The following is a 57,671-nucleotide window of genomic DNA, read 5'->3' as shown; positions in this document are numbered from 1 at the left end:
TTACAATTTATTGGATTACATTTTTAACTTTAAATGATATAACTTTGCTTTGGATCATTCAAAATATATTCCACACTAAAAATACAGACAAAATGACATTAAAAAACTGATTTTTATCATTTTTAAACGTCAAAAAGTCATAAAACACGTCAAATATGAGTTTTTTAAATTCAATCTTCGGAAGTTCAGAGAATACAGACTCTCCAAAAAGTAATGTAAACTGGATAGAATTAACCGATATAGCACAATTATTAGAAGTAACAGCGATCTCGAACGAGAAGCCTGTTGTGATTTTTAAACACAGTACAAGATGCAGCATTAGCCGTATGGCTTTGAAACAATTTGAACGAGAATACGATTTAAATGATAGCGTTGATGCTTATTTTTTAGATCTAATTGCGCATAGAGATATCTCTAATGAAATTGCCAGCAGGTATAATGTCTATCACGAATCTCCGCAATTAATCTTAATCAAAAACGGAAAAGCTGTTTATGATGTTTCTCACAGCGATATTGATGCTGTTGCTTTGAAAGCTAAGGTGTAATATTTTTTGCCACAGATTAAAATGATTTTATAGATTTTTTAATCAATTTAATCTTTTAATCTGTGGCAACTTAATTTAAAAAGTTCCTTCTGAACCTCCTCCACTAAAACCTCCTCCTCCAAAATCCATTGGGGAATCCGGAACTTTTGCTTCTGGTTTCATTCCAAAAGTTGAGGCCACTATTAAAGCTTCGGCATTTAAAATCGCATTTGAATTATTGATTCTATCCGGTTTAAACGTCAATCCAACTTCATTATCTTTTAGTTTTTTAATCGAAAAATAGGCTATTGCAAATAACATTAATCCACCAAGAGTTAGCGCTATTTCTATTGGTAAAACTGAATAGTAGAATCTTATCGTATAAATTGAAAATCCGATAGTTAAAAAGCTAATCCAAAGCATAATTCTATCTTTTGTTCTTAAGGCCTGAACCAAATAAACAACAGGAATGATAAAAGTAAAAGCATAAAAGAAAATTGCAAACGGAATATCCTCTGCTGGTATTACTTCGTTACCTAAAAGCGCTACAGAAAGTTCTCTAACTACCAAATAATTACATGAAAGGTAGAACAATACCAAACAAAAGCTATTGGCTAATAATAAACCATTATAGTAATAACGTATGGTGAGTTTATTAAGCATTCTTTTAGTAAAAAAGTAAAATGCTGCTGAAGCTAACATGGCTATAAATGGTAAAATCGATTTTCCGGTATCGCCAAACTCAAACATTCCATAAAACAAAACTGCCGAAGCTGCCAAACAGAAAACCAACAATGATAATAAGTGCAAATACCTCCTGTACATAAAAAAAGAAGCTACTGCTACAAAAATCGCGATTTGTATTTCATAGGCTTCAGTTGTTATGGCAATAGCAAATCCTATATTTAAAATTGCCCCTAAAATAAAAGCATCGTCTAAACCGTGTCCGTAATACTTTTGATTGGCCAAAAATTCTGCTCCTGCAAAACCGATTGCTGCAAAAATATAACAGCAAATATTAAAAAAAGTACGTTCAGAATTAGAGCCGGTCAATCCCATTAATGCAATTACGCCACATAAAGACAAATACAAAAAAGCTCCTAACAAAAAGAATCCCAAACGTACCAAAATATTACTTTGCCTTTTAAAAGCTGGTAATTCTTTTTTAATTAAATTCTTTTGCTCTTTACTAATAAATCCAGCAAATTCAAGTGAATTAGCTTCTTCGACCAATGCTAAATTGTTTAATAAATTTTTATCGTATACTATCATGCTGCAATTTCTTTATTGAAGGTTTTAATCAATTTTATAAACAGTATTATCGATCCTATAAAATATATTGGAAGAACCATAATTAATAACACCCAAACATCTGAAAAATTAATTTTATCCAAAATTCTAATCAGAAATATATTTACACCAATATAAGCGTAAATAATCATAAAAACATATAATGAAATCGCCTTAAGTTCATGGCTAATCTTATAAAAATAAAAAGAAGAAGCTGCCAAAACAACAAGAAAAAGAAACCAAATTCCGTTTTCAAAATAATCCAGTAAACTACTAATTGTCGCAATACTTATAATATGCAAAGCAAATGTGAAATAGATGATACTGAAATGCGTTTTCAATTGGATTCTTTTACTGTAAATTGTCCACAAGATCAATAAAACACCTAAAGTAATTGCTGAATAACTTAAGGTTTGATCTTGGTGAAAATTAATATTATTTAATAAATCCTGAGGTGTTACTGAAAGCCCCACATAAGCCGCCAAACCTGTAATGGCAATTGTTAAGACACTTTTGTTATCGAAATAATATGCACAAAAGAAACTCACAACTGTTGGTATTAATGTAGCTAGTCCGTGGTGAGTGCCGAAAGGTTTGTACTGAAATTGTAGGTACCCTATAAAAATACAAGTCAAAATACTGGCAGCTAAAGCCAGATACTCCACAACTGGATGTTCAAAAGTAGTTTCCTGTTTTTGGAATCCTTTTGAATTTTTAAAACAGTAATAAAAACAAACTCCAATAACAATTAATAATAATGAAAGGATCGCAATATGACCTATACTGTCTATATTGTTATAAATTAAAATTCCGATTCCTGAAGTGAATAATAAAATAGATAAATAGAGAAACAATTTTAGCTCTGCATTTAGCGAGAAAATATTCAAATTGCGATACGCACTAATTTCCTGATATTGATTCTCGGTTATTAGATTTTTATCCAAAAGTGATTTTGTAGCCTGGTCATCAAACTTATTCATAATTTACTTTTATACATACCAATCAAAAATAGTCTTTTTGATTGAATATTTAGTTAGTAAAAAAATACTTATAAATTTTAAATAATCTAAATCGTTAATATTTTCCGTAAAATAGTTAATCATAAAGATTAATCATTTAAATCTGTATAATCGATTACATTTAACAAGTCAATTAAAGAAACCACAAATAAAAATATCATTATAAAATGAAACAAAATCTGCTTTTACTCTTTTTCTTATTGAGTATGTCTTCTCTTTTTGCACAAAAATATTATATGGAATCTCCTGAAGGATTTGGTGCCTCCACTACAGGAGGCCGAAACTCTACTCCTGTTACAGTAACGACTTATAATGAATTATTATCAAAAATTAAATCAAAATCTCCGGCAGTGATTTTAGTTTCAGGAGTAATTACTATTCCCAGTGGTAAACCTATCCATGAAGTTGTAACGAACAAAACATTAATAGGGCTTCCAGGCGCAAAACTTGTAAACGAAACCCAATCGAACCCCGGAGCAGGTATTTTAAATTTAAAACCCGGATCTAATGATGTAATAATCAGAAATCTTGTTTTCATTGGTCCAGGCGCTTATGATATTGATGGTCAGGATAATTTGACTGCCGATTGCACCAATCTTTGGATAGATCATTGTGAATTTCAGGACGGTCAGGACGGAAATTATGATAATAAAGGAAAAACAGATAACGTCACGATTTCGTGGTGCAAATTTACTTATCTAAAAGCACCAAAATCAGGCGGTTCAGGTGGAGCTGATGATCATAGGTTTAGTAATCTTATTGGTTCGAACAAAAATGATTCTCCTGCTGACGGACATTATAGTATAACTTTTAAGAATTGTTATTGGGCTGAAGGCTGTAAACAGCGTATGCCTCGTGGCAGAAATGCCGAACTTCATATCCTGAATTGTTATTACAGCACATCAGAATCTGATCCTTTGGCTATTGGTTTAGGTGGAGGAATTAAAAACTCAACTTGTTATGTTGAAGGAACTGATTTTGCAAAAGTAGAAAAAGTTTTTAAAGAATACATAAGCACAGATGGCGGAACAGTTGGGATTGTATTTGATCGTTGTCGCAAAGGACCAATGGATTTTGGCACTAAAGTGAGTAAACCTTCTTATTCTTACACTACGATTCCTCTTGGAAAAGTGGAACAATATGTAACGAACAAAACATGTGGTGCCGGAGCAACGCTTCAGATAACTTCAGGGGGAGTAATCTCTACAACTTGCACTAATAAAAGCTAATCAAAATATTACATAAAAAAGCCGATTTGTATTGGATACAAATCGGCTTTTTTTATTGGAAGAAAGTTTTAAAAAGCGGCTTTCATTTTATCTTTAATCGCTTCCAGACATAAATTATTGATACTGCCTTCGTGCGTGTGTTTTGTTTCTTTTGGAGATTGATACGTTCCTGCTTCTAATTGTTCAGCAACGGCTTTGTATGCATCTCTGAAAGGCATTCCTTCAACCACCATTTCGTTTAAAGTATCTACTGTAAACAGATAATCGTATTTTTTATCTTTTAAAATATTGTCTTTTACTGTAATGTCTTTTACAGAGAAAATCGCAATATCTAAACATGCTTTTAGGTTTTGAAGCGCCGGGAACAAACCTTCTTTTAAAAGCTGTAAATCTCTGTGATATCCGCTTGGTAAATTATTAGTGATTAAGGTGATTTCGTACGGAAGTGCCTGAATCTTGTTGCATTTTCCTCTGATTAATTCGAATACATCCGGATTTTTCTTGTGAGGCATAATGCTCGATCCTGTTGTAAGATGCGCCGGAAGACCAATAAAGTCAAAGTTTTGACTCATGTACAAACAAACATCCATAGCGAATTTTGATAAAGTCCCCGCAACACTTGCCATCGCAAAGGCAACGGTTTTCTCTGCTTTACCACGGCTCATTTGGGCTGCAACAGCGTTGAATTTTAAAGTTTCAAATCCTAATTCCTGTGTTGTAAATGTTCTGTTGATTGGGAACGAGCTTCCATAACCTGCAGCAGATCCTAACGGGTTTTGATCAACGATTTTTGAAGCTGCATTTAACATCGTAATATCGTCAATAAAACTTTCGGCGTAAGCAGAAAACCACATTCCGAATGAGGATGGCATGGCGATTTGCAAATGCGTATATCCTGGCAATAAAACATTTTGGTGTTTTTCTGCCGATTCCATTAACAAATCAAACAATGTTTTTACCTGTTCTTTTAAGGCTTTTAGTTCGTCTTTCAGATACAAATGAACATCTACCAAAACCTGATCGTTACGAGAACGTGCCGTATGGATTTTCTTTCCGGCATCGCCCAATTTTACGGTCAATAAATATTCTATTTTAGAATGTACGTCTTCGAAACTGTCTTCGATTTCGAAATTACCTATTACAACATCTGCAATGATTTCGTTTAAGGCATCAACTAAAGATGTGGTTTCTTCCTGAGTTAATAACCCTATTTGCCCAAGCATTTTGGCATGTGCAATAGAACCTAAAGCATCGTATTTTGCGAGAACCAAATCAAGTTCACGATCGTTTCCTACTGTGAAATGTTCGATTTGTTTGTCTGTTGGTATTCCTTTTTCCCAAAGTTTCATAGATGATATTTTTTTCGCCACGAATTCACGAATTATTTTTGATAATCTTTGAAGATATAAATTCGTGAATTCGTGGCGGTTTTTCTTTTTTATAATTTAAAGAAATCTGTTAGTATTTTGATATACAAATCGACTCCCTCTTCGATTTCGTTGATGAAAATAAATTCGTCTGCTGAATGTGAACGTAACGTTTCTCCTGGCCCTAATTTTAATGACTGACAGCTTAGAACAGATTGATCTGAAAGTGTTGGCGAACCATAAGTGGTTCTTCCTAAAGCGATTCCGGCTTGTACTAAACCGTGTGAGACTGGAATCGATGAAGCATTTAAATGCATTGATCTTGGTGTTACTTCGGCATTTACATTTGCTTTTACTGTTTCTAGAATCTCTGCATTTGTATAACGATCGGTTACCCGAATGTCAACCACTAAATCACATTCTGACGGCACGACATTGTGCTGTTTTCCTGCACTGATTTGCGTTACGGTCATTTTTACGGGACCTAAAACATCAGAGATCTTATCGAATTTATAGTTTTTAAACCATTCCATTACCGGAATTGATTTGTATAATGAGTTATCGTCGTTTTGATGTGCGGCGTGGCTTGCGGTTCCTTTTACTTTTACATCAAGAACCAACAAACCTTTCTCAGCTACAGCCAATTGCATTAAAGTTGGTTCGCCCACAATGGCGCAATCCAGCTCTGGCAAATGCTTTAAAACGCTGTTTAAACCATTTTTTCCACTGCTTTCTTCTTCGGCCGAAGCTACGATTACAAGATTATGAGATAAATTTTGATTCTGATAAAAATGAACAAAAGTTGCTAATAACGAAACCAGACATCCTCCAGCGTCATTACTTCCTAAACCAAATAATTTGCCATCTTTTTCGATGGCCTTAAATGGATCGTTGGTATAAGCTTGGTTTGGCTTTACAGTATCGTGGTGTGAATTCAGTAAAAGTGTTGGTTTGTTTTCGTCGAAATATTTATTGAAAGCCCAAACATTATTATTTTCTCTTTTAAAGGGAATCTCGTTTTGATTGAACCAATTTTCTATTAAAAGTGCCGTTTTATCTTCTTCGCTTGAAAAAGAAGGGGTTTCGATAAGGCTTTTTAATAAATTAATTGCTTCCTTGGTAAGCGTTGCAATATTTTTCATAGTTATGTTTTCTTTGCCGTTATCCCGATAACTATCGGGACAAAGTCACGAAGTTTTAATTAAATCTGTGACATTTTTAATTTGCGCAAATTTCTTAAATTAAAATTTAAAAGTACTGTGAAGCTCTGTTTTTTTGCCACTAATTACACTGATTTTCACAAATTATCTTTTTGCCACACATTTAAAATCAAAATAAACTTTTTTCTGTACGTCTAAAATTATTTTGTCTTTAAACAGAAAAAATTAGTGTCAATTTGTGTAGTGCGTGGCAATCTATTTATAAAGTAATCGTTGTATGCACAACGTCAGGATTTTGAAGCATTTTATGATGTCCAATTTTGATTTTCTGAACGCCTCTTGATAAACTATTGAAGCAATTATCCAGTTTTGGAATCATTCCGGAATGGATTACTTTTTCTTCTTTTAGTTTATTGTACAATACCTCGTTGATTGCTGTAATTACAGAATTATCATCTTCTGAATCTTGCAAAACACCTTGTTTTTCAAAACAATAAGTAAGTGTAACATCAAAAACTTCAGACAATGCAATTGATAATTCACTTGCAATCGTATCAGCGTTTGTGTTTAACAATTGTCCGTTTTTGTCGTGTGTAATAGCGCAGAAAACAGGAACGATTCCGGCTTCAAGTAGAGTTGCCAATAACTTTGTATTGACTTGGTTTACATCGCCTACAAAACCATAATCAATTGTGGGGTGATTTCGTTTTGTGGACTGAATCAAATTTCCGTCAGCTCCTGAAAAACCAATTGCGTTATTATTTTTGGCCTGTAATTGCGCTACTATATGTTTATTGATTTGTCCTGCGTAAATCATTACGACAACATCAAGCATTGGCGCATCAGTAATTCTGCGTCCGTCAATCATTTGAGGAACTAAACCAATACTTTGAGCCATTTTTGTAGCCGATTTTCCTCCTCCGTGAACTAAAACTTTATGTCCTTCGATTTTAGAAAAATCGGTTAAGAATTGTTCTAACTCGGTTGGGTTGTCAATGATGTTTCCACCTATTTTTATTACGGTAACTTTTTTCATGAGGTTCAAATGTTCAGAGGAACAAAGGGACAAAGTTTAGATTCAGTGTGTAAAAACCTCTGAACCTTTGCAACTTTGTGCCTTTGTACCTTAATTTACAATTTCTTCAAAATCTTTTGTAAAACTAATTGTGCCGAATACGTTCTGTTATTCGCTTGCTGAATTACAATTGAATTCTCGCTGTCGATTACTTCGTCAGTGACAATTACGTTACGACGAACTGGTAAACAGTGCATGAATTTTCCGTTATTGGTCAATGCCATTTTTTCGGCTGTAACCGTCCAATTTGGATCTAGATTGGTTACTTTTCCGTAATCATTGAAGTTACTCCAGTTTTTTACGTAAACGAAATCGGCATTTTCAAACGCTTTGTTTTGGTCGTATTCGATTTTGCAATCTTTTGTAATTTCAGGGCTTAATTCGTAACCTTCCGGATGTGTAATTACAAAATCCATATCTTTTTGCATTTGCATCATTTCTACAAACGAGTTTGCAACTGCCTGAGGCAACGCTTTTGGGTGCGGTGCCCAGGACAAAACTACTTTTGGTTTGTGTTTTGTTTTGTATTCTTCCATCGTAATAGCATCTGCCAAAGACTGCATTGGGTGACGCACAGCGCTTTCCATGTTTACAATTGGCACAGTAGCATGTTTCAAAAATCCTGAAATTACAGTTTCAGCATAATCCTTTTCTTTGTCAACCAAGCCTGCAAAGGCACGGATTGCGATAATATCACAATATTGAGACACTACCTCTGCCGCTTCTTTAATATGTTCTGAAGCACCTGAATTCATAATAGCTCCGTCTTCGAATTCTAATGTCCAGCCTTCGTTGGTAAAATTCATCACCATAACGTTCATTCCTAGGTTTATAGCAGCTTTTTGAGTACTCAAACGCGTTCTTAAACTTGGGTTGAAGAATAACATTCCTAAGGTTTTATTTTTACCTAAGTCTTGATTTTTAAGTGGGTTCTTTTTGATTTTTAACGCACTTTTTACCCATTTTGATAATGAGTCGATATCTTGTATTGAAATATAGTTCATGTCTTTTTCTTGTTTAATCGTTAATTTGTTTAACTATTTATTTGCCCGATCGATTAACCGAATTAACGATTAAACAAATAAACATTTCTACACAATTTTCGTAAAAGGAATTTCTCCTTCTAATGCTTTTAGAATAAAATTATCATTTAATCCGTTGACGATCCAGGTTTCTATGTTGGCGGCTTTTGCAATTCCCGCTGCTTCTATTTTAGATTGCATTCCGCCTGTTCCGTGTGATGATTTTGATTCTCCGATTTCCTTTTCTAATACTTTTAAATCTTTTACTAATTGAATCGTTTCAGGATTTTCATCGTGAATGGAATCTTTCGTATAAATTCCGTTTGTATTCGTCGCAATTATCAGAATATCAACATTTAAAAGGACCGCTGTTAGCGCCGCTAATTTATCATTATCTCCAAACCGAATCTCATCTGTAGCAACGGTATCATTTTCATTAATAATCGGAATGTAATTATTCTCGACCAAAACATTAATCGTATTGACAATGTTTACTTTTGACTGGTCTTTTTCGAAATCTGAATAAGACAATAAACACTGTGATGTCAATAATCCTAAATCGCTGAAATTCTCATGGAAAATCCGCATTAAATGGGGTTGCCCAATTGAGGCCAAAGCTTGTTTTAATGCAATTTCTTTGCCTTTGCTCTCGAGCTTTACAAATTGCTTGGCTGCGGCAATGGCTCCTGAACTTACGATTACAAATTCGTAATCTTTGTTAAGAGCGGCGATTTGCATACCAATATCTTCGATCTTTCCTCGCGAAATATGATTGGTTTCTTTGGTTAAAGTATTACTTCCTATTTTTAATAAAATCCGCTTTTTTGACATGCTGTATTTTTTTTCCGCAAAGGGCGCAAGGTTTTTTATTCTGTTTGTGTTTACAAACGCTAAGCTCGCAAGGTTATCTTTCAATAAATTCCAATTTTTTAAATTGCTTCGCCTGTTCGCTATCGCTCGAGTCCAAATTCTAATTCCTACTTTGTGAGTAATAAAAATTCAAAAAAACTGAAATCAGAACTCGTTAATCCTCAATCTAAAATCTGAAATCAACAATCTAAAATTCTATCGAATCTGTCCATCCCCGTATACATACCATTTGTTTGTTACAAGATGCTGTAAGCCAATTGGTCCTCTTTGATGTAATTTATCGGTGCTTATCGCTAATTCTCCTCCTAAACCAAATTGTCCTCCGTCAGTAAAACGTGTTGAGGCGTTTTGATAAACGGCTGCTGTATCAACGGCATCCATAAATTTTTGTGCTGCTTTGTCATCTTTGGTAATGATTACCGCAGAATGGCCTCCACAATATTTATTTATTTTTTCGATTGCATTTTCCTCAGAATCAATAGTTCCGATGACAATTTTATAATCTAAAAACTCTTCGTACCAGATATCTTCGTTTTGAAGTGTTTCTGTATCTTCGAAGCTTTTTAAAGATTCATCGACAATTACTTCTACATTCGATTCTTTTAATGTTTCGATTAAAATAGCTGTAAAACCTTCAAAATTTGGCAATTTAGAATCTATCAAAACTTTATCAACTGCGTTACAAGCTGAGATTTTAGAAGTTTTGGCATTTAAAATTACTTTTAAGGCCAAATCTGTATCTGCATATTGATGAACGTAAACAAAATTATTTCCACGTCCGCTTACAATTACTGGGCAAGTCGCGTGTTGCTTGACAAACTCAATTAATTTTTCTCCTCCTCTTGGAACAATTAAATCTACTTTTTGAGTTGGTTTTTCTAAAAAAGCCTGAGTTTCTGACCGATTATAATTTAAATACTCTACCCAATCTTTTGAAACTCCGTTTTCTTCTAAAGCCTGATGCCATAGATCAACAATTTTTAAATTGGATTTTAAAGCTTCTTTTCCTCCTTTTAATAAAATCTTATTTCCGGATTTAAAAGCAATTCCTCCTGCTTCAATGGTAACGTCAGGACGAGATTCGTAAATGATTAAAATCGTACCAAAAGCTGCTGTTTTATTAATGACTCTTATTCCATTATCATGAGTAAAATGAAAACGCTCTACTCCAACCGGATCTTCTTGTGAAGCTAGTTGATTCAAAGATAAAATCATCTCGTCGACTTTTTTACCATCTACTTTTAGGCGTTCTTCCATCGCTAAATCAGAGCCATCGTAAGCTAATAAATCCTCCTGATTGGTGAGTATTATTTGACTCCGCTCTTGCTCGACCAGCTTTGCCATGGAGCGCAAAACCAGATTGCGTTTTTCAATTGATAATGGATTCATTTTTTTTTGTTTTAATTGGTTAATCGTTAATTCGTTTAATCGATTAACCAGTTAAACAATTAAACGAATTAACAGTTATAGGCAAACTAATTATTAAGCTCTTCTAAACTTTCTTTTAAAGCTACAATAAACGTATCTATATCTGATTTTTTCACCGTTAATGGCGGTAAAATTCTTAACAGATTTTTGTTGTTAGCACTTCCTGTAAAAATATGTTTTTCGATGATTAATTTCTTTCTTAAAGCAGCTACATCAAAATCGAATTCAACGCCAAGCATTAATCCTTTTCCTTTTACTTGCTTGATTCCTGGAACTTCTCTGATTTTTTCTAAGAAATACTCATATACTTCATTTACATTCTTCTGTAAATCAAGTTTTTCAATTACATCCAGAACCGCGATTCCTGCAGCACAAGACAAGTGGCTTCCACCGAAAGTAGTTCCTAATAATCCGAAACTCGCTTCAAATTTTGGAGAAATTAAAATAGCTCCAACCGGAAATCCATTCCCCATTCCTTTTGCAACTGAAATAATATCAGCATTGATTGCGTGGTGTTGGAATGCGAAAAACTTACCGCTTCTTCCGTATCCTGATTGTACTTCGTCTAAAATTAAAACCACATCGTGTTTTTTACATGCTTTTTCTAGAGCCTGAAAAAACTCGGTTGTTCCTTCGTCTAAACCTCCCACTCCCTGAATTCCTTCGATAATTACAGCCGAAACATCACCTTTTGCCAGTTCTGCTTCAACTAATTCGATTTGATTTAAAGGTAAAAAAGTAACTACTTGTTGTGCATTGATTGGTGCTACTATTTTCTTATTATCTGTAACAGCAACGGCCGCAGAAGTTCTTCCGTGAAAAGAATTATGAAAAGCTACAACTCTTGATTTTCCGTTATGGAAAGAGGCTAATTTTAAAGCATTTTCGTTTGCTTCAGCTCCCGAACTGCATAAAAACAATTCATAATCTTCTAATCCTGAAAGTTTTCCTAATTTTTGAGCCAATTCTACCTGCAAAGGATTTTGAATAGCATTTGAATAAAATCCTAAATGATCTAATTGATTTTTTAGTTTTTCAACATAATCTGGTTGTGTATGGCCAATTGAGATTACACCATGTCCGCTATATAGGTCTAAATATTCCACTCCGTTCTTATCTGTAATTGTGCAGTCTAGCGCTTTTACAGGAGTGATATCATAAAGTGGGTATACGTTAAATAAATTCATTTTCTTGCTGTTTAATTGTTTAACCGTTCATTTGTTTAATCGATTAACCGAATAAACGATTAACCGTTTTGACAACAATTTAAAATCCGCTTGGTTTCAAATGTAAACCTGTAGTTTCTTCTAATCCGAACATTAAATTCATGTTTTGAATCGCTTGTCCTGAAGCACCTTTGGTTAAGTTATCAATGATTGAAGTAATTAAAATCCGGTTTCCTTTTTTCAATAAACTGATGATACATTTGTTGGTTTGAACGACTTGTTTCATGTTGATGTTTGTCGTTGTAACCGTTACAAAAGGTTCATTTTTATAGAAATCCTTGTATTTAGCAACTAAATCTTCTAAGCTTTCATCAGAATCTGTATATAATGTTGCAAAAATTCCTCTTGTAAAATCGCCTCTATTCGGAACAAAAATTAATTCATCTGAGTAATCAGCCTGCAATTGTTTTACGCTTTGGTTGATTTCTCCCAAATGCTGGTGTTCAAAAGCTTTATAATGCGACATATTATTGTTTCTCCAACTAAAATGAGAAGTTTCGGCAAGACTTACGCCTGCACCTGTACTTCCTGTAGTTGCATTAATATGAACATCATTTTTAAGCAGATTATTTTTAGCTAATGGTAATAAAGCCAATTGAATCGCTGTAGCAAAACAACCTGGATTTGCAATAAAATTTGCTTTTTTAATTGCAGCTTTATTCAATTCAGGCAATCCGTAAACGAATTCTTTTCCGTCAAAATTAGCGTCTTTCGTTAATCTGAAATCATTTCCTAAATCGATGATTTTAGTGTGACCAGCGAACTTATTTTCTTGTAAAAATGAAATCGATTTACCGTGGCCCAGACATAAAAAAACAACATTTACGTCAGGATTTACAACATCAGTAAAATTCATTTCAATATCTCCCATCAAATCGTGGTGTGCCACAGAAAGTGGTTTTCCAGCATTTGTCGTACTGTAAACAAAGTCAATGTTTACATTGGGATGATACATCAAGATTCTGATAAGTTCTCCGGCTGTATAACCCGAACCACCAATTATTCCGATATTAATCATGATCTAAATGATTTACAGATGAAAATATGTTTTGTGCATTTCCTAAAATCTTAATAAACCCTTTTGCATCGTCAGATGTCCATGCGTTGTTCATTTCTCCGTACTGACCAAAACCTGTATTCATCAAATCATTATCTGATTCAATTCCGTCAAGCGAAAAATGATATGGTTTTAAAGAAACGGTTACAACACCATTTACTGTTTTTTGTGTGTCTTGCAAGAATGTTTCGATGTTTCTCATAACCGGATCTAAAAACTGACCTTCATGAAATAACATTCCGTACCAGTTTCCTAATTGTTCTTTCCAGTATTGTTGCCATTTACCAAGAGTATGTTTCTCTAATAAATGGTGTGCTTTAATGATGATTAATGGCGCAGCAGCTTCAAAACCAACTCTTCCTTTAATTCCGATAATTGTATCACCTACGTGAATATCTCTACCAATTGCAAAAGCATTTGCCAGTTTTTCAAGGGCTACAATATTATTTGATGGTTTATCTAATTGACCATTTATTCCAACTAATTCTCCTTGTTCAAAATGCAATCTTACTTTTTCTTCTCCTTCTTTTTTCAATTGTGAAGGATAAGCGTCACCTGGCAATGGCTGGCTTGAAGTCAGCGTTTCTTTTCCTCCAACGCTTGTTCCCCAAAGTCCTTTATTGATCGAATATTGTGCTTTTTCCCAAGAATAGTGAACTCCATTTTTAGATAAATAATCAACTTCTTCTTGTCTTGATAATTTTAAATCTCTAATTGGTGTAATGATTTCAATTTCAGGAGCGATGGTTTGGAAAATCAAATCAAAACGAATCTGGTCATTTCCTGCACCTGTGCTTCCGTGTGCGATGGCGCTTGCTCCAACTTTTTTAGCATATTTAATGGCTTCAATTGCCTGAAAAACACGCTCTGCACTTACTGATAATGGATATGTATTGTTTTTTAATACGTTTCCAAAAATCAAATATTTAATAGCTTTATCATAATATTTATCTACGATGGTTAGGTTGGCGTGTTGCGCGCTTCCTAATTCGTAAGCTCTTTTTTCGATTGCCGATAATTCTTCAGCATCAAATCCTCCTGTATCTACAAGTACGGTGTGAACTTCGTATCCTTTTTCATTTTTTAAATATTTCAAACAATACGAGGTATCTAATCCTCCACTATAAGCTAATACAACTTTTTTCATTTTTTATAATTTAGGCTAATACTTTCGTATGTAGCAAGTTTGAGATTTCTTTTTTAATTTAATTCTTAAGATAAAAAACCGAAAGACAGTATTTTATTCAGGAATAAAGCTTGTTTTATTTTTTTTAATCTGCTTAGAACAGCCTCATTAAAAGGATGTCTTGGCGGATCTTTTTGTTTTTCTTTTGGGTCGTACAGCATTCCGGTACAAAGGCACATCTTGTTTTCTTTGCTTTTCAGAATTTCATAGTTGGTACAGGTTTTACATCCTGACCAAAAACTTGGATCTGTTGTAAGTTCAGAGAAAGGAACTGGTTTATAACCTAAATCAGAGTTGATTTTCATTACAGCCAAGCCGGTTGTAATACCAAATATCTTAGCGTCAGGGTATCTTTTTAGAGAATAATCAAATACTTTTGATTTGATTTTTTTCGCCAAACCTAAACTTCTGTAATCCGGATGTACAATTAAACCAGAATGTGCCACGAATTTTCCGTGTTGCCAACTTTCGATATAACAAAAACCTGCAAATTTTCCGTCTGCCAGAGCAATCATCGCATCACCGTTCGACATTTTTTTCTGAATGTATTCAGGAGTTCTTTTAGCAATCCCTGTACCTCTTAACAAGGCAGATGATTCTATTGTATCGCAAATTTCCTGTGCGAATTTGAAGTGTTCTTCCTGAGTAACAACAATAGAGATTTTCATTTCAATAGTTGAAGTTAGAGTTAAAAATTAAAACGTGTTGTTTAGTTTGAAATCCAGAAATCGATCCAACAAAAATAGACATAACAGAAGTAACATTCTCAAAATCAAAAACTTGATTAAGAAAATTTAAAAAATTAAATATATTTTTAGGATATGTTTGTCCAATGGACAAATTGTGTGATTTCAAAATGAAAAATGAATATAAATAAATATGCGGCGAAAAACTCTGTGAATACTATAGAGATAGTATCCGTACTTCGGGAGAAGTTACAGGTGAGTTTGTCCGTGACAAAGAAGTTATATGTAAACTTATTTTATTCATCGGTGCAAAAATACACTATTTTTTTATTTCCAAAACAAAAAATCAAAATTCTAACATTTTTTTAATGAAATGTTATTTTTATAAGATGCTAGAATTCTAAGTTACTAAGGTTCTGAATCTTTGCTAAAATGATGATCTAAACAAAACTTGGTGAGCTTACAACTGGAAATCAAAACCAAAAGAAAACCCGATAGCTACTGTAACTATCGGGTTTTAAGAATTTTATAATTTTATTTTATTTTTATTTTTTAGTAAACGGAATTGTTTCTCCGTTACCTAAAATAATCATATCGAAACCTGTTTTAGCTTCATTAAACTTAAATTTTAATCCGGCACTTGTAGATTGAAATGTGTCTTTTTCGTTTTCTACAGGAGCTACAGTAAACTTAGGAAAGTTTGTAATTTCAACATTTAATGTGCTGTTCTTTTCGGTAAAATCAATTTTCAAAGGTGCTCTTGAAGTTGAATATGTTCCTAAATAACCATCTAAAATTACATCTTTCTCTATTTTACCGTTTCCCGATGTCCACACGTTGTTTGCTTCGTTATTATCCGGAAAAACATGATCAGGGTCAAGAGTAATACTTTCGATTTCTTCTGTAGAATTATGTTTAAAAGACCATACAGTATTACGTTGCCAAATTTCTACAGGCAATTTAACTCTTGTAACCTTCCCGCTTTTTGTTTTCACATCTAAAATAATCGGCATTGGCATTTTATCAAAATTCTCTACTGTAATTATAACTCCTTTTGACGGATCATTTTTTACATATTTTATTGAATTAATTCCCTGATCAAAACGCCAGTTGTTTACGTACCAGCTTCTCCAGAACCAGCTTAAATCTTCACCAGCTACATTTTCCATAGATCTGAAAAAGTCATCCGGTTGAGGATGTTTGTAAGCCCAACGCTCTATATAAGTACGGAAAGCATTATCAAAACGCTCTTTTCCTAATATTTGTTCTCTTAAAATAACCAATCCAGAACTTGGTTTAAAATAGCATAACATACCAATATTAGCTTCCTTCATATTATCAGGCGAACTCATTATAGTTTCTAAGCTAGGTCTGGTAAAAGATTCTGCAGCTTTATGTAAATCTGTTGGTGCTTCTACATATTCACCTTTATTAAATTCCGCAGTGCTTAACGAATTGATAAAAGTATTAAAACCTTCATCCATCCAGGCAAACAATCTTTCATTTGAACCAACAATCATAGGAAACCAGATATGACCAAATTCATGATCTGTAACTCCCCATAAATCCTGGCCTTTTGATTCCCAGCTGCAAAAAACGATTCCAGGATATTCCATTCCGCCTTCATTTCCTGCTACGTTTGTCGCTGCAGGATAAGGATATTCAAACCATGTTTTAGAGTAATGCTCTATCGCTGCTTTTACATATTCTGTAGAACGGCCATAAGCTCCCTGTCCTGCACTTTCTACCGGATAAGCAGATAAGGCCAACGATTTTTTACCACTTGGCAAATTAATTTTTGCTCCGTCCAAAACAAAAGCAGGAGATGACGCCCAAGAAAAATCACGAGCATTTTTGATCTGATAATGCCATGTTTTTTCACCAGTAGCATTTGTATTTGCTGTTGCAGCAACTTCTTCGGCAGAACGAATTGTAACTGTTTTATCGCTTTGACCAGCTTCTTTATAACGTTTAAAAACCTCCGCAGGCAATACTTCTGCCCCGTTTATCAATTCTCCTGAACCTACAACATAATGATTGGCAGGAACGGTAAGTTTTACATCAAAATTACCGTATTCTAAGTAAAACTCAGAAGCTCCTAAATACGGATGCGTGTTCCAGCCTCTTACATCATCATACACACACATACGGGGATACCATTGTGCAATGGTGAAAATTTTACCATTTTTAGTTTCTAAAACTCCCATTCTGTCTGATCCTTCAAAAGGAGCTGTGAACGCAAATTCGATTTTAATTTTTACTGTACCTCCTTTTGATGCTAATTCTTCAGGAAGAAATATTTGCATTCTGGTGTCTGTAATTACATATTTTGCTTCAACATCAGTTTTTTTCTTTCCAACAGAAATTACTTTAACTGATTTAATTTTATTTCCTCCATCAAAAACCTGCCCCTGAGCACCGTTACGGCTTCCCGTTAAAGGCACAACTGCATTTCCTCTTGAATCTTCTTTGAATAAATTCTGATCTAAATTCAACCATACAAATCCTAATTTATCAGGACTATTATTGGTATACGTGATTTCATCTGTACCAATAATTTCATTTGTAGTCGCATTTAATTTTGCCGTTATCTGATAATCGGCCCTGTTTTGCCAATATTCAACTCCCGGCTGACCACTTGCAGAACGAGTCGAAGTCCCGTTTTTTGTATAAAAATTGGGCGAAAACGCATCATGATAACTATAATTATTAACTGGAGTTACTACTGCTGTTGCAGGCTTTTGTTGTGCCCAAACAGAAGAAATCCCAACAAACAAAGCCATGGTTAATAAGGCTCTCGAAGATTGTATTTTCATATTTTTTAGCTGTTTATGTAGCAAATTAATGAAAAAAAAAGCTATTTACAGAGAAAGCATGAAGCTTAAATTGAATTTTAGCAAAATTTTATCAAAAAAATAATTTGAAGCATTTTCCTAAAAAACTAAAATTTATAAAATATATTTACATCAATATAAATTTCATTCATTTCAACACTAAACACTTTGAATACAACTATTTCAAATTCAACAATAAGTGCCTCTATAAAACATGCCGGAGCCGAATTATTTTCATTAAAAAGCAATCAAAACAAAGAGTACATCTGGGAAGGCAATCCTGATTTTTGGGGAAAGCACTCTCCTGTTCTTTTTCCTATTGTAGGAACTTTAAAAAACAATACTTATACAATTGAAGGAAAAGAATATCAATTACCAAGACATGGTTTTGCACGTGATATGGAGTTTCAATTGATTCATAAAACCGAAAACAGTGCTACTTTTTCATTAGAATCGACAACAGAAACACTTACAAAATATCCTTTTGAATTTGAACTACAGCTTATTTATACACTTAAAGAAGCTTCATTACATATAGGATATAAAGTCATTAATAAAAGTGGTAAAAAATTGCCTTTCTCTATTGGGGCTCATCCGGCAATAGCATTACCTAAAAATTTTGAAAACTATGCTTTTGAATTCGAAAAAAAAGAAGTTTTAAAATATCATCTTTTAGAAAATGATTTAATTTCTAACAAAACCAAAGTTTTAGAAACCACTAACAATATTGTTACTTTAAATTATAAATTATTCGAGAACGATGCCTTGATTTTTAAAACATTAGAATCAAAATCATTAAGTATTCTTGAAAATTCAAAGCCTTATATAAAAGTTGCTTTTGAAGATTTTCCAAGCTTAGGACTTTGGACTAAAGATCAGGCGCCTTTTATCTGTGTTGAACCCTGGCTAGGTTATTCAGATACTGCTGAAAACTCTGGAGATTTGTTTGAGAAAGAAGGAATTTTAGTTTTGGATAACAATCAAACCTTCCAGTCAAAATTTAGTATTACAATATTATAATTCAAGAAAAATGTTAGAATTTAACTTCACCCCATTTCCCGTCTTAGAAACAGAACGTTTGCTTTTAAGAAGAATAACGAATGATGATGTAAATGAAGTTTTCGAATTACGTTCGAATCCTGAGACCATGAAATACATTCCAAGACCATTGGTAAAAAACAATGAAGATGCGCTGGAGCATATTGCTATGATTGAAGAAAAAATCGTAACAAACGTTGGTATCAATTGGGGTATAACTCTAAAAGGAAGCCCAAAACTTCTTGGTATTATTGGTTATTACAGAATGCAACCTCAAAATTTCCGTGCTGAAATTGGCTATATCTTATTACCTGAATTTCAGGGCAAAGGAATTATTCCCGAAGCTGTAAACCGATTAATTACTTATGGCTTTAAGGAATTAAAATTACATTCTATTGAAGCTTTGATTGATCCTGAAAATTATGCCTCTGAAAAGGTTTTACAAAAATGCGGTTTTGTTAAAGAGGCACATCTAAAAGAATCTGAATTTTATGAAGGTCGTTTCCTAGACAATGTAATTTACTCATTACTAGAACCTAAGTAATATAACATACTTATTAAAAAAAATATTCTTGTTAAATTAAAACATTTACATAATAGTAATTAATGGTTTGCGTTATATTTGCACCCGAAATAAGCGACAAAGCTTTGTTTTAATATCGCGAAAACCCAATTTATGAAAAAATTCTTAATCCTACTTGTTCTTTTCTTTTCGATTCAGTCTCAAAGTCAAACTTTTATTAAATTCAATGCCGCAACTGCAATAGTTGCAATACCTAATATTGGTATTGAAACCAGTATAGGAGAAAAAATGACTTTTAGTGTTGATGTAATGGCTTCTTTCTGGGAATCTTTTAATGGGCATAGTCCAATGAAATTTTACACCTTAACACCTGAAGTTCGTTACCATTTTAAAGAAAAGTATAACGGATTTTATGTAGGTGCTCATGCCGGTCCGGATGTTTACGAATTACAAAAATGGAATTATTGGGATACCAATAAATACGAACATGGCTTTGGATACCGCTTAGGTGTTACTGTGGGATACAATATCAAATTAAGCGACAAATTTGTATTGGATATTTTTGCCGGAGGTGGATGGCACCAAGGATTTTATAAAGGATATTACAATGACGGAACTCCGGGAAGATATGAAAAAGCACCAAACTGGAACAAAAGCGGCGAATGGTTACCATATCGCGGTGGTGTTATGATTTCTTATAAATTATAATCACTTCACAAATTTAGGCAGAGATTTTACATATAAATCTTCTACTTTCTTTCTCGCCCAGTCGGTTTTTCTTAAAAAAGTCAAACTAGATTTTACACTTGGGTTTGAAGTAAAACATTTTACAGGAATTATTTCTGCCAAAGTATCAAAACCATAATGATCTACTAAAGCTTCTACTATTTTTTGAAGCGTGATTCCGTGTAACGGATCTTTTGATTGTTGTTTTTCCATGATGCAAATTTATATCATTTATGCAAAAACAATTGCTGTTTCATTTATTTGTTACTAAATTTGTCAACCTATGTTAAAAACAGTCAATATACTAAATAAAAGAGCTCGATTTGATTATGAGATAATCGATACCTATACTGCTGGAATTGTTTTATCTGGAACTGAAATCAAATCGATACGATTAGGAAAAGCAAATATCACCGAAAGTTTTTGCGAATTTAGCAATCTGGAGCTTTTTGCAATCAATACTTATATCGAAGAATATACATTCGGAAATCAATTCAATCACAAATCAAGAAGTGAAAGAAAATTGCTTTTGAATAAAAAAGAATTAAAAAGTCTTCATAAAAGTGTTCAGGCAAAAGGACTTACTATTGTTCCTTTGAAATTATTTACTAATGAAAAAGGACTTGCAAAACTGCAAATTGGTCTTTGCAAAGGAAAGAAAAACTACGACAAGCGTGAATCTTTAAAAGAACAAGACACAAAACGCGATCTGGACCGAATAAAAAAAGCTTATAATTAAAAGTTATTTTTTAATTACAAGAATAGTGTTTATTTCTCTTTTATACGTATTTTTACTACAATCATTATAAAAAATTGTAATATGAAAAAATACTTATTTTTAGTAATCGCTGTTCTTGCGCTTTCAGGATGTGGTAGTAATACCTCTATCGTTAATAGCTGGAGAGATCCAAAAATAACAGTCGCTCAGGAAAATTTTAAAAAAGTTTTGGTTGTAGCCTTATTAAAAGACGAAGCTTCCAGAAGAGTTACTGAAAACAGAATTGCTGCCAGTAATGAAATCTTCAAAACATCTTACCAATATTTAAACGAAACAACCAAAGATCTTACTAAAGAGCAAAAATTAAAAATATTGCAGGATGAGAATTTTGACGGAGTTATTACATTGCGTTTAGTAAGTAAAGAAAAAGAAACAACTTATGTTCCGGGAACTTATACCGGTATGTACTACGGCGGATTCGACGGCATGTATACAGGTATGTATGGATACGGTTTTGGAAACTGGTACGGAATGTATTCTCCTAACTTTTATGATCCGGGATACTATCAGGAAACTACATCTTATATGGTAGAAACGAATGTTTTTTCATTAAAAGAAAATAAACTAATCTGGACCGGAACTACAAAATCAGATTATGTTACTGATTTAGGTCAAACCGTTGATGCTATTATGCAGACTGTAGTTCAGGAAATGAGAAAAGATGGTTCTCTTCCTCCAAAAAGTAAAATATAATTTTAGAAAAGCAATATTCAATATTGCTTTTTTATTTTTATTAAAAATGACTGAATTCGTCATGACAATTTAAAACTTCTTTACAAATATGAAAAAACTTCTTAAAAATGCAAGAGAACTTAAAGGATTAAAAACTAGAGAAGTGGCGCAAATTCTAGGTATTGATCAGGCATTAATAAGTAAATTTGAATCAGGATCAAGAAAACCAACCAGAGAACAAATTTCGAAACTTTCTCAGCTTTTAGAGATTGACTTTGAAACTTTAATGATTGCCTGGCTCAAGGAAAAAATTCTATACGAAATTGGAGATGATGAATTTGCCTTAAAAGCATTAATAGTAGCAGAACAGGAAATTAAATACAATAAAACTGTTTCGAAATTAAAAATTTCCAAAACTTTAGAAAATCTTTTAAAGGAGATTGATCTATTAAAAGCAAAATTAGACAGTTATGACCAATATGACAGCTTTAGAATTACTCAGGCATTAGAATTAGAATATACTTTTGAAAGTAATAGAATTGAAGGAAACACAATGACACTTCGTGAAACTGACATGGTCATTAATGAAGGTCTTACAATTTCCGGAAAAAGTATGCGTGAGCATCTGGAGGCCATTAATCATAAGGAAGCGATTGGTTTTATCAAAGATTTAATGCAAAGAAATGTTTCATTAAACGAACGCGATCTTTTATCAATCCATAATTTAATTCTGCGTGGGATAATTCCAGAAGACGCAGGTCGTTACCGTAAAGTACAAGTTATGATAAAAGGAAACACACATATGCCACCACAACCATTTATGGTTGCCAAAGAAATGGAAGATTATTTTATTTGGTATGAAACTAATAAAAATAAACTGCATCCCGTTATTTTGGCAGCCGAAATGCATGAAAGATTAATCACAATTCATCCTTTTATAGATGGAAACGGAAGAACGTCCCGCTTAATTATGAATTTAATTTTATTACAAAAGGGATATATAATTGCTAATATTAAAGGAGATTATGAAAGCCGCATGCAATATTATCAGACTTTAGAAACTGCTCAGACAAAAAACGATAAAGAAGACTTTTTACTTTTTGTAGCTAAAACTGAAAAAGAAAACTTAGAACGATATATTGGTATTATTACGCAATAAAACAAAACACGAATTTCACTAATTTACACAAATTAAATAATCAATTGCGTTTGTGAATTTAATTTCAAAAAACAAATAGTGGTAATTTGTGAAATTCGTCTTTAAAATTTATAGTTATTTTTAATTTTTATCTTCTAATAAAGGAACAAATCGAAACTCTCCAAACTCATGTTTTTCGAATTGTGTTTCGTTTTTACGAATCAATAAGGTCATAATCTGAACATCTTCTCCTAACGGAATAACCAGCCTTCCTCCTATTTTTAATTGCGCCATTAAAGGCTGAGGAATAAACGGAGCTCCGGCAGTAACAATAATACTATCAAACGGTGCATAACTTGGCAACCCTTTATAACCATCACCAAAAGATAAATGTTTAGGGCGGATGTTTAATTTTGGAAACAAATTTGAAGTTGTTTTAAACAATTCATTTTGTCTTTCTACACTAAAAACCTTAGCGCCCAACATACATAAAACTGCAGTTTGGTAACCTGAACCGGTACCAATTTCAAGAATTTTGTGTTCTTTTTTAACTTCTAATAATTGCGATTGAAAAGCAACGGTGTACGGCTGCGAAATAGTTTGACCGGCTCCTATAGGAAAAGCCTTATCCTGATAAGCATAATCTTCAAAACTTGAATTCAAAAAAAGGTGTCTTGGGATTTTTTTTATCGCATCCAAAACTGCTCTATCGGTAATTCCTTTATGTTCTAAAGTGCTTACTAATTGATTACGAAGTCCTTGATGTTTGGCAGTGTCTTTCAAAATAGGTAGGTTTAATTTTTGCAAAAATAAGAAAGTAAATAGGAAATCAAATATTGATTTTTAATTATTAAATCGCTAAATCTTTATTGCATTCACTTTTACTTTCAACAAATAAATTATATTTTTGTTTAAAATACATTCTCATGTTAAAAGTAGGAGTTTTAGGTGCTGGTCATCTTGGTAAAATACATTTACGCTTATTACAACAATCTGACAAATACGAACTAGTTGGATTTTACGACGAAAATCAGGAAAATGCCGAACGAATATCAAAAGAATTTGGCTATAAAAACTTCAGTACTATTGCTAAATTAATCCACGCTGTGGATGTTATTGATATTGTCACTCCAACACTTTCCCATTATAAATGTGCTAAGGTAGCCATAAAATCAGGAAAACATATCTTTATAGAAAAACCTATTGCCAATACCGTTGAAGAAGCCGAAGAAATTATTGCTTTGGCCAAAGAATATAACGTAAAAGGTCAGGTTGGTCATGTTGAACGCTTTAATCCAGCGTTTATTGCTACAAAAAACATGATCGAAAACCCAATGTTTATAGAAACGCACCGTTTGGCAGAATTTAATCCGCGTGGTACAGATGTTCCTGTAGTTCTGGATTTAATGATTCATGATATTGATGCTATCTTAAGTGTAGTAAATTCAAAAGTAAAAGATATTCACGCCAGTGGAGTTTCGGTTATCAGTGATACTCCGGATATTGCAAATGCCAGAATTGAGTTCGAAAACGGATGTGTTGCAAATTTAACAGCCAGCAGAATTTCGTTGAAAAACATGCGCAAGACACGTTTCTTCCAAAAAGATGCTTACATTTCTGTAGACTTTCTGGAGAAAAAATGCGAAGTAGTCCGTATGAAAGACGCCCCGGAAATCCCTGGAGATTTTGATATGATTTTGCAAAATGCCGAAGGCGTGAAAAAGCAAATCTATTTTACCAATCCTGATGTCGAGCAAAACAATGCCATTCTTGACGAATTAGAATCTTTTGCAAACGCCATAAAAACAGATACAACTCCTGTTGTAACACTTGAACAAGCAACTGATGCCCTAAGAGTAGCGTATCAAATCATTGATTGTTTCCAAAAATAATTGAAAGTTTAAAAAATAAAAATAGCCACGAATTCACGAACCAATTGGTGAATTCGTGGCTAAATCATAAATATAATATCTAAGATAAAATGAAGACTATAGCTGTAATTGGTGCAGGAACAATGGGTAACGGAATTGCTCATACATTTGCACAAAGTGGTTTTACTGTAAAACTAATTGACGTTTCTGAAAAATCATTAGACAAAGGAATGGCGACTATTGCCGCAAACTTAGACCGAATGTTGTCTAAAGGAACCATTACGCAGGAAGATGTTGCTAAAACAATCACCAATATTATTACCTATACTGATATTAAGGACGGTGTTGTAGGGGTTGATTTAGTAGTTGAAGCCGCTACAGAAAATGTAGAACTAAAACTAAATATCTTTAAACAATTAAACGAAACTTGTTCTCATAATACCATTTTAGCAACCAATACTTCTTCCATATCTATTACACAAATCGGAGCTGTTGTAGCACATCCTGAACGTGTTATCGGGATGCACTTTATGAATCCGGTGCCAATTATGAAATTGGTCGAAATCATTCGCGGATACAACACCAGCGATGAAGTCACTAAAATCATCATGGACTTATCTGAAAAATTAGGAAAAACTCCTGTTGAAGTAAACGATTATCCAGGTTTTGTGGCCAACAGAATCCTGATGCCTATGCTAAATGAAGCAATCGAAACGTTATACAATAAAGTAGCCGGTGTTTATGAAATTGATACTGTAATGAAATTAGGAATGGGACACCCTATGGGCCCACTTCAATTAGCTGATTTTATTGGTCTTGATGTTTGCCTTGCGATCTTGAATGTAATGTACGAAGGCTTCAAAAACCCAAAATATGCCCCTTGCCCATTATTAGTAAATATGGTTAGAGCCGGAAAATTGGGCGTGAAATCCGGAGAAGGTTTTTATGATTACAGTGAAAGTAAAAAAGCAGAGAAAATCTCTAAGCAGTTTATCCTTTCATAAAAAAGAAATACCATGTCGATACAATCGAATTTAAATACAATCAAAACAAGTTTACCGGAGCATGTAACTCTCGTTGCCGTTTCTAAAACGAAACCTGTTTCTAATTTAATGGAAGCTTATGAAGCTGGTCAGCGCATTTTTGGAGAAAACAAAATCCAGGAAATGACTGACAAGTACGAAGAAATGCCTAAAGACATTCAATGGCACATGATTGGTCACGTGCAATCGAATAAAGTAAAATTTATGGCACCATTTGTGAGTTTGATTCACGGTGTTGATAGTTTAAAATTATTGCAGGAAATCAATAAACATGCTTTAAAAAACAATAGAATTATCGATTGTTTGCTTCAAATATATATTGCCGAAGAAGAATCTAAATTTGGTTTAGATAAAAATGAATTAAACGAATTATTATCTTCATCAGAATTCAAAGAGATGAAAAATATTCGTATCTTAGGATTAATGGGAATGGCAACATTTACAGAAGACCGAAACCAGATTATAAAAGAATTTACGCATTTAAAATCTATTTTTGATTCCATTAAATCATTACAATTTGAAAACTGCAATCTGAATATCATTTCAATGGGAATGTCAGGAGATTACCAACTTGCCATAGAATGCGGAAGCACAATGGTTCGAATTGGCAGCAGCATTTTTGGCGGCCGTTAATTTTTAAGCCACATATCGTAGATGCACTGCGGTGCGTCTCTACAGAAAACTGAATACTAAAAACCGAGACTGAATACTGAATTTGTACGCAATACTAGACATAGAAACCACTGGAGGCCAGTTTAACGAAGAAGGAATTACCGAAATCGCCATTTATAAATTTGATGGCCATGAAGTAGTCGACCAATTCATTAGCCTTGTTAATCCCGAAATTCCGATTCAGCCTTTTGTGGTGAAATTAACCGGGATCAATAATGCTATGTTGCGTTCGGCACCTAAGTTTTTTGAAGTTGCCAAAAGAATAATCGAAATCACTTCAGATTGCATCATCGTAGCACACAACGCCTCTTTCGATTATAGAATCTTACGTACCGAGTTCAAACGTTTAGGTTACGATTTCGAAGCCAGAACACTTTGTACGGTTGAACTGGCCAAAAAACTAATTCCGGAACAGCCTTCTTATAGCTTAGGAAAACTCGTTCGCGCACTGGGAATTCCAATGGCAGACAGACATCGCGCCAGCGGAGATGCCATGGCAACGACTAAGTTATTCAAAATGCTTCTCGAAAAAGATATAGAAAAAACAATCGTAAAAGACTTTATAAAACTAGAAGTAGAAAAAGGTATTGCACCAAAATTTTTCGATCTTTTATCCCAAATGCCAACTAAAACTGGTGTTTATTATATTTATAACGAAGGAGGAACGCTAATTTATATTGGCAAAAGCCAAAATATCAAAAAAAGAGTTAATCAGCATTTTACCGGAATAACAACCAAAAGCAAAAAAATTCAGGCCGAAGTTTTCACCATAACCTATGACGAAACCGGAAGCGAACTAATAGCCTTATTGAAAGAAAGTCAGGAAATAAAAATAAACCGACCAAGATACAATCGTTCTGGGCGAAAAACGATTTTTCAATATGCCTTATATCCCGAAAAAGATGCTAATGGCTACATCAACCTAAAACTTGAAAAAGCCGACGGTCGTAAAAAAGAAATTACATCTTTTGCTACCTTGCAAGAAGGCAAAAATGCACTTTTCAAATTCACGGCAAAATACCATTTGTGCCAAAAGCTAACAGGATTGTATCAAAGCAAAAAAGAGTGTTTTCAATATAAAATAAAAGAGTGTGATGGCGCTTGTATCGCAGAAATCACTCCTGAAATATACAATGCCAGAGTACAACAATTCATCTCTGAAAACAGCTTCGATAACAAAAGCATGATCCTGATTGACAGAGGTCGAAATGTAAACGAAAGAAGTGCGATATTAATCGAAAACGGAATTTATCAGGGATATGCTTTCTACGATTTAAATTATCAGATTACGAATATCGAAATTCTAAAAAATATCCTTATTCCAATGGACCACAATCGTGATGTAAAAAATATTATCCAAAATTACATCCGTAAAAGCAAATCGCTTAAAATTCTTCTTTTTTAACAATACAAAACTTTCATTATCTTCGCGATATGAGAAAAGTAAAATCAAAATACGAAATCTTCAGAGAACAAATTAAAATCATTCTATATGGCACTAATACCATTTTAGGGCGAATGTTTGACCTTGTTCTATTGGGATTGATTTTATTGAGCGTGCTCTTAATTATGATGGAAACCGTACAAGGTATCAATCAAAAATATCACACTCAACTAATTATTTGCGAATGGGTTATCACTATATTTTTTACAATTGAATATATTTTAAGAATAATTTCAATTCAAAAACCTGTTCGATACGTATTTAGCTTTTACGGAATCATAGATTTGCTTGCCGTATTACCCATGTATTTGTCTATATTTTTCCCTGGAGCAAGCATTCTTTCTATTGTGAGAGCGTTACGTTTCTTTAGATTATTCAAAATATTGCACATTCCCCAAATTTCACATCAATCTATTCAGCTTCGTGAAGCCATTGAAGCCAGTAAAGAAAAAATTCTCGTTTTTATATATTTTGTTCTGATCAGCACCATAATAATCGGATCGATCATGTATTTGGTCGAAGGCAGAGAATCAGGTTTCACCAGTATTCCTATGGGTATTTACTGGACAATTGTAACTTTAACAACAGTAGGATACGGAGACATTTCTCCGCAGACACCACTAGGTCAGTTTATTGCAGCTTTAGTAATGATTTTAGGTTACGGAATTATAGCTGTCCCTACCGGAATCGTAACTGCCGAATTTGCAAAAAGCAGTTTAAAGAATACGGCTGTTGGAACAAGAAAAACATGTACAAATTGCCATTCACAAGTACATTTTGACAGTGCCAAATATTGTTACGAATGCGGAACCGAATTACCTAATATTTAATTTAAGGAGCTATTCCAGCTGTACGTTACAACTCCTCCTTATATTTGTTGTTTTTTTAAGACATAAAAGGAGCTTCTAAAGTTGCTCTTTTATCCCAAAAAAAACTAACAACTATAAGTCCGGGGTTTTCACTCCCATCTGGGCTAAAAAATATGAAACACTTAATTACCATTGTCGGACCAACAGCTATAGGCAAAACAGCCTTAAGCATTGCTCTGGCGCAACATTTCAAATGCGAGATAATATCTTGCGACAGCCGTCAGTTCTTTAAAGAAATGACCATTGGCACCGCAGTTCCCAATCCCGAAGAATTACAGGCAGCAAAACATCATTTCATTCAAAATAAATCTATTTTCGAAAATTACACAGTTGGCGATTATGAGAAAGAAGCCCTTCTTAAAATAGAAGAATTATTTCAAACCAACGATTTTGCTATTCTTATTGGAGGTTCAGGATTATATGTTGACGCAATCTTAAAAGGTTTCGACGAATTTCCAGAAATCAATCCCGAAATACGTTCTGAGGTAAATTCAAACTACGACAAACTCGGAATCGAATATCTTCAGGAACAATTAAAAAACCTGGATCCGGATTATTATCAAAAAATTACAATAGAAAATCCACAAACCCTCCAAAACCCACAGCGAATGATGCGTTTTGTAGAAGTTTGTATTGGCAGTCAAAAACCATATTCTTCTTTTCTAAATCAGAAGAAAAACAACAGAAACTTCACTCCTATTTTAATTGGTTTAGACGCCGATAGACAAATCATTTACGACCGAATCAATCAGCGTGTTGATATTATGATGAACGAAGGTTTGCTGGAAGAAGCAAAAAAACTTTATCCTAACAAAGCGTTAAATGCGCTTCAAACCGTCGGATATAGAGAATTATTTAGTTATTTTGACAGAGATTTCTCCTTGCCTTTTGCCATCGAAGAAATCAAGAAAAATACCCGCCGTTTTTCCAAAAGACAACTTACCTGGTTCAAAAGAAATGAAGCCACAAAATGGTTTGATTATGCGACAGATAGAAAAGAAATTATAGATTATATAGAAAATTCATTAAAGTAAAAGTCTTTTTTCTATATTCTTTACTCTATTTTCCAAATCAATCTAAAATCAAAAATTTACAATCAAAAATTAAAAAATGCCAATATCACCAAATTTCACATCAGTTTATAGTAAAGACTGGGAAATCAATTTTACACAATGCACACCGGCTGGTTTTTTAAAATATACAGATTTATGTAATATTCTACAATTAACCGCAGGATCGCACGCCGAAGTTGGAGGCATCAGTTTTCAGGACATGCAGGAATTTCATCAAGCATGGGTTTTAAGCAGAATGCGCGTAGAAGTGCATGCATTGCCTCAGTGGCAGGATGTTGTAACTGTAAAAACATGGATCAACAGTCTTGAAAATTCGCGTTCCGTTCGTGCACTTGAAATGTATGTTAATGGAAAGAAAATTGTAGGGTGCGAAACGTATTGGGCTGTTTTTAATACCCAATCACGCCGTCCGGAACCTTTGGCAATTCCGTATAAACATTTCGAATTATTCCCTGAAAACAGAGCAACAGAAGAGGGTTTCTCTAAAATAAATATCAATCACGAAAAAGAGGCTGTCTTTGAAAAAACAGTTTATTTATCCGATTTAGATATTGTAAATCACGTAAATAACGTAAAATATCTGGAATGGTGTCTGGATCATGTTGAGCCAAAAAGAATTCTAAAACAAGAAGTCAAAAACTTCGAAATGAATTTCATGAAAGAACTGTCATTAAAAGATCAGGTGGTAATTCATGAAAGCGAAGATGGTCAAAGTACAGCAAGATTTAGTATTACAAAAGGCGAAAAAACCTGTTTTGCTTTAGAATTGCATTGGAAGTAATTATTTGACCCAGAGATTTAAACGGATCGAACGGGTTTACACCGATTTATTTTATTTTTAATTCGTGCTAATTTGTAGCTTAAATAATAATAAATCTCTTTAAAATTGGTGTAGTCCCTACGGGACAAATATTATATTTTATTGATAAAAATTCTACCAACATGTAATCTCTACGAGATATTTAAAAAAATGTCTTTCGAACTTTTACACAGTACTCCGTTAGAGTTAAATGTTGGTAGAAAAAGATTACACCACAATAAAAATGTCCCGTATTGTAATGTCATTAAGTTAATAGAGAGAGAAGTAACCACAAAGTTTGTCATCTCGACGAAGGAGAGATCACACTAGTATTTCCGTTGAGATATTCGCCAATCTTTGTCGAGTTTCTTTGTGATCTCTCCTTCGTCGCGATGACAAGATTGCGGATTCTGATAGAGTTATTTATATAGAAATAGTTAATTTTACATTCAAAAATCTCTTAACTTAATGACATCATCAGTAGGGATTTTACATGACCATTTTCTCAGATTCAACCAAAAAAAAAAAAAAAAACGATGCATTTCATCTCTTGAATTGCATCGTTTTTAGTTTTAATTAAAATTATTTTGATTTCTTTTTAGAACCTTTTTTAGATTTTTTTTTATTCTTCAACAAATCAATTTTACCTTTTATTCTTTTTTCTACTTCCGTAATATCAGATTCAAAAGCAAATTGCAGTGTGTAAAGTTTCGCATTTTTAATTGACGTCAACGCCTCTTTAAATCGAAGCTGTGCCTCAAAAAGAATAGCTTTTTTGACATAGATTTCAGATTTGTTTCCCCCTTTTATAGTCAAAGCAAAATCAATCAGTTTTTGGGCTTCTTCATAGTCTTCATTCAATATTAAAGTCTGAATGTAATACGGATATACTTCAAGAGCATGAATGTTTATAGCCAAAGCTTCCTGAAAATAAGATTTCGCCTCTTCATAATTCCATAATTGCTCCGCCTGAATTCTTCCGTACAAACACAAAACCATCGTATTTTTTGCATCATAAGAAAAAGCATAGTCTAAGGATTCTATAGTTTCTTCAAGCGAATACGGATAATTATCCAAAGCCTGAAATAGGTATTTATCAATTGCTTTCATTTCGTAAATCTGTTTTCAATTTCTGACGAGTTCCTTTGTAACTTTTCTCAACTTTATTCTTTTTAAAGTCAGATCCTGCAAAAACCCTCACAGGATTGCCACGCTGAATATTCAGCTGATTTTCCCATTGTTTTCCAACATGATTTTTAAGCTGTTGCAAAGTTTCGTCTTCTAGTTTTTTTAATAATCTTTCTGTGGCCAGTTTTTTGTTTTGATGCTGCGAGCGGCTATCCATAGAAACTACCGCAATTCCTGTTGGAATATGTGTTGCACGAATGGCCGAACTCACTTTGTTAACATGTTGTCCGCCCGCACCCGAACTTCGCATCGCCTGATACTGAATATCATTTTCTGAAATCGATGCATTTTTTTGTGCTTCAATTTCAAAAATGCCAATAAACCAGTTCTTGCGTTTGTGCATTTTCCTAAATTGACTCTGACCAATCCATTGAATGGTTCCAATCCATGAATTCGCGAATTTCTCAGCATTATTTCCCTTTACAGCAACTGTTGCTGTTTCAACCGTTCCGTTTTCCTGCCCCACTTCCCTTTGAAGCAAAGTAGCTTCTAAACCCTGCTCCTGTGCTTCGTCTAAAACTTTTTTAAGCACTTGGGCAACTACCCAAGTGCATTCTGCAGGTCCTCGCCCTGCTGTTATCTGAATTATTTTTTCCATTTTTCTATTATTTTAAGAAGCTTTTCTCTATTCTTTGCTTCTTTTACAAATTTTGGAAGTCTTGAAACCATAGTTGCGTTAGAACTTCCTGTATTATTTCTTTCTCTTAAGTCAGCTTTGATATATCTCTCCAGATAATCAATATGATCTTGATTAAATGCCCAAAAAATATCTCCGTTCATTTCTTTTTGAAACCAAAGTGATAAATCATAATACGGCTCTTTGACCAACCCATCATCAGCTTTCGAATTCTGCAAAAACTCTTCAATTTTCGGTTTCCACTCTTCCTGAAAATTACAATGCGGACATTTTGCTTTGTATTTTTCCGGTTTCTCTTTTAATGACTGAGACTCAAATTCGTATTTTTCAAAACACTTACTACAATATACTTTGCCATAAGCTACATAGTGATAATTTGGTTTTTCAAGTTTATAGTAACAATGTTTGCATTCAAAAACTTTAGTATGGCAATACCCACATTTGCAATCTGATACAGGTTCTTTTTTAACTGCTGATTTAGAATCACATTTAGGACATTTTACTAAAATCTCATTAGCAAAACTTCCTAAAAACTTATTTTCATCCTGAAATCTTTCCATAATTTTAGTTTTTTATCGGTCCATTCTAACGATTTTAGGAGTGAAAGTTCCCAGAACTTCAACCAAATCCGTTTGATTTCCCATTACTTTTGTAATGTCTTTGTACGCCATTGGGGCTTCGTCAATATTTCCGCCAATCAAGGTTACATCATTCGCTTTTAATACTTTTTTGATCTCACTTTGAGTAAAAGTAGCTTTGCATTTCGCTCTCGAAAACAAACGTCCCGCTCCATGAGAAGCCGAGTTTAAACTCGCTGCATTTCCTTTTCCTTTTACTATATATCCCGGAGCTGTCATTGAACCCGGAATGATCCCCAATTGACCTTCAGCAGCAGGAGTTGCGCCTTTTCTATGCACGATACATTCCTGAGCGTTCACCATTTCTTTCCAGGCAAAATTGTGATGGTTTTCAATTGTAACCACTACTCTTTTTCCTATCGCTTTGGCAATTCTCCTATGAATGTCATCGTGACAAGCTTTTGCGTATTCTCCGGCCAAATTCATTGCCAACCAATATTCCTGTCCATCATGCGTGTTTAAATCCAACCAGGCCAAATGCTGTACATTTTTAGGCAATGGACATTGTTTAGTTGCCAGATAAGTATAATGTTTGGCGATGTTTGCACCTAAACCGCGAGAACCACTATGCGATAAAACAGCAAAATATTCTCCAACACCCAACTTCCATTCATTCTCGGGATTGTCAATTTTTGCAACACCAAATTCCACAAAGTGATTTCCTCCACCAGAACTACCTAATTGTTTGTAAGCTTTTGGCAAAAGATTCTTCAATAGCGGAATATCCTGAAACTCGCTTTTGTAAAAAACTTCATGATCTGCTTTCACAGCATGTGTTTCATTCATTCCAAATTTTGTATTGTCTTTTAAGATCGCTTGCAACTGATGTTCTTTTCCTTTGAAATGCGAAGCTGGTAAATCGAAAATCGACAAACTCATACGGCAGCCAATATCAACACCAACTCCATACGGAATAACGGCATTATCTGTCGCTAATACCCCACCAATTGGTAATCCATAACCTGAGTGTGCGTCTGGCATTAAGGCTCCTGCAACCGAAATTGGCAGTTTTAAAGAATCATACAATTGAAATTTTGCCTGTTCATCGATTTCATTTTCTCCAAAAATGGTAAAAGGAACTCTTGTCGTTTTCAATTGGTGCATTCTTACCTGAACCGGGTTTATTAAACCTTCAGCAACTTTACCCCAGGTTCCGTGTCCTTCAAACTTTTCAGGATGAAGCAAAACCTCTTTGGCTTCTGTTAGAATAGATTCTTTTTTCTCTCTTTTTCTATATCTGTTTATTTGCCCTAAGGCGATATTTATTGAATTATTTTTTGGAAAGCCTAACTTGATCAGGTCTTTTCCGGATAATTTATTTCCCATGATTTATATCATTTCGTCTACATATTGCTGATACAATACATGCAGACTTTTATTTTTAATTGGGTTTATCTCTCTTGGATTTTCATTTTGATAATATCTCCAACGATAAGAAAAACCATGTACTAATTTGTTTATCTTATATCTTAAATTAAGATTAGTAATGTAATTGTCGAGAACCTGAATTTCACTTTCCAAATCTGCATCAACCATTTTAGTATGCGTTATCATGTACGGTTTAATGCGAAATACATAACGCCACGGTTCATTAAATACATAATGAATTTTATAGCGTTTACAATTAGGACACCATCGTTCCCTTTTATAAAAATGCATTTTCTCTTTTTCAGTTAATGTTAGTTTTGGACTTCTCCATTCTGATTCAGAAAACTCTTTTACTGTTTGAAGCTTTTCAACATACACATGTTTTCTTTTCCTTTTTTTCTTTTTCTTAAAAGATTTTTCAGGAGAATGCTGCCATGTATTGATCTTTTCCAGCAATGTTTTATAAAATGAAGCTTCATTTGACCTTACTATATCGTCTCTTAGTACAAAACTGCGTTCCCAACCTTTTTGATAAGGCGTTGCTAAGGGAACCAATGGTAAATTTTGTCGTTTTTTCCAGAGTTCAATTTCAAGCTTTCTTAACTGAATTAATTGTTTTTCAAAATCTTCTTTTACTAATCTTTTCTTTGTTCTTTTATTTTTAAAGCGAGAGCACAAAGCATACTCTTCTGCTGTATAATTTTCCATAAAAAATTATAGTGCATTAAATTAATAGCCAAAACAGGCCATAGCATTTTACCCGTGAGGATAAATAATAAAATCGATTATTCGGGAAAATTTGAAGTGTCTAGAATAAAAAAAGCCCGAAGCTAAATGTCTTCGGGCTTTTTTATATATCTAAAAATGAATTTCTAAGATTGAAATAAGCCACGAAGAAGCGCTGCACCAAACTTGTTTGATGTGAAGCTCTGAAATGATAATGTAAATACAGACATTTTTCTTCGTTATTAAAGGGTTATTACTTTTTTCGTGTGCAAATATTCAGAATACTTTTTTGATTTTCCAAATTTATTTTAAAGAAAATTCATGTAAAAAATAATTATTATATTTTTCGAATCGTAAAAAACATAATATCTATTTGAAAACTAACGCCCTAGCCCTGATGAAAGCGGCATCCTTCTTCTTGCTTTTTTTAGCAAGAAAAAGATATAGCGGACAGCAGGAAATAGCTCCTTATGATTAAAATTCCAAAAAAAATTAAATTACAAATTCCAATCTCTGAGAAGATTTATAGTTTGCTCATCTTTTGTTAGATGCACTGCAGTGCATCTCTCCGGAAAATTGCGGTCATTTTTTTTATGGATATCGACAATCGTAGAGACGCACTGCAGTGCGTCTACACAAAAAGATTTAATCCGTATTAAAGACATGATTGAAGTTTTTATCGAGAATCGGGTGATAGAAAACAGAACAAGTAAATCAAACTAGAGAAGCATAAAGAAAGTCACCAATCTTTATAGAATTACTAGTGTGATTTGCTTCGCCTGTTCGCTGTCGCTCGGGTCTCCTCCGTCGAAATGACAAGATTGAGTATAACTACAATTTTCAAAAAGTATAAGCATAAAAAAAGCCCTGATTTCTCAGAGCTTTATGCTTTTTGTTTTTGTGAATTTTGTTTTTTTATTCTGTCACTTTGCTTTTAACAACTAATCTGAAACCTTCACCGTGAATGTTAAGGATCTCAACATCTTCGTCTGCTTTTAGATATTTTCTTAGTTTAGCGATGTAAACGTCCATACTTCTTGAAGTAAAGTAGTTGTCATCTCTCCAGATTTTTGTCAACGCTAATTCTCTTGGCATTAAGTCATTTTCATGAAGAATTAACATTTTAAGCAATTCATTCTCTTTTGGAGATAATTTTATAGGTTCGTCATTTTCGAACGTTAAAAATCTCAGTTTAGAATTCAGGTGGAATTTACCAATGTTAAATTCAAACTGAACTTGTTCTGCTTTAGTATCTGCAGATTTTCTTTGAATAATCGCTTTGATTTTCATTAATAAAACTTCTGAATCAAAAGGTTTATTTAAATAATCATCAGCACCAGCTTTGTATCCTTTCAGCACATCTTCTTTCATTGATTTTGCTGTTAAAAATATAATTGGCACTTCGCTGTTCTTTTCTCTAATTTCTTTGGCTAAAGTATAACCATCTTTATAAGGCATCATTACGTCAAGAATACATAAATCATATACATCTTTCTTGAATTTCTCGAAACCTTCCATACCGTTTTTAGCTAAAGTAACTTCAAAGTCATTTAACATTAGATAATCTTTAAGAACTGCCCCAAAATTAAGGTCATCTTCTACTAAAAGTATTCTTTTGTTATTATTTTCCATATTTTAATTTATTAATGGTATTTTTATTATAAAGGTGCTACCTTTTCCTTTTTCGCTTTCAACATATACTTGACCATTGTGATCCTCTACTATTCTTTTTACATAAGCAAGGCCTAAACCGTGTCCTTTTACATTATGTAAATCTCCAGTATGCTCTCTGTAAAATTTCTCAAAAACTCTTTTTTGAGCTATTTTACTCATACCAAGACCATTATCTTTTACTTTTATCAGAATCATGTCTTTGACATTTTCTGTAAAAATTTCTATTTCAGGAATACCAGGTGAATATTTTATAGCATTTTCTAAAATATTTACCAATACGTTTGTAAAATGTACTTCGTTGATTAAAGAGGTTGTTCTTGCGGCATTATAATGCTTTACAACGCTTCCTTTTCTATCTTCCAAGATTAAATTTACGTGCTCAATTGCATCATCGATTATATCGTGAATTGCCGTTGGCTCTTTTGTAATATCTAATTCTCTTTTTTCTAATTTAGAAATACGAAGAACGTTTTCTACCTGAGCGTGCATTCTTTTATTCTCGTCCCGAATCATTTGCAGATATCGAAATACTTTTTCTTTATCTTCAATAATTTTAGGATTCTTAATCGCATCAAGCGCTAAATTTATCGTTGCAATTGGAGTTTTAAACTCATGCGTCATATTATTTATAAAATCTGTTTTGATTTCAGAAATATGTTTTTGACGTAACAATTGATTCAATGCACTTGTATAAGCAACTATTATAATCAATGTAAAAATTATCGACAATATTGTAATACTTAACAATTCAGATAACAAAAATTTCTTTTTATGAGGGAAAGTTATAAATAGTTCATATTTACTATTACCTTCGTTATCTGTATAAATTGGCACATGATAACTTGCATCTTTATCGTAATGAAATCCGTCAGATTTTACTTTTGTTGCAAGTCCACTGTTAAGAACTCCGTATTCAAATTTGGTTTTTACACCGTATTCTTCTAATTCTTTCTTTAAAAGTTTTTGAAGCTTATCTTTTGTAATTCTACCTTCTATAGGTGTTAGTGAAGCAATATCTTTGTATTGAATTTGCTGCTGTACTTTATTTAAGATATCTAAACTACCTGATTTTTCTATTTTTAGATCCGGAATAATACTTTGGCCTAAATTGCTATTATCGATTCCGTTATTGTTATTGTAAACTTCAGTTACTCTTTTCGAACTAAAGTTTTTAAATCTTTCACTACTAAATTTTTTATTGAATAGTGAACCATTTATATCGTAATCTTCAGATGTAAGGGTATTAGAGTATACAATTGTTTTATTTGTTTTTGTATTTCTCTGAACATAGAGAACTTCTAATAAATCTTCTTTTTTTGGAGTTTTACCTGTACTGTCTTTTATACGGTTGTATTTGTCATAGAAACTGTATTCCTCTTGTTGTTCAAGTTTATCAGCGACATTACCAATTACCTGTGTCACGTGGTATTTAAACTGCTCATCATTGTTTTTAAATGAAGAGTTGAACCAATATACCTGCACCAGAATAATCCCTATTAAGGACAAACTCATCAGTAAAACAAGTATTCTAAAAAATAATTTATTCATCGAAACAAAATTAATATTTTAACAATATACTAAATAATACATTAACCAAATATTAACATTTAAGACTGATTTTGTTTTATATTTAAAATTTTAAGAATTTTAACAACTTCTTCTTTAGCAATTTTAAGATTACTGTTATTAATTACAAAATTGCTCAAAGAAATTCTTTTTTCGTCATTCCATTGCATTTTCATTCTGCTTAAAACTTGTTCGCGTGTGGTATTATCTCGCTTCACAACTCTTTCGATTCTAATTTCTTCCGGTGCAGTAACGGTTATAATTACATCACATTCTTTATAACGACCACTTTCGAACAAAATTGCAGCTTCATAAATTACGTAGTCGTACTTTTTATTTTCTTGTAGCCATAATTCAAAATCGCTTTTTACGGCGGGATGAACAATAGCATTTAGTTGTGCTAATTTATCGGCATTATTAAAGACAATTTCAGCCAGCTTTGCCCTGTTTAAAATTTTATTTTCAAAAATAGAATCGCCAAATGTCGTTTTTATTTGTTGTATTATATTGTCAGACTGCATTACTTTTTTGGCAGCATCATCTGCAATATAAACAGGAACTCCCATTGTCGCAAAATAGTTTGCAATAGTGGTTTTGCCACTTCCTATTCCGCCTGTTAAACCAATAACTTTAGTCATATTATACTTTAAAAAACATACGAGGAAAAGCTTCTTGTGGTTTTTTCTTTAAAAGAATGATTTTTATGAACGACTTTAAAAATCCTGTTCCATAACCATAAAACTGCTTCCAAACTGCAATTACAGATAAGTATCCAATTTTAATGCTTTTATTCTGAATACTTGATGTAAGAAAAATAATAACGAAATATACAAAATATAATTGTAATAATATGTCGATATTGAAAATTAATAGTAAAAAAGCTAATAATAATCCGAGTATAAAAACAGATGGAAAGAAGAATGTTAGTTTATTATGCTCTGGATACCAACTATTTAATATAGGTCTTGCAATACCAAATTTATTTACCTGAACAGAAAATTTTTCCCAATCTATCCTACGTTTGTGATAAACATATGCCTCAGGAAACAGTCTGGTTTCGAATCCCAGGTTCCATAAACGGATAGAAAGGTCCGGATCTTCGCCGGGATGAATGTTTCCGAAGCCTTTTGATGCCTCAAATGCTTTTTTTGAAATTCCCATATTGAAACTTCTTGGCTGAAATTTATTGATCTTTTCAGACCCGCCACGAATTCCTCCTGTGGTCAAAAAAGAAGTCATAGCAAAATTAATTGCTTTTTGAATATCAGAAAAACTGTCTAATGCTTTATCAGGTCCTCCAAAACAATCTACATAATCTGCATCTAATGCTTTTCGAACTTCGGTTAAATAATTAGCCGGAATAATACAATCCGAATCAAAAATGATAAAATAATCTCCACGTGCCTTTTGCATTCCGAAATTTCTCGAATCTCCCGGTCCTGAATTCGGCTTAAAATAATACGAAATGTTCAATTTTCCCTGATAGGTCATCACCACATCTTTGCACGGTATTGATGATCCATCTTCTACAAGAACAATTTCAAAAGCTTCATTATAATCAGATTTAGACAGACTTTCTAAAAGTTCATCAACTTCATCTGGGCGATTATACACGGGTATAATTAAAGAAAAAATCATAACGGGATGTGCTGTATTAAAGTGGCAATTTTTTAAACTTCAAAATTTTAACAAAGATATGGTATATTCATAAAAAAACCACCAACTTTTGGTTGATGGTTTTTTCATTTATTATATTTTTTATCTACTTGATACTTTCGATTTCAACAACTTCATTTGCATCTGCTTTGTAATCTACTCCGGCAAATTCAAACCCGAAAAGATTTAAGAAATCATTTCTATATCCAGCTAAATCTCCAATTGCAGGTAATGTTTCAGTTGTTGCTTCTAACCAAAGTTTAGCCACTTTTTCCTGAACATCATCACGCATTTCCCAATCGTCGATTCTGATTCTTCCTTTTTCATCTACAGGAACTTCAGATCCATTGTATAATCTGTCCTTAAACAAACGCTGAATTTGCTCGATACAACCTTCATGAATCCCTTCTTCTTTCATAATTTTATATAAAAGAGAGATATACAACGGGATTACCGGAATTGCAGAACTTGCTTGTGTTACTAATGCTTTGTTTACAGAAACATATGCTTTTCCTCCTATTGATTTTAAACTATCTGTAATAGAGAATGCTGTAGCTTCTAAATCATCTTTTGCACGGCCAATTGTACCTTTACGGTAAACTGCTTCTGTCAATGATGGCCCAATATATGAATAAGCCACTGTTGTCGCTCCATCTGCCAATAAATTTTCAGCTTTTAAGGCATCAATCCACATTGTCCAGTCTTCTCCACCCATTACTGCTACAGTATTTGCAATATCTTCTTCATTTGCCGGAGCAATAGAAACTTCCGTTACGTTTCCTGTATGAAAATCTACAGTTTTGTTGGTAAAAGTTTGTCCGATTGGTTTCAAAACCGAACGGTGTAACACTCCTGTAACCGGATGTTGACGAACCGGTGATGCTAAACTATAGATTACAAGATCAATCTGACCTAAATCAGCTTTGATTAAATCTAAAGTCTGTCTTTTTATTTCGTTTGAAAAAGCATCTCCATTGATACTTTTTGCATATAAACCTGCTTTGTGAGCTTCTGTTTCAAATGCAGCAGAATTATACCAACCCGGTGAAGCTGTTTTACCTTCAACTGGCGGTTTTTCAAAAAATACTCCAATAGTTGCAGCATCAGATCCAAAAGCACTTGTGATTCTTGAAGCTAATCCAAAACCTGTTGAAGCACCAATAACTAATACTTTTTTAGCACCGTCAATTGGACCTTTTGATTTTATATATTCTATTTGATTTTTAACATTTTGCTCGCTGCCTTTTGGGTGTGCAGTCAAGCAAATAAATCCTCTCATTCTAGGTTCTATAATCATATTTTTGTATTTATTCGTTGATTGGGCTAATCTTATCATTAAGATAAATGACTAACTTATTTACGTTTGTTTAATTAGCTTTGAGTTGACAAATATAAATTATTTCTTTAGTTCAACAAGGCTTTAGCATGATTTAAAGCGGAATCAGAAACAACAGCTCCTGATAACATCTGAGCAATCTCCATAACTCTTTCGTCCTGAGACAATAGCTTCAATTCTGATTGCGTATCATCGTCTACTGTAGATTTGAATACTTTGAAATGAGAATCTCCTTTTGCTGCTATTTGAGGCAAGTGCGTAATGGCAAAAATTTGCATTGTTGCACTCATTTCTTTCATAATCTCACCCATTCTAATGGCAATTTCTCCTGAAACTCCAGTATCTATCTCATCAAAAATTAAAGTAGGCAGTTTTGAATATTGTGCTAAAATTGCTTTAACAGCCAACATAATACGGGACATCTCCCCTCCTGATGCTACTTTTTTCAGTAAACCAAAATCAGTTCCTTTATTGGCAGAAAATAAAAACTGAAGTTCATCTTTACCATTCTGGAAATAGGTTTCTGACGGTAAAAGTTCCATATTAAAACGAACATTCGGCATTCCTAAAGTTTCTAAAATCGAAATTAGTTTTTGAGATAAAACCGGAATTGCTTTTGTTCTGTTTTGATGAATCGTTGCTGAAAAAGCATCTAACTCAATTGTTTTTTGATCGATTGCTTTTGACAACAAAGCGATTTCTTCTTCGATATTATCAAGTTCTAATAATGTATTACCTAAATTCGACTGAATTCCGATCAATTCATCAACAGTATTTACCTGATGTTTCTTTTGTAAATTATAAATCAATTGCAATTTTTGACTCACAAATTCTAATTGCACCGGATCATTCAATAATTTCTCAGAAGCATTTTGCAATTCTCTCGAAACATCATCAAATTCAATTGCCAGACTTGTAATTCTCTCGAATATGTTTTGATATTCAGGTGAGAAAAGTGCAATTTTTTGTAATGAGGTTTTAATTTCATTCAGATTATGAAAAACGCCAAATTGCTCTTCGTTAGCAATTACAAGAGATTTATCAATAGCCTCTTTTATAATCTCAACGTTATTTAATTTTTCGTAATCCGTTTCTAATTCTTCTTGTTCGCCGGATTTTAATTTAGCCGATACTAATTCATTTAGTAAAAAAGTATTGTACTCCTGCTCTTTTCCAGAATCACTTTGTTTTTTCAATAAAGCATTCAATTTAGATTTATCTGCTTTGTATGATTTTAATGCTTTTTGATAGGACTGAATAGTATCAAAATTATTTGCAATCGCATCAATGATTTTAAACTGAACTCCTTCATCCGAAAGTTCCTGAGTTTGCTGTTGCGAATGAATATCAATCAAAAACAAACTTAAATCTTGTAATTCCTGAAGATTTACAGGACTATCATTTATAAATGCACGAGATTTTCCTGATGGCAGAATTTCTCTTCTAATTATGGTTTCGTCTTCATAATCGAGATCATTTACTTCAAAAAATTCTTTCAGATTGTATTTAGATATTTCAAAATGTGCCTCGATAACACACTTTTCTTCTTTATTTTTTAATGATGTTAAATCAGCTCTTTTACCTAGAACCAATCCTATTGCTCCTAATATAATAGATTTACCAGCACCCGTTTCACCTGTAATTATAGAAAAACCTCTAGAAAAATCGATAGTGAGTTTTTCAATCAGGGCATAGTTTTTAATTGACAAGGACGTTATCATAAAGAAATTGTATAAGTATAAAAGTTAGTAAGATAGTAAATTGAAAAAGAAATTCAATTAAAATTTAATCTGAGACCATTTAGTAGAATTCAAAGGCGATACTTTGTTCAGCACATCTGTTAAATCCCCAACCGGAATACTCGGCCCTCCTGAAAAGATAGAAACGATTTCATCTGATTTTGCATCAAAAAATACTCGCGTTAAAAAGGCATTTGGTTTAACCGAATTCAATTTCCCTATGAGCATTATTGCATTCTTGATTTTCTCTTTTGATGCTTTTAAGTCCAGACTCATTCCGTCTAAACCAGTATGATATGCATACATAGTCTGACGTAAATCACTATACATTGGCGAATTCAGATCATTTATTAAATAATAACGGTTTTGAAGCCCATCAGACTGAGTCCAGCCTTTAGATCCGCCTTGCTGCGCAACACTCGCAATATTCTGAGCAGTTTCAAAATATTGATTTCCTGCTCCCATTTGAAAAGTATCAGCATCCATTCCCAAAATTACATAACTGTAAAAAGATACTACAGATACTAAATTAGATTCAAAAGTGGCAGGGTTAAAAAGCAAAGGCTCGTACTCTGTATATTGAAAATTAAAGTCTTTGTCGTTGTAATTTAAAACAGGTGATGAATAAGTAGAATTAAAAATCAATCTTGAAGACTGTACCTGAATTGTACCTGTAAATTGATTTGAACCTCCTGAAGACAATGTGATATACATCGAACAATTGATTCTCTCATTTTGCTTTAAAACTGATCCTGTCCAGTCTGTTTTATTCACAAATTCAGACAAAGAGGTTTGAAGTGTTTTAAAAACTTGCTGATTGGGATTGGGCAGCCTTTCTGTATTAATAGTCACAGTACAATTTAGCTGTTGCGCTTGTGTAAAGCCAAAAATTAAAAATACTAAAAGGGTAACTATTTTATTCATTTGAAAGATAATATTTGGTTGTAGCTACAATAGATTTACTATTTCTGCCATTCGTTTTTATTATAAATCATTATGACTTCGAAAAATGCAAAATCACTTTGTTTAAAATATCAACCGCAACAGATTCTTTTGATTTTAATTCCATAGGTTCGATTTCAAAATTATGATCAATAAAAGTTACTTTATTGGTTTCTTTTTTAAAACCTGCGCCTTCATCTTGTAAGGAATTTAAAACAATCAAATCTAAGTTTTTTTTCTGAATTTTCAACTTAGCATTTTCAATTTCATTTTCAGTCTCTAAAGCAAAGCCAATTAAAAACTGATTCTTTTTTATTGCTCCCAGCGATGCTAAAATATCTTTTGTTTTTTCGAGTTCGATCGAAAAATCTTCTGATGCTTTTTTTATCTTTTGTAAAGCTACAACTTTAGGCCTGTAATCAGCAACAGCTGCTGCTGCAATAGCAACATCAACATCATTAAAATACAAATGACACGCATCGTACATATGCTGGGCCGAAATTACATCAACAACTTTAACTAAGCTGTTTTTAACCTTATAATGTGTTGGTCCCGAAACCAGAATAACCTGCGCTCCAAGACTAGCTGCTTCATGAGCAATATCAAAACCCATTTTTCCTGAGGAATGATTTCCTATAAAACGTACAGGATCTATCGCTTCGTATGTTGGCCCGGCAGTAATTAGTATTTTTTTTCCTTTTAAGGGTAACTTGCTTTCTAAATCAGCTTCAAGAAAAGCTACAATATTCTCAGGTTCAGCCATTCTGCCTTCACCGGATAATCCGCTTGCCAGTTCTCCGTTTTCAGCAGGAATCATTAAATTGCCAAACTGTTTTAAAGCGGCAAAACTAGATAATGTTGAAGGGTGTTTATACATATCCAAATCCATTGCCGGAGCAAAATAGACAGGACATTTAGCCGATAAATAAGTAGCAATTAAAAGATTATCACAGTTTCCTGTTGTCATTTTAGACAAGGTATTTGCTGTTGCAGGAGCAATTATCATCAAATCAGCCCAAAGTGCCAAATCAACGTGATTGTTCCATACAGCATCTTCATCATCCTGATTAAAGAAATTGGAATATACAGGATTTTTTGATAACGTAGATAACGTAAGTGGAGTTACAAAATCCTTAGAAGCAGGTGTCATTATCACTTGGACATGTGCACCTGCTTTTATAAAAAGTCGTACTAATGAGGCTGTTTTATAGGCTGCAATTCCACCAGAAACACCCAGTAAAATTTTCTTCCCGTTTAAAACTGACATTATACTATATATTATTTATTTGAACTTCTGTGGTAAGTTTTACCGTCTAACCACTCCTGAACTGCTAAAGCGTGTGGTTTTGGTAATTTTTCGTAAAATTTAGAAACTTCAATTTGCTCTTTATTTTCAAAAACTTCTTCAAGACTGTCATTATATGTAGCAAACTCTTCTAATTTCTCAGTTAATTCTTTTTTAATTTCAGAATTAATTTGATTTGCTCTTTTAGCCATAATGGTAATTGCTTCATACACATTTCCTGTTGGCTCTTCAATAACTGTTTTATTGTAAGTTATTGTATTTACAGGAGCATTCGTCTTTTTTAAATCCATGACTTTTTTTTATTTAGTAAATTTTTGTAAATCTGTTTCAACTCTGGCATTCATTTCATCTGCCTGTTCTTTGTATTTAGTAGCAGCATTAAACTTAATTAAGTTATTGTACGCTACTTTTGCCACATTTAAACGTTCTTCCATTTTTGCAGGAATACTGTTTATTGCTAATTTATATGCCGAATCGTATTTGTAAAAAAGGGCATCTTCTTTAAAAGGTGTTCCAGGAAAATCAGCTATAAAATTATCAAATGCAATTAATGCTGATTTATAATCTGAAATTGTATTGTATCCTTTTGCATTTTCGTATGCTTTTTTCTCCAATTTTCCATTCAAAATTTTCACAGCCTCATTTGCCTGTGCGATGTATTCCGAGTTTGGATAATTATCGATAAATGCTTGTAATTTTTCTAATGCTTTTTGAGTATCTGTTTGGTCTAAACTATAAACAGGTGCTAATTTTGAATAACTGAAAGCTCCTAAAAAAGCAGCTTCTTGTACTTTTTCGCTTCGTGGATAGCCTGAAACAAAACTTTCAAACTGATACCCTGCTAAATAGTACTGTTTTGATTTATAATAAGATTGCGAAAACATATAAAAAAGTTTCTCTGCCTGAGGTTTCCCTCTGTAAGAAGGCGCTAATTGTTCAAAAAGACGAATTGCTTTTGAATACTTTCCTGCCTCGTACATCTTCGTTGCCACTTCAAATTTAGCTGCAACATCTTCATTTTTTAATGCTTTTTGATATTCACTACAAGAACAAAAAAGGACAACAACAATTAATAGAGATACTATTTTTTTCATTTTCTTACTTTTATTATGATTTCTTAGACAATTATGCCAAAGCAAAATCACACCGAAGTTCCGGTGGCAAATTTAGTTATTAATTTAGCTACTACAAAATATTTTTTTGGTATATTAAAATACCGGCAATCTCACTCTTATTTTATGCTGTTTTTTACAAATTCATTCAATCGGTTTGCTAACGATTCATCAACGCTTACTAATGGTAAACGCACTGTGTTCTCAGCAATATCAAGGGCTTGAAAGACTTGTTTGATTCCGGCAGGATTTCCCTGCTCAAAAATCATATCAATACAATCTGACAAAAAGTATTGTGTTTTAAACGCTTCATTTACCTTTTTATTTAGTCCTAATCGAATCATTTCTGAAAATTCTTTTGGAAAACCTTGCCCAATAACCGAAATTACACCTGCTCCACCAGCTAAAACAATTGGCAAAGCAATCATATCATCTCCTGAAATTACAAGAAAATCTTTTGGTGCATTTTTAATTATCTGCATGGCCTGTACCACATCACCCGCAGCTTCTTTTATAGCTACAACATTCTCAAAATCATTTGCTAAACGAATTACTGTAGACGGCAACATATTACTAGAAGTTCTTCCGGGAACATTGTATAAGATTACCGGAATTGGCGAAGCTTCTGCAATGGCTTTAAAATGCTGATAAATACCTTCCTGTGTTGGTTTATTATAATAAGGAGAAACAGAAAGAATAGCTTCAAAAGCCGAGAAATCCCCTGTCTTTAACTCCTCTACAATTTGCATTGTATTATTACCTCCAACTCCAAGAACTAGTGGTAATCTTCCTTTATTAGTATTGATTACAGTAGTAATAACCAATTCTTTTTCGGCTTGTGTCAGGGTAGCATTTTCTGCTGTTGTTCCCATAACCACAAGATATTCAACCCCTCCATCAATAGAAAAGTTAACGATACGCTGTAAAGCTTCGATATCAATTGAAAAGTCTTTTTTAAATGGAGTTACAAGGGCAACACCAGTTCCTATTAATGATTGCATATTCTAATTTATAATTTTATTTTATACTCTTTAAATACTTGAACAATTCGAAAACGAAAAGTTTATAATTTTGTATCGTGGTATCTATCATCCATCGATTTAATCTTTTATCTACAGATGCAAATCCCACTTTAAACCTGGCTTTCGACTGGTTGGTTATCGTCATCAAAATTGCAGTTTCGATATCATAATAACTAATCAAAAGATCAAATTCTGTTGCTATAAATTCATTCAGAAAAACTTCGGTAATTTCTCCCTTCCAATTGATATGTTTGCTACCAAATGTAGGGATCAAATACGTTTCTTTTTCCTTAAATTTACTTCTATACGCCACAACTTTTATGTTCTGAGGAGCGATGTCCTGCAGAATAAGCTCATCAACCAATTCTTTTGAATGAACAAAATCGCTTTCATCGATCAGTAAACCAATTGTTTGTATATTACTGGTAAAAACTTCATTTTTGAAATTATTCAAGTTTTTATTTAATGTTTTTTTTACAAAAAATTCCTTTATATAATTTAAAAACATAGTACTTTTGCCAGATTACAAAATTAATTATTTAAGTCGCATTTAAGATGGTAAAACTAAAAAAGTATAACGGATTTTTAAAACTTTTTGTTATATTCTTAACACTTTTTTTTATAACTTCTTGCAGTCAGAAAAATTACAACCTGACGAAGATAGAAGGAAAACAAATTCCGGTCACTGAAAAAAACGCTGAAACTCCAGCAATTGAAAATTTCATTAAACCTTATCGCGATCATATTAATAAAGATTTAGAAAGCGTTTTGGCATACTGCCCGGAAACTTTGGATAAGAGTACCGGAAAATGGCAAACCAGTATTGGCAGTTTATTAGCCGATGTTTGTGTAGAAAGAGGGAATCTTGTTTTTAAGGCACGAGAAAAGAAAAGCATTGACTTATGTCTTTTAAATCACGGTGGAATTCGCGCTATTTTACCAAAAGGAAATGTAACTACAAGAACTGCTTTTGAAATTATGCCTTTTGAAAACAATCTGGTTGTTATCGCTTTAAAGGGAGATCAAATTCTTGAAATTGCCGCTTATATTATTAAGGAGAAAAAACCTCAGCCTTTATCCGGAATGACCTTTACAATTACAAAAGATAATAAAGCGAAGAACATCCTGATTCAGGGAAAACCTCTTGACGTTAACAAAGTGTATTATGTAGCTACAAATGATTACTTAGCCAATGGTGGAGACAGCATGACTTTTTTCGCTAAAGGGGTTGAAAAATTTGATTTGAATTATAAACTTCGAAATGTGTTGATTGACTATTTTAAAGAAGTTGATACAATTCCGCTAGCAAAGAATATCCGAATTACTGAAGAATAAAAAGACCAAGCGCATATTTAGAATAAAAAAACAAATCATTTCTGTGCGCGTAAAAAGTTTTAGCCACAGATTAAAAGATTAAAGATCTGCGCAAATCTTTTTAATCAGTGGCAAAAAAATAGCAAAATAAAATATCGTTTCCGCAAAAAAATATACAAAATGAAAAGAAGAGAATTTATCGAAAAAACAGCTGCAGGTACTGCCTTATTAAGTTTAGGTTTATCATTAAGCAGTTTTGAAACTAACGATATTAAGCACTTAACGATTCTACATACTAATGATGTTCACAGCCACATCGATCCGTTTCCGGCTGATGATCCTCGTAACCCAAACAAAGGTGGTGTATCACGAAGAGCTGCTCTTATAGAAACAATTCGCAGGGAAAATCCAAATGTTCTTTTATTAGACGCAGGAGATATTTTTCAGGGAACTCCGTACTTTAATTATTATGGCGGGGAACTTGAATTTAAGTTGATGAGTATGATGAAATATGATGCATCGACTATTGGAAATCATGATTTTGATAATGGTCTGGATGGTTTATATGCACAAATGCCTCATGCTACTTTTGAATTTATCAATTCAAATTATGATTTTAAGAATACCGTAATGAACGGCCTTGTAAAACCGTATAAAATATTTAATAAAAACGGAATTAAAGTTGGGGTTTTTGGCGTAGGAATTGAACTTGCAGGTTTGGTAGACAAACAAATGTACAAGGAAACTATTTACAACAATCCTGTAGAAATTGCGCAGGATATGACGCAATTATTAAAAAAAGAAGAAAAATGTGATTTGGTTATTTGCCTTTCGCATTTAGGTTATAAATACAAAGACGACGAATCTAAAATTTCTGATTTGAAATTTGCCGCACAAACTCAGGATATTGATTTAATTATTGGCGGGCACACGCATACTTTTCTTGACAAACCTACGATTGTAAAAAATAAGGCAGGACAAGATGTATTGGTTAATCAGGTGGGTTGTTACGGAATAAATTTAGGCCGAATTGACTTTTATTTCGATAAAGATAAAGCACACACCAATCAGGGCAGATCAATTATTGTATAATATCTTTTTATGAATTTTGGCTTTTTCAAGAAAGTACTCCACCATAAAGAAATAAGCCAAAATTTGCGTAATGTCACGAATTAAAACAAGGACAATTGAGTACGAAAAGTATTCATTGAAGATGTAGAATATATCCGAAAAGATGTAACTAATGGCCATGAGTGACATTAACAATGCTAAATGCGTTCCTTTTGTTATATAGCTTACAAATGCAAAGTAACTTAAAACGCTTAGCACAACTCCGTAAAAAGCATAGATGATATTGAATTTCTTTAGATTATCGAACTGTAAACTCAAAACAGAAACAAGCAAATAGACTATAAATATAATTACTATAGATACGGGTAGAATATCTTTTTTTGCTAATTTTATTTTTTCGTGTTCTTTTATAAAAATCATTACTAATAAGAGGTAAACTGCTAAAAAACATATTACTCCGCCAATTTCATAAACCTCAACATCCATTAAATCAAAAACCTGACCTACAAAGCAAAACAGAAAAATTAAACCTTCAGTTTTACTTATTTTAAACTCGCTGCTTATTAAAAAATAAATGAATATTGCCGGAAGAACAACGGCTTTTGCATAGAGCGTAAAAATATCTTGTTGTGTACAATCAAATATAATTGCACACAGTAAGGCTAAAAAGAATAAAATCAAAGACGGCTTATTCGCTTTCATTTAATTTGTTTATAAAATCTTCCTCAGACAAGATAGGGATATTTAATTTATTCGCCTTTTCTAATTTTGCAGGGCCCATGTTATCGCCGGCTACTACAAAATCAGTTTTTGCAGAAATTGAACTTCCTACTTTACCTCCATTATCTTCGATGGCTTTTTTAAGTTCATCTCTCGAAAATTGAGTAAAAACACCAGAAACAACGAATGTTTTTCCAACGAATTTTACAGTAGCATTTGGGTTGATTTTTTCAACAATTTCAAATTGGACGCCATAACTTTTTAAACATTCAATAATTTTTTGATTTTCTTCGTTTTCAAAGAACTCAATGACACTTCTGGCAATTCTTTCCCCGATTTCATCTACCAAAATCAAATCCATTAAAGAAGCCTTGCTAAGTGCATCTATATTTTTATAATGTTTGGCTAATTTTTTGGCTACGGTTTCTCCAACAAAACGAATTCCGAGAGCAAACAATACGCTTTCGAACGGAATTTCTTTAGATTTCTCTACACCATTTACCAGATTTTCAGCAGATTTTTTTGCCATTCTTTCCAGGTGCAAAATATCTTCTACTTTTAATTCGTATAAATCGGCGTAATTGTGTACCAGACCATTTTTGAAAAGCAAAGCTACTGTCTCACCTCCCAATCCTTCAATATCCATTGCTTTTCTTGAAATATAATGCTGGATTCTACCTATAATCTGCGGAGGGCATCCGTAAAAATTAGGACAGTAATGATTGGCTTCTCCGGCGTTTCTGACCAACTCGGTCTGGCATTCCGGACAATGGGTGATATAAAGTGTTGGTTCTGAGTTTTCAGGACGTTTTGATAAATCTACGGCAATAATTTTAGGAATAATTTCGCCTCCTTTTTCAACAAAAACGGTATCATTTATCCTAATATCCAATTTCTCTATTTGATCTGCGTTGTGCAAAGAAGCTCTTTTTACAATTGTTCCTGCCAATTGTACCGGTGCTAAATTGGCCACAGGCGTTATCGCTCCTGTACGTCCGACCTGATAGGTAATAGAATTTAATTGGGTCGAAACCTGTTCTGATTTGAATTTATAAGCAATGGCCCAACGAGGCGATTTTGCAGTATATCCTAATTCTTCCTGGTATTGAATGCTGTTTACTTTTACAACAACTCCATCTGTTTCATAAGGTAAATTATGGCGGTGCACATCCCAATAATCAATGAAGTCAAAAACTTCCTCCATATTATTGACTAGTTTCGCTTCGGTTGGTACTTTGAATCCCCATTTTCGGGCCGATTCTAATCCTTCATATTGAGACGAAAAAGGCAAATTATTACCTGTTACAAAATACAATAAACATTCTAAGGGGCGTTTTGCAACCTCGGCACTGTCTTGTAATTTTAAACTTCCTGATGCTGTATTTCTTGGGTTTGAATATGGCGTTTCTCCTATTTCTATTAATTCCTGATTCATTTTTTCGAAACCGGCAAATGGCAAAATAATTTCGCCACGAATATCGAATCTTTCCGGATAATTTCCTTTTAACTGTAACGGAATTGAACGTATTGTTTTGATGTTGTTGGTAACCTCATCGCCTTGAAAACCATCACCACGAGTTAGGGCTTGTACCAATTTTCCATTTTCGTAAGTAATACTTATCGAGGCTCCGTCGTATTTTAATTCGCAGGTATATTGCAGATTCACGTTTCCCAGAACTTTCTGAATTCGATTTTCCCAATCCAGCAAATCTTCTTTCGAATAAGAATTATCCAAAGAATACATACGGTATTGATGTTCTATGGTTTTGAAATTCTTGGTCACCATTCCTCCTACCCGCTGTGTTGGAGAATGCTCGTCAAAAAATTCCGGATGTTTATTTTCTAAATCCAGAAGTTCTTTTAGTTTTATATCAAAATCGTAATCAGAAATTGTGGCATTATCTAACACATAATAATTGTAGTTGTGCTGATTAAGTTCGTCTCTTAAAGTCTGAATTGTTTCTTGAATACTCATATAATATTAAAATACTGGAGGTTGTGTTTTAGAATAACTGAACATCAAAATTAGGATTATTTTTGTTGAAAAACAGCAAAAAATGAAACTTTTATAAAATCAAAAATCAAGTTGCAAAACGATGCAACTTGATTTTCTTCTTGCCCATTATTCTTAAAAAGAATTAAACAAAACCAACTTCCAAATGGTTTCTTCGTTTTATATTTTATTCTAATAATCCCCAAATTACAAGAATACAACCATAAAACTATTTCTGAATAATGATAAAGTCCGAGCGTCTGTTTAATAAATGTTCTTCTTCAGTACATTTTACTCCATTTTTACATTTATTAATTAATCGGCTTTCGCCATAACCAATTGCACTTTCTATTCTCGAAGCATCAATACCTTGCGCAACAATATAATCAAGTGTCGATTTTGCTCTGTTATCAGAAAGCTTAAGGTTATACGCATCTTTTCCTCTTGAATCTGTATGAGACTCGATTTTGATACGAATATTAGGAAACTTTCGCATAATAAAAACTACTTTGGCCAATTCCTCAACAGCTAAAGGTGTTATATCAAATTTGTTATAGTCAAAGTAAATGGGGTTAACATCTACTTTTTCTACTCCTTTCTTTTTAACTACAAGATCATCGTAATTACTTAATTCGAAATTGACATCGGTAATTTCTGCTTCATTTTCCTTTGTAGTTTCTACCGTTTTTTCGTCGTTGCTATAATTTGTTTTTGTAGCGACTAGTCGAACTGTTTTATTACAAGGTACTGTTACAGCATATTTTCCGTCGTAGTTTGTTTTTGTCTCTGCCAGAATTTCATTGTACGAATTGTAAGCTACAACGGTAACATCTGTTATTGGTAATTGTGACTTGTGATCGATTGCTTTTCCTGAAATATTCTGGTTGCAAACCGGTTCTCCTTTTACAAAAAAATAAATATCATCATCGCCCTTACCGCCTGCTCTGTTAGAAGAGACATACCCATAAGTACCCGTTTTATCAATAACAAAAGTAAAATCGTCTTTGTTACTGTTGATAGGAGCACCTAAATTTTTTGGTGTAGAGAAACTTCCATCTGATAAAAATGCACTTTCATATACATCAAGATCTCCTAAACCATAATGTCCGTCTGAAGAAAAATAAAGTATTCCGTTACGAAAAAATGGAAAAAGATCATTACCCATTGTATTGATTTTTGGTCCCAGATTTTGAGGTGAACTCATTGTTCCGTCATCTGCAATTTTCACTACATACAAATCGGTTTCGCCATACCCTCCCGGCATATCTGATGCAAAGAAAAGTAATTGTCCATCATCGCTTAAACTTGGGTGCCCAACAGAATAATCCTCATTATCAAAGAAAACTTTTTGCGGATTTTCTACTTTCCCATCTACTATTGAACCTTTAAGTATTTGAAAATTATTTACGCTATTTCCATCCGTAACTAATTTGTTTTTCTTGACAATATTCGAGGAGTAGTAAATTGTTTTTCCGTTGGCATCAAAACTTGCTGTTGCTTCATGATATTTGGTCATTATATTGGGTATAAACAACGCATCATTAAACAAACTTCCGTCAGCTGGATTTCTATCAGCTACATACAAATTCAGAAAGGGCTGATTGTTCCAGTTATACAATTTATCAGCAAATCTTGTTGTATCCCTGGCTGATGTAAAAACGATTCGATCCTGATAGAAAGTAGCCCCAAAATCTGATTTACTGGTATTGATGTCTAAATTTTTAATCGAATAAAGAGACTTTGCTTTCGCCAGGCTATCCAGCTGCTTTTTTTGAGCAACATATCTGTTGATTTCTTTCTGATCTCCTTTTTTGTTTAGATATTCCTTCGTGATTTTATCTGCGTCATCATAATCCATCACGGCTTTCATTGACTGGATATAACGCAGGTAATAGATATCTGTTAAATTATTGCCTTGCACTTCGTACAATCTTTTATACCATTTTAAAGCATTTCTGGCATCAGAAATAAAGTAATAAGAGTCTGCGGCATTTTTTAACGTTTGAGCCGATGGATTTTCGATATTTTGCAAACATTCTTCGTAAGCTTTAGAAGCATCTACATAAGAATAGTTTTTAAACAATGCATCGGCCTTTTTTAAATTAGTCTTTTGAGCAAAACCAAATGTAAAACTCAATAGCAAACTAAGGATATATAATTTTTTCATAGGGTTTTATATTTAGAAGAATCGAGGGGATTTGATTTTGCTTTGATTTTTCATGAATTGATAACGCAAGATGATTTCATGCGTTCCGTCATTGTATTTATTCAAATCACTAACCGTGTAATCAAAAGCATATCCGGCATAAAAACTTCTGGATATTTGAAAACCTGCCAGTATACTTACAGAATCATCTGTTCGATAAGATCCGCCAATTACAAATTTCTCTGCAATCATAAAATTCGCTGATATATCAGCAGTAAGTGGCGCTCCATTTACTGCTTTTACTAAAAATGCGGGTTTAAACTTTAAATTCGGATTCAAATCAAAAACATAACCTCCCATTAAATAATAATGTAAACGATCATAATCTATAGATTCCTGAACATCGTCGTAATAATTACTTTGAATAAAACTTGGAATCGAGAATCCTAAATACCATTTATCAGTATAATAGTAAATCCCTGCTCCAACAGCCAATTTCATTTGATTATCAATATTTTGATTTAGCAAAACATCATTATTATTGTAAAATCTACCCTTAGACCAATCTATATTCAACATTCGCATACCTGCTTTAAGACCAAATGCTAATCTTTTATCATATCCTAATGGAATTGAATACGCAAAGTTACCGTCAAGATACAATTCGTTTGATGGACCAATTTTGTCATTTACGATACTTAGTCCTAAACCAATATTCTCGTTTCGAAGCGGTGAGTGAATAGAAAATGATTGTGTTTCTGGCGCTCCATCAATTCCTACCCATTGAGAACGGCCCAAAAGTGTTGCTTCTAATGTTCCGGTAGATCCAGTATAAGCAGGATTTACCGACATTGTGTTGTACATGTATTGTGTGTACTGCGGATCTTGTTGTCCACTGGCACAAAATGTAATAAAAGAACATATTAGAATGAAATACGTTTCTAATGATTTTATATATAGTTTCATAACGATACTTATTAAGTTTAATTAATTAGATGATTAATACAGTGATTATCTCATTATAGATAACCAGCCTTTCTTAACCGTTCCATCTCCGATGGTTATCACATAAAAATAAGTACCAGTTGGCAGCATATCTCCTCTATTAATAACTCCGGACACATTGGCCGTTCCGTCCCAATCATTTTCATAATGTTGTTTACTATATACTAATGAACCGTATCTGTTATATACTTTCAACTCGTTGTTTGGATATGATTCGATACAATCAATTCTGAAAAGATCATTCGCTCCGTCATTATTTGGAGTAAATTCATTGTACACTGTCAAACAAACTGGCACAACAGTCACTGAAGCCGAGTTATTTGATGCATCAACATCTAAAGGAGTCGAAATTTCGACAGTTGCAACGTTTGTATAGTTACCACTTGGCAATACTTCTGCAACAATTGTAAGTACTACGCTTTGTCCTGCATTTAAAGCTGGAATTGTCCAAAGCTGTGTAGTTAGATCATATGTCCCTGCAGTTGTACTAGCGCTTACTAAATCAAATCCGCTTGGTAATAATTCGCTTACTATCGTATTGATAAAGTTACCCTGACCAACATTGTTTACTGTTACGGTAAATGTGATCTGCTCACCAAAATTAGGTGTAGGATTACTCACTGTATTTGTTATCGTTAGATCAGAACAAGTAGCTACATTTACATTTAATGATTTAATTGTTCTTTCATTACACGTATTGATGTAAACAACACTTACTTTTCCTGGTCCGATGTCAGACCATGAGATAGTTACAGTTCCGTCAGCGTTTCCTCCTCCAGAAGTAATTGTACCATTTTCAACTGTCCAGAGATAATCTGATTTTCCGTTGGCAATAGAATACGTTACTCCCTGGAAAACACACGGTGTATCATCTGTAGTAGTGATTGGAACCAGTGCATCATTTTCAAAAGAAACTGCTACTCCTAATCTTGTTGCACCCTCACAACCATTCGTTGTATTGTTAAGTGCTGCAGCATAATATGTTGTCGCTGTAAGTGGTGTATTTGCAGCAAGTGGCGTTCCACCATTTGCAGAAGTATACCATACTACATTTGCCTCATTTACAACAATACTTTCGATTGTAGGAGCTGCTGACAAACAGAATGTCTGACTTGTTCTTGGAGTAGTAACAATTCCTGGTGTATTTACATTTACTATAACCTGCAATCTTACCGGATTCTCGCAATTTGAACCGCTCGCCACAACACCATAATAAGTACCGCTAGCTAAAGCTGTTGTTGCAGGAATCGCTGTTCCTCCGGTTGCAGTATTGTACCAAATTACATTTGATTCGTTGACCTGAATATTCGAAACTTTTGGTGCATTTACTGAACAGAAGTTTTGTGTTAATGAACCTGTTGTAGGTGTTGGCATTGGATTAACTATAGTAATTGTAACTGGTAAGCGGGTTGCACTTTTACATCCGGTTAAAGGATTTGTGATTTCTCCATAATAAATACCAGAAGTTAAAGCTGTTGTTAATGGAATCGCTGTTCCTCCTATTGCATCATTAAACCAGGACACATTACTTTCGTTTACCTGAATACTGGCAAATGTTGGAGCACTTGTTGAACAGAAGTTCTGAGCTGCATTATTTGTTGTAGGAACATTTGAACTTCCAACAGTAACTGAAACTTTTAGTCTAATGCTGCTTTCGCAATTTGTAGTTGCATCTTTTACTGCTGCAAAGTAGTCTCCGCTTACTAAAGCTGCTGTCGATGCAATTGGTGTTCCTCCGTTTTCGGCGTTATACCAAACTACATTACTTTGGTTTACCTGAATATTAGCAACAGTTGGATTATTTGCTGAACAGAAAACCTGAGATGCAAGAGTCGTTGTTGGCGTAGCCGGATCAGTTACATTAATGGTTACTGATAATCTTACTGAACTCTC

General features: G+C 33.4%; 54 protein-coding genes. 17 read left to right on the top strand and 37 right to left on the bottom strand.

Annotation, left to right across the window (positions count from 1 at the left end; all coding sequences use genetic code 11):
• The first annotated feature begins 155 nt into the window (after positions 1 to 155).
• Positions 156 to 545: a bacillithiol system redox-active protein YtxJ gene (gene ytxJ, locus IRZ78_RS10920; RefSeq protein WP_194616573.1), complete on the top strand. Its 390-nt coding sequence runs from the start codon at positions 156 to 158 to the stop codon at positions 543 to 545.
• Between the two features lie 75 nt (positions 546 to 620).
• On the opposite strand, the gene IRZ78_RS10915 is transcribed toward ytxJ, so the two are convergent.
• Together IRZ78_RS10915 and IRZ78_RS10910 are read right to left on the bottom strand one after the other, a co-directional pair.
• On the bottom strand, positions 621 to 1,796 hold the full coding sequence (locus IRZ78_RS10915; protein ID WP_194616572.1) for a hypothetical protein: 1,176 nt from the start codon (positions 1,794 to 1,796) through the stop codon (positions 621 to 623).
• Positions 1,793 to 2,794 carry a DUF2157 domain-containing protein gene (locus IRZ78_RS10910; protein WP_194616571.1) on the bottom strand — a complete coding sequence of 334 codons (1,002 nt, stop codon included), beginning with the start codon at positions 2,792 to 2,794 and terminating at the stop codon, positions 1,793 to 1,795. Before IRZ78_RS10910 ends, IRZ78_RS10915 begins: the two co-directional genes overlap by 4 nt.
• 206 nt (positions 2,795 to 3,000) lie before the next feature.
• Here IRZ78_RS10910 and IRZ78_RS10905 point away from each other — a divergent pair, with 206 nt between their 5' ends.
• Positions 3,001 to 4,062: a pectate lyase gene (locus IRZ78_RS10905; protein ID WP_194616570.1), complete on the top strand. Its 1,062-nt coding sequence runs from the start codon at positions 3,001 to 3,003 to the stop codon at positions 4,060 to 4,062.
• 68 nt (positions 4,063 to 4,130) lie between these two features.
• Here the strand turns inward: IRZ78_RS10905 and argH are convergent, their stop codons facing one another.
• The 11 genes from argH to IRZ78_RS10850 form a co-directional block, all read right to left on the bottom strand.
• Entirely contained in the window at positions 4,131 to 5,411 is a 1,281-nt protein-coding gene (gene argH, locus IRZ78_RS10900; RefSeq protein WP_194616569.1) for an argininosuccinate lyase, read from the bottom strand.
• An 89-nt stretch (positions 5,412 to 5,500) separates the two neighbouring features.
• Positions 5,501 to 6,571, bottom strand: coding sequence for a M20 family metallo-hydrolase (locus IRZ78_RS10895; protein ID WP_194616568.1), 1,071 nt, complete (start codon positions 6,569 to 6,571; stop codon positions 5,501 to 5,503).
• Between the two features lie 277 nt (positions 6,572 to 6,848).
• Positions 6,849 to 7,625: an acetylglutamate kinase gene (gene argB / locus IRZ78_RS10890; RefSeq protein WP_194616567.1), complete on the bottom strand. Its 777-nt coding sequence runs from the start codon at positions 7,623 to 7,625 to the stop codon at positions 6,849 to 6,851.
• 95 nt (positions 7,626 to 7,720) lie between these two features.
• Positions 7,721 to 8,668 carry an N-acetylornithine carbamoyltransferase gene (locus IRZ78_RS10885; RefSeq protein WP_194616566.1) on the bottom strand — a complete coding sequence of 316 codons (948 nt, stop codon included), beginning with the start codon at positions 8,666 to 8,668 and terminating at the stop codon, positions 7,721 to 7,723.
• Positions 8,669 to 8,755: 87 nt separating this feature from the next.
• Complete coding sequence (gene proB / locus IRZ78_RS10880; RefSeq protein WP_194616565.1) at positions 8,756 to 9,517, bottom strand: glutamate 5-kinase; 762 nt, start codon at positions 9,515 to 9,517, stop codon at positions 8,756 to 8,758.
• A 234-nt stretch (positions 9,518 to 9,751) separates the two neighbouring features.
• On the bottom strand, positions 9,752 to 10,945 hold the full coding sequence (locus IRZ78_RS10875) for a glutamate-5-semialdehyde dehydrogenase (protein WP_194616564.1): 1,194 nt from the start codon (positions 10,943 to 10,945) through the stop codon (positions 9,752 to 9,754).
• An 86-nt stretch (positions 10,946 to 11,031) separates the two neighbouring features.
• Complete coding sequence (locus tag IRZ78_RS10870; RefSeq protein WP_194616563.1) at positions 11,032 to 12,171, bottom strand: aminotransferase class III-fold pyridoxal phosphate-dependent enzyme; 1,140 nt, start codon at positions 12,169 to 12,171, stop codon at positions 11,032 to 11,034.
• 79 nt (positions 12,172 to 12,250) lie between these two features.
• Positions 12,251 to 13,228, bottom strand: a complete 978-nt coding sequence (argC, locus tag IRZ78_RS10865) for an N-acetyl-gamma-glutamyl-phosphate reductase (protein ID WP_194616562.1) — start codon at positions 13,226 to 13,228, stop codon at positions 12,251 to 12,253.
• Positions 13,221 to 14,414 (bottom strand): argininosuccinate synthase domain-containing protein, encoded by a 1,194-nt coding sequence (locus tag IRZ78_RS10860; protein ID WP_116754117.1) that lies wholly within the window; start codon positions 14,412 to 14,414, stop codon positions 13,221 to 13,223. The genes argC and IRZ78_RS10860 overlap by 8 nt, the downstream gene beginning before the upstream one ends.
• A gap of 65 nt (positions 14,415 to 14,479) precedes the next feature.
• A complete protein-coding gene (locus IRZ78_RS10855; protein ID WP_065449613.1) occupies positions 14,480 to 15,121 on the bottom strand; it encodes a GNAT family N-acetyltransferase in 642 nt (213 codons plus the stop codon).
• 563 nt (positions 15,122 to 15,684) lie between these two features.
• Positions 15,685 to 17,955: a M1 family metallopeptidase gene (locus tag IRZ78_RS10850; RefSeq protein WP_194616561.1), complete on the bottom strand. Its 2,271-nt coding sequence runs from the start codon at positions 17,953 to 17,955 to the stop codon at positions 15,685 to 15,687.
• A gap of 186 nt (positions 17,956 to 18,141) precedes the next feature.
• On the opposite strand from IRZ78_RS10850, the gene IRZ78_RS10845 reads away from it, so the two are divergent.
• The 3 genes from IRZ78_RS10845 (at position 18,142) to IRZ78_RS10835 (ending at position 20,242) form a co-directional block, all read left to right on the top strand.
• Positions 18,142 to 18,993, top strand: a complete 852-nt coding sequence (locus IRZ78_RS10845; RefSeq protein ID WP_194616560.1) for an aldose 1-epimerase family protein — start codon at positions 18,142 to 18,144, stop codon at positions 18,991 to 18,993.
• Positions 18,994 to 19,003: 10 nt separating this feature from the next.
• Positions 19,004 to 19,555 carry a GNAT family N-acetyltransferase gene (locus IRZ78_RS10840; RefSeq protein ID WP_194616559.1) on the top strand — a complete coding sequence of 184 codons (552 nt, stop codon included), beginning with the start codon at positions 19,004 to 19,006 and terminating at the stop codon, positions 19,553 to 19,555.
• A 132-nt stretch (positions 19,556 to 19,687) separates the two neighbouring features.
• Complete coding sequence (locus IRZ78_RS10835) at positions 19,688 to 20,242, top strand: DUF3575 domain-containing protein (RefSeq protein ID WP_194616558.1); 555 nt, start codon at positions 19,688 to 19,690, stop codon at positions 20,240 to 20,242.
• On the opposite strand, the gene IRZ78_RS10830 is transcribed toward IRZ78_RS10835, so the two are convergent.
• Complete coding sequence (locus tag IRZ78_RS10830) at positions 20,243 to 20,473, bottom strand: VF530 family protein (protein ID WP_194616557.1); 231 nt, start codon at positions 20,471 to 20,473, stop codon at positions 20,243 to 20,245.
• A gap of 70 nt (positions 20,474 to 20,543) precedes the next feature.
• Here IRZ78_RS10830 and smpB point away from each other — a divergent pair, with 70 nt between their 5' ends.
• The 3 genes from smpB to IRZ78_RS10815 all read left to right on the top strand — a co-directional run bounded on the left by smpB (position 20,544) and on the right by IRZ78_RS10815 (position 22,869).
• Positions 20,544 to 20,999 carry an SsrA-binding protein SmpB gene (gene smpB, locus IRZ78_RS10825; RefSeq protein ID WP_042564375.1) on the top strand — a complete coding sequence of 152 codons (456 nt, stop codon included), beginning with the start codon at positions 20,544 to 20,546 and terminating at the stop codon, positions 20,997 to 20,999.
• An 81-nt stretch (positions 21,000 to 21,080) separates the two neighbouring features.
• The gene (locus IRZ78_RS10820) at positions 21,081 to 21,731 is read left to right on the top strand and encodes a membrane lipoprotein lipid attachment site-containing protein (protein ID WP_194616556.1); all 651 of its coding nucleotides are present in this window, start codon (positions 21,081 to 21,083) and stop codon (positions 21,729 to 21,731) included.
• Positions 21,732 to 21,819: 88 nt separating this feature from the next.
• Complete coding sequence (locus tag IRZ78_RS10815; protein WP_194616555.1) at positions 21,820 to 22,869, top strand: Fic family protein; 1,050 nt, start codon at positions 21,820 to 21,822, stop codon at positions 22,867 to 22,869.
• A gap of 120 nt (positions 22,870 to 22,989) precedes the next feature.
• Here IRZ78_RS10815 and IRZ78_RS10810 read toward each other — a convergent pair whose 3' ends face one another.
• A complete protein-coding gene (locus IRZ78_RS10810; protein WP_194616554.1) occupies positions 22,990 to 23,631 on the bottom strand; it encodes a protein-L-isoaspartate(D-aspartate) O-methyltransferase in 642 nt (213 codons plus the stop codon).
• 143 nt (positions 23,632 to 23,774) lie between these two features.
• Between IRZ78_RS10810 and IRZ78_RS10805 the strand changes: the two genes are divergently transcribed.
• The 7 genes from IRZ78_RS10805 (at position 23,775) to IRZ78_RS10775 (ending at position 30,601) form a co-directional block, all read left to right on the top strand.
• Complete coding sequence (locus IRZ78_RS10805) at positions 23,775 to 24,740, top strand: Gfo/Idh/MocA family oxidoreductase (protein ID WP_194616553.1); 966 nt, start codon at positions 23,775 to 23,777, stop codon at positions 24,738 to 24,740.
• Positions 24,741 to 24,829: 89 nt separating this feature from the next.
• A complete protein-coding gene (locus IRZ78_RS10800) occupies positions 24,830 to 25,723 on the top strand; it encodes a 3-hydroxyacyl-CoA dehydrogenase NAD-binding domain-containing protein (RefSeq protein WP_194616552.1) in 894 nt (297 codons plus the stop codon).
• Positions 25,724 to 25,735: 12 nt separating this feature from the next.
• Positions 25,736 to 26,395, top strand: coding sequence for a YggS family pyridoxal phosphate-dependent enzyme (locus IRZ78_RS10795; protein WP_194616551.1), 660 nt, complete (start codon positions 25,736 to 25,738; stop codon positions 26,393 to 26,395).
• Positions 26,396 to 26,477: 82 nt separating this feature from the next.
• Positions 26,478 to 27,839: an exonuclease domain-containing protein gene (locus IRZ78_RS10790; RefSeq protein WP_194616550.1), complete on the top strand. Its 1,362-nt coding sequence runs from the start codon at positions 26,478 to 26,480 to the stop codon at positions 27,837 to 27,839.
• Positions 27,840 to 27,868: 29 nt separating this feature from the next.
• A complete protein-coding gene (locus tag IRZ78_RS10785; RefSeq protein ID WP_194616549.1) occupies positions 27,869 to 28,708 on the top strand; it encodes an ion transporter in 840 nt (279 codons plus the stop codon).
• Between the two features lie 152 nt (positions 28,709 to 28,860).
• Positions 28,861 to 29,781, top strand: a complete 921-nt coding sequence (gene miaA, locus IRZ78_RS10780; protein WP_194616548.1) for a tRNA (adenosine(37)-N6)-dimethylallyltransferase MiaA — start codon at positions 28,861 to 28,863, stop codon at positions 29,779 to 29,781.
• A 76-nt stretch (positions 29,782 to 29,857) separates the two neighbouring features.
• Positions 29,858 to 30,601, top strand: a complete 744-nt coding sequence (locus IRZ78_RS10775; protein ID WP_194616547.1) for an acyl-ACP thioesterase domain-containing protein — start codon at positions 29,858 to 29,860, stop codon at positions 30,599 to 30,601.
• 600 nt (positions 30,602 to 31,201) lie between these two features.
• Here the strand turns inward: IRZ78_RS10775 and IRZ78_RS10770 are convergent.
• From IRZ78_RS10770 to IRZ78_RS10690, 17 genes are all read right to left on the bottom strand, one after another.
• Complete coding sequence (locus tag IRZ78_RS10770; protein ID WP_194616546.1) at positions 31,202 to 31,729, bottom strand: hypothetical protein; 528 nt, start codon at positions 31,727 to 31,729, stop codon at positions 31,202 to 31,204.
• Positions 31,716 to 32,405, bottom strand: a complete 690-nt coding sequence (gene prfH, locus IRZ78_RS10765) for a peptide chain release factor H (RefSeq protein ID WP_194616545.1) — start codon at positions 32,403 to 32,405, stop codon at positions 31,716 to 31,718. Before prfH ends, IRZ78_RS10770 begins: the two co-directional genes overlap by 14 nt.
• On the bottom strand, positions 32,393 to 33,004 hold the full coding sequence (locus tag IRZ78_RS10760) for a hypothetical protein (RefSeq protein WP_194616544.1): 612 nt from the start codon (positions 33,002 to 33,004) through the stop codon (positions 32,393 to 32,395). Before IRZ78_RS10760 ends, prfH begins: the two co-directional genes overlap by 13 nt.
• A gap of 12 nt (positions 33,005 to 33,016) precedes the next feature.
• Positions 33,017 to 34,408, bottom strand: coding sequence for an RtcB family protein (locus IRZ78_RS10755; RefSeq protein WP_194616543.1), 1,392 nt, complete (start codon positions 34,406 to 34,408; stop codon positions 33,017 to 33,019).
• A 3-nt stretch (positions 34,409 to 34,411) separates the two neighbouring features.
• A complete protein-coding gene (locus tag IRZ78_RS10750; RefSeq protein ID WP_194616542.1) occupies positions 34,412 to 35,158 on the bottom strand; it encodes a hypothetical protein in 747 nt (248 codons plus the stop codon).
• A 933-nt stretch (positions 35,159 to 36,091) separates the two neighbouring features.
• Positions 36,092 to 36,808, bottom strand: a complete 717-nt coding sequence (locus IRZ78_RS10745) for a response regulator transcription factor (RefSeq protein ID WP_026985497.1) — start codon at positions 36,806 to 36,808, stop codon at positions 36,092 to 36,094.
• 3 nt (positions 36,809 to 36,811) lie between these two features.
• Positions 36,812 to 38,398, bottom strand: coding sequence for a HAMP domain-containing sensor histidine kinase (locus tag IRZ78_RS10740; RefSeq protein ID WP_194616541.1), 1,587 nt, complete (start codon positions 38,396 to 38,398; stop codon positions 36,812 to 36,814).
• Between the two features lie 59 nt (positions 38,399 to 38,457).
• Positions 38,458 to 39,054: a dephospho-CoA kinase gene (gene coaE, locus IRZ78_RS10735; RefSeq protein ID WP_194616540.1), complete on the bottom strand. Its 597-nt coding sequence runs from the start codon at positions 39,052 to 39,054 to the stop codon at positions 38,458 to 38,460.
• Between the two features lies 1 nt (position 39,055).
• Complete coding sequence (locus tag IRZ78_RS10730; RefSeq protein WP_194616539.1) at positions 39,056 to 40,054, bottom strand: glycosyltransferase; 999 nt, start codon at positions 40,052 to 40,054, stop codon at positions 39,056 to 39,058.
• Between the two features lie 124 nt (positions 40,055 to 40,178).
• Positions 40,179 to 41,369: an enoyl-ACP reductase FabV gene (fabV, locus tag IRZ78_RS10725; protein WP_194616538.1), complete on the bottom strand. Its 1,191-nt coding sequence runs from the start codon at positions 41,367 to 41,369 to the stop codon at positions 40,179 to 40,181.
• A gap of 107 nt (positions 41,370 to 41,476) precedes the next feature.
• The gene (recN, locus tag IRZ78_RS10720; RefSeq protein ID WP_194616537.1) at positions 41,477 to 43,129 is read right to left on the bottom strand and encodes a DNA repair protein RecN; all 1,653 of its coding nucleotides are present in this window, start codon (positions 43,127 to 43,129) and stop codon (positions 41,477 to 41,479) included.
• A gap of 57 nt (positions 43,130 to 43,186) precedes the next feature.
• On the bottom strand, positions 43,187 to 44,071 hold the full coding sequence (locus IRZ78_RS10715) for a DUF4835 family protein (RefSeq protein ID WP_194616536.1): 885 nt from the start codon (positions 44,069 to 44,071) through the stop codon (positions 43,187 to 43,189).
• 70 nt (positions 44,072 to 44,141) lie between these two features.
• The gene (gene coaBC / locus IRZ78_RS10710) at positions 44,142 to 45,356 is read right to left on the bottom strand and encodes a bifunctional phosphopantothenoylcysteine decarboxylase/phosphopantothenate--cysteine ligase CoaBC (RefSeq protein ID WP_194616535.1); all 1,215 of its coding nucleotides are present in this window, start codon (positions 45,354 to 45,356) and stop codon (positions 44,142 to 44,144) included.
• A gap of 11 nt (positions 45,357 to 45,367) precedes the next feature.
• On the bottom strand, positions 45,368 to 45,685 hold the full coding sequence (locus IRZ78_RS10705; RefSeq protein WP_008463064.1) for a DNA-directed RNA polymerase subunit omega: 318 nt from the start codon (positions 45,683 to 45,685) through the stop codon (positions 45,368 to 45,370).
• Between the two features lie 9 nt (positions 45,686 to 45,694).
• Complete coding sequence (gene bamD / locus IRZ78_RS10700; RefSeq protein WP_194616534.1) at positions 45,695 to 46,489, bottom strand: outer membrane protein assembly factor BamD; 795 nt, start codon at positions 46,487 to 46,489, stop codon at positions 45,695 to 45,697.
• A 137-nt stretch (positions 46,490 to 46,626) separates the two neighbouring features.
• On the bottom strand, positions 46,627 to 47,508 hold the full coding sequence (dapA, locus tag IRZ78_RS10695) for a 4-hydroxy-tetrahydrodipicolinate synthase (protein WP_194616533.1): 882 nt from the start codon (positions 47,506 to 47,508) through the stop codon (positions 46,627 to 46,629).
• Positions 47,509 to 47,524: 16 nt separating this feature from the next.
• On the bottom strand, positions 47,525 to 47,983 hold the full coding sequence (locus IRZ78_RS10690) for a hypothetical protein (protein WP_228520436.1): 459 nt from the start codon (positions 47,981 to 47,983) through the stop codon (positions 47,525 to 47,527).
• A 101-nt stretch (positions 47,984 to 48,084) separates the two neighbouring features.
• Here IRZ78_RS10690 and IRZ78_RS10685 point away from each other — a divergent pair, with 101 nt between their 5' ends.
• Together IRZ78_RS10685 and IRZ78_RS10680 are read left to right on the top strand one after the other, a co-directional pair.
• On the top strand, positions 48,085 to 48,864 hold the full coding sequence (locus tag IRZ78_RS10685) for a 5'-nucleotidase (RefSeq protein ID WP_194616531.1): 780 nt from the start codon (positions 48,085 to 48,087) through the stop codon (positions 48,862 to 48,864).
• A gap of 159 nt (positions 48,865 to 49,023) precedes the next feature.
• Entirely contained in the window at positions 49,024 to 49,935 is a 912-nt protein-coding gene (locus IRZ78_RS10680; protein WP_194616530.1) for a metallophosphatase, read from the top strand.
• Here IRZ78_RS10680 and IRZ78_RS10675 read toward each other — a convergent pair.
• From IRZ78_RS10675 to IRZ78_RS10655, 5 genes are all read right to left on the bottom strand, one after another.
• Positions 49,921 to 50,616: a lysoplasmalogenase family protein gene (locus IRZ78_RS10675; RefSeq protein ID WP_194616529.1), complete on the bottom strand. Its 696-nt coding sequence runs from the start codon at positions 50,614 to 50,616 to the stop codon at positions 49,921 to 49,923. The two genes, IRZ78_RS10680 and IRZ78_RS10675, sit on opposite strands and share 15 nt — an antisense overlap.
• Positions 50,603 to 52,609: an NAD-dependent DNA ligase LigA gene (gene ligA / locus IRZ78_RS10670; protein ID WP_194616528.1), complete on the bottom strand. Its 2,007-nt coding sequence runs from the start codon at positions 52,607 to 52,609 to the stop codon at positions 50,603 to 50,605. The genes IRZ78_RS10675 and ligA overlap by 14 nt, the downstream gene beginning before the upstream one ends.
• A 247-nt stretch (positions 52,610 to 52,856) precedes the next feature.
• Positions 52,857 to 54,794 (bottom strand): OmpA family protein, encoded by a 1,938-nt coding sequence (locus IRZ78_RS10665; RefSeq protein ID WP_194616527.1) that lies wholly within the window; start codon positions 54,792 to 54,794, stop codon positions 52,857 to 52,859.
• A 12-nt stretch (positions 54,795 to 54,806) separates the two neighbouring features.
• Positions 54,807 to 55,739 carry a type IX secretion system membrane protein PorP/SprF gene (locus tag IRZ78_RS10660; protein ID WP_194616526.1) on the bottom strand — a complete coding sequence of 311 codons (933 nt, stop codon included), beginning with the start codon at positions 55,737 to 55,739 and terminating at the stop codon, positions 54,807 to 54,809.
• Positions 55,740 to 55,784: 45 nt separating this feature from the next.
• A partial coding sequence (locus tag IRZ78_RS10655) for a gliding motility-associated C-terminal domain-containing protein (RefSeq protein WP_194616525.1) occupies positions 55,785 to 57,671 on the bottom strand: 1,887 nt, incomplete at its 5' end.

It is taken from the genome of Flavobacterium sp. CSZ (assembly GCF_015350725.1).
Taxonomy (GTDB): Bacteria; Bacteroidota; Bacteroidia; order Flavobacteriales; family Flavobacteriaceae; genus Flavobacterium.
The sequence above is the reverse complement of the archived record's forward strand: the minus strand, read 5'-3'. Positions and strand labels throughout refer to the sequence as shown.

What these genes read in the sequence shown, in the direction of transcription:
- IRZ78_RS10850 (WP_194616561.1), bottom strand. Translation starts at nt 17,955, where the DNA reads ATGAAAATACAATCTTCGAGAGCCTTATTAACCATGGCTTTGTTTGTT.
- IRZ78_RS10800 (WP_194616552.1), top strand. Translation starts at nt 24,830, where the DNA reads ATGAAGACTATAGCTGTAATTGGTGCAGGAACAATGGGTAACGGAATT.
- IRZ78_RS10915 (WP_194616572.1), bottom strand. Translation starts at nt 1,796, where the DNA reads ATGATAGTATACGATAAAAATTTATTAAACAATTTAGCATTGGTCGAA.
- fabV (WP_194616538.1), bottom strand. Translation starts at nt 41,369, where the DNA reads ATGATTATAGAACCTAGAATGAGAGGATTTATTTGCTTGACTGCACAC.
- proB (WP_194616565.1), bottom strand. Translation starts at nt 9,517, where the DNA reads ATGTCAAAAAAGCGGATTTTATTAAAAATAGGAAGTAATACTTTAACC.
- IRZ78_RS10885 (WP_194616566.1), bottom strand. Translation starts at nt 8,668, where the DNA reads ATGAACTATATTTCAATACAAGATATCGACTCATTATCAAAATGGGTA.
- IRZ78_RS10760 (WP_194616544.1), bottom strand. Translation starts at nt 33,004, where the DNA reads ATGGAAAGATTTCAGGATGAAAATAAGTTTTTAGGAAGTTTTGCTAAT.
- IRZ78_RS10840 (WP_194616559.1), top strand. Translation starts at nt 19,004, where the DNA reads ATGTTAGAATTTAACTTCACCCCATTTCCCGTCTTAGAAACAGAACGT.
- IRZ78_RS10895 (WP_194616568.1), bottom strand. Translation starts at nt 6,571, where the DNA reads ATGAAAAATATTGCAACGCTTACCAAGGAAGCAATTAATTTATTAAAA.
- IRZ78_RS10875 (WP_194616564.1), bottom strand. Translation starts at nt 10,945, where the DNA reads ATGAATCCATTATCAATTGAAAAACGCAATCTGGTTTTGCGCTCCATG.
- ytxJ (WP_194616573.1), top strand. Translation starts at nt 156, where the DNA reads ATGAGTTTTTTAAATTCAATCTTCGGAAGTTCAGAGAATACAGACTCT.
- dapA (WP_194616533.1), bottom strand. Translation starts at nt 47,508, where the DNA reads ATGCAATCATTAATAGGAACTGGTGTTGCCCTTGTAACTCCATTTAAA.
- miaA (WP_194616548.1), top strand. Translation starts at nt 28,861, where the DNA reads ATGAAACACTTAATTACCATTGTCGGACCAACAGCTATAGGCAAAACA.
- IRZ78_RS10665 (WP_194616527.1), bottom strand. Translation starts at nt 54,794, where the DNA reads ATGAAAAAATTATATATCCTTAGTTTGCTATTGAGTTTTACATTTGGT.
- IRZ78_RS10675 (WP_194616529.1), bottom strand. Translation starts at nt 50,616, where the DNA reads ATGAAAGCGAATAAGCCGTCTTTGATTTTATTCTTTTTAGCCTTACTG.
- IRZ78_RS10855 (WP_065449613.1), bottom strand. Translation starts at nt 15,121, where the DNA reads ATGAAAATCTCTATTGTTGTTACTCAGGAAGAACACTTCAAATTCGCA.
- IRZ78_RS10860 (WP_116754117.1), bottom strand. Translation starts at nt 14,414, where the DNA reads ATGAAAAAAGTTGTATTAGCTTATAGTGGAGGATTAGATACCTCGTAT.
- IRZ78_RS10815 (WP_194616555.1), top strand. Translation starts at nt 21,820, where the DNA reads ATGAAAAAACTTCTTAAAAATGCAAGAGAACTTAAAGGATTAAAAACT.
- IRZ78_RS10805 (WP_194616553.1), top strand. Translation starts at nt 23,775, where the DNA reads ATGTTAAAAGTAGGAGTTTTAGGTGCTGGTCATCTTGGTAAAATACAT.
- smpB (WP_042564375.1), top strand. Translation starts at nt 20,544, where the DNA reads ATGTTAAAAACAGTCAATATACTAAATAAAAGAGCTCGATTTGATTAT.
- prfH (WP_194616545.1), bottom strand. Translation starts at nt 32,405, where the DNA reads ATGGAAAAAATAATTCAGATAACAGCAGGGCGAGGACCTGCAGAATGC.
- ligA (WP_194616528.1), bottom strand. Translation starts at nt 52,609, where the DNA reads ATGAGTATTCAAGAAACAATTCAGACTTTAAGAGACGAACTTAATCAG.
- IRZ78_RS10870 (WP_194616563.1), bottom strand. Translation starts at nt 12,171, where the DNA reads ATGAATTTATTTAACGTATACCCACTTTATGATATCACTCCTGTAAAA.
- IRZ78_RS10795 (WP_194616551.1), top strand. Translation starts at nt 25,736, where the DNA reads ATGTCGATACAATCGAATTTAAATACAATCAAAACAAGTTTACCGGAG.
- IRZ78_RS10745 (WP_026985497.1), bottom strand. Translation starts at nt 36,808, where the DNA reads ATGGAAAATAATAACAAAAGAATACTTTTAGTAGAAGATGACCTTAAT.
- IRZ78_RS10750 (WP_194616542.1), bottom strand. Translation starts at nt 35,158, where the DNA reads ATGGAAAATTATACAGCAGAAGAGTATGCTTTGTGCTCTCGCTTTAAA.
- IRZ78_RS10715 (WP_194616536.1), bottom strand. Translation starts at nt 44,071, where the DNA reads ATGAATAAAATAGTTACCCTTTTAGTATTTTTAATTTTTGGCTTTACA.
- IRZ78_RS10740 (WP_194616541.1), bottom strand. Translation starts at nt 38,398, where the DNA reads ATGAATAAATTATTTTTTAGAATACTTGTTTTACTGATGAGTTTGTCC.
- IRZ78_RS10730 (WP_194616539.1), bottom strand. Translation starts at nt 40,054, where the DNA reads ATGATTTTTTCTTTAATTATACCCGTGTATAATCGCCCAGATGAAGTT.
- IRZ78_RS10755 (WP_194616543.1), bottom strand. Translation starts at nt 34,408, where the DNA reads ATGGGAAATAAATTATCCGGAAAAGACCTGATCAAGTTAGGCTTTCCA.
- IRZ78_RS10820 (WP_194616556.1), top strand. Translation starts at nt 21,081, where the DNA reads ATGAAAAAATACTTATTTTTAGTAATCGCTGTTCTTGCGCTTTCAGGA.
- argC (WP_194616562.1), bottom strand. Translation starts at nt 13,228, where the DNA reads ATGATTAATATCGGAATAATTGGTGGTTCGGGTTATACAGCCGGAGAA.
- coaE (WP_194616540.1), bottom strand. Translation starts at nt 39,054, where the DNA reads ATGACTAAAGTTATTGGTTTAACAGGCGGAATAGGAAGTGGCAAAACC.
- IRZ78_RS10830 (WP_194616557.1), bottom strand. Translation starts at nt 20,473, where the DNA reads ATGGAAAAACAACAATCAAAAGATCCGTTACACGGAATCACGCTTCAA.
- IRZ78_RS10660 (WP_194616526.1), bottom strand. Translation starts at nt 55,739, where the DNA reads ATGAAACTATATATAAAATCATTAGAAACGTATTTCATTCTAATATGT.
- IRZ78_RS10685 (WP_194616531.1), top strand. Translation starts at nt 48,085, where the DNA reads ATGGTAAAACTAAAAAAGTATAACGGATTTTTAAAACTTTTTGTTATA.
- IRZ78_RS10705 (WP_008463064.1), bottom strand. Translation starts at nt 45,685, where the DNA reads ATGGATTTAAAAAAGACGAATGCTCCTGTAAATACAATAACTTACAAT.
- IRZ78_RS10775 (WP_194616547.1), top strand. Translation starts at nt 29,858, where the DNA reads ATGCCAATATCACCAAATTTCACATCAGTTTATAGTAAAGACTGGGAA.
- IRZ78_RS10835 (WP_194616558.1), top strand. Translation starts at nt 19,688, where the DNA reads ATGAAAAAATTCTTAATCCTACTTGTTCTTTTCTTTTCGATTCAGTCT.
- argB (WP_194616567.1), bottom strand. Translation starts at nt 7,625, where the DNA reads ATGAAAAAAGTTACCGTAATAAAAATAGGTGGAAACATCATTGACAAC.
- bamD (WP_194616534.1), bottom strand. Translation starts at nt 46,489, where the DNA reads ATGAAAAAAATAGTATCTCTATTAATTGTTGTTGTCCTTTTTTGTTCT.
- IRZ78_RS10785 (WP_194616549.1), top strand. Translation starts at nt 27,869, where the DNA reads ATGAGAAAAGTAAAATCAAAATACGAAATCTTCAGAGAACAAATTAAA.
- IRZ78_RS10770 (WP_194616546.1), bottom strand. Translation starts at nt 31,729, where the DNA reads ATGAAAGCAATTGATAAATACCTATTTCAGGCTTTGGATAATTATCCG.
- recN (WP_194616537.1), bottom strand. Translation starts at nt 43,129, where the DNA reads ATGATAACGTCCTTGTCAATTAAAAACTATGCCCTGATTGAAAAACTC.
- argH (WP_194616569.1), bottom strand. Translation starts at nt 5,411, where the DNA reads ATGAAACTTTGGGAAAAAGGAATACCAACAGACAAACAAATCGAACAT.
- IRZ78_RS10905 (WP_194616570.1), top strand. Translation starts at nt 3,001, where the DNA reads ATGAAACAAAATCTGCTTTTACTCTTTTTCTTATTGAGTATGTCTTCT.
- IRZ78_RS10910 (WP_194616571.1), bottom strand. Translation starts at nt 2,794, where the DNA reads ATGAATAAGTTTGATGACCAGGCTACAAAATCACTTTTGGATAAAAAT.
- coaBC (WP_194616535.1), bottom strand. Translation starts at nt 45,356, where the DNA reads ATGTCAGTTTTAAACGGGAAGAAAATTTTACTGGGTGTTTCTGGTGGA.
- IRZ78_RS10680 (WP_194616530.1), top strand. Translation starts at nt 49,024, where the DNA reads ATGAAAAGAAGAGAATTTATCGAAAAAACAGCTGCAGGTACTGCCTTA.